This window comes from Streptomyces sp. Sge12 (genome assembly GCF_002080455.1).
Lineage (GTDB): Bacteria > Actinomycetota > Actinomycetes > Streptomycetales > Streptomycetaceae > Streptomyces.
This window is the reverse complement of the sequence record NZ_CP020555.1, coordinates 4872501-4930171: the sequence shown is the minus strand read 5'-3', so window position 1 is coordinate 4930171 and position 57671 is coordinate 4872501. Positions and strand designations below refer to the sequence as shown.

Below are 57671 nucleotides of genomic sequence, written 5' to 3'. Positions count from 1 at the left end.
TGGGGCGGAGCCCCGGGAAACCCGGCTCCACCGGGTCAGGCCGGGGGGTCGTCGTGGAGGAGGCGCTGGAAGAGGCGGTGGTCGCGCCAGGCGCCGTTGATGTGCAGGTACCGCGGCGCGAGGCCGTACGGTTCGAAGCCCGCCTTCGCCAGCACCCGCTGCGAGGCCAGGTTGTCGACGAGGGTGCCCGCCTCCACCCGGTGCAGGCCCAGCTCCTCGCGGGCGACCCGGCAGACCTCCTCCACCCCGGCGGTGGCCAGCCCCTTGCCGTGCCACGCGGGGTCGACCCAGTACCCGAGACCGCCGCTGCACAGCGGCCCGTACGCGATCGAGCCGAGGTTGATCGCGCCGACGGGCGCACCCGTGGCCGTCTCGACGAACACGTACGGGACGATCCGCCCCGCGTCCCGTTCCGCGAGCACGCCCTCCAGCCGCTCCCGCTGGCCGTCCTCCGTGTAGAACGCGTCCGGCCGGACCGGCTCGACGTGCGCCATGAACGCGCGGTTCCGGGCGAACGCCTCGGCCAGCCCGGCGGCGTCGCCGAGCACGACGCCCCTCATCTCGACCCCGTCAATGATCACCCCGGCACGCTAGCCGAGGACGCCCCTGGCCGTCACCGCGTCGGCGGGAAGCTCCCCGTACTTGGCCTCCCCGCCCGCGTCCAGGGAGAGCCGGTAGCCGCGCTTGACCACCGTCTGGATCAGGTTCGGCGCCCCGAGCGCCACCCGCAGGCGGGCCATCGCCGTCTCCACCGCGTGCTCGTCCCGGCCCGCGCCCGGCAGTGCGCGCAGCAGGTCCGCGCGGGAGACCACCCAGCCCGGGCGCCGCGCCAGCGCCCGCAGCAGGGCCATGCCCGCCGGCGGGACGGGCCGCAACTGCGTGTCCACCAGGACCGCGTGGCCGCGGATCTCCACCCGGTGCCCGGCCACCGGCAGCACCCGCGCCCGGCCGGGCAGTTCGCGGCAGAGCAACTGCACCAGCGGGCCCAGCCGGAACCGCTCCGGCTGCACGGTGTCCACGCCGTGCGCCTGGAGCGGCAGCGCGGTCACCGGGCCCACGCACGCGGACAGCAGCCTGCCGCGCAGTGCGTCCAGTACGGCGTCCCGCTGCCCGCGCTCCTCGGCCCGGGACAGCAGCGAGGCCGCCGCCGGCGCGGAGGTGAAGCTGACGGCGTCCACTGCGCCGGCGACCACCGCGTCCAGCAGCCGGTCCAGCGGCGCGAGGTCCTCGGGGGCCATCCACCGGTACACCGGGACCACCACCACCTCGGCGCCGCCGGCCCGCAGCGCCTCGACGAAGCCGGGCAGCGGCTCCCCGTGCAGCTGGAGCGCGATCCGCCGGCCGGCCACCCCCGCCGACAGCAGCCGCTCCAGTACCTCGGCGAGCGATTCGGAGTCCGGGGACCAGGTCTCCACGAGCCCGGCGGCCCGGATGGCGCCCTTCACCTTCGGTCCGCGCGCCAGCAGTTCGGCGGCGCGCAGCCGCTCCAGCAGGTCCTCGCCGATGCCCCACCCGTCGGCCGCCTCGATCCATCCCCGGAAGCCGATCGCGGTGGTGGCCACGACCACGTCCGGCGCGCAGTCGATCAGTTCCTTCGTGGCGGCCAGCAGCTCGCTGTCGTCGGCGAGCGGCACGATGCGCAGCGCCGGCGCGTGCAGTACGGCCGCCCCGCGCCGCCGCAGCAGGGCGATGAGCTCGTCCGCCCGCCGGGCTGCCGTGACCCCGACGGTGAAGCCCGCGAGCGGGCCGGTGTTCGTATCGTCCATCGTGACCATCGTGACCTGCCTAGTGACGCATGCGGAGCGGTGGGGGCGGTACGGGCGGACCGAGCCTGCCAAGCTGTCGTGTCGGACTCGGTTCACCCGTATTTCGCCCCGGTTACACCGACGTGAGCTGCGGTTTCGTCTCGACGCCGACCGCGTGGACCGCCGGGGCCGCGGGGCGGCGAAGGTATACCGCCCACGTCACGGCGCAGCACAGGGCGTAGAAGCCGAGGAAGGTGACGAAGGCCGCCGTTCCGGAGCCGGAGGTGCGGAAGGCCTCCCGGAAGACGAGGTTGATGCCGAGTCCGCCGAGCGCGCCGACGGCCCCGATGAGCCCCATGGAGGCGCCGGAGAGCCGCCGTCCGTACGCGGCCGCGGCCTCGCCGCTCATGCCGCGCGCCAGCGCCTTCGCCTGGAAGATGCCCGGGATCATCTTGTAGGTCGATCCGTTGCCGAGCCCGCTCAGGACGAACAGCGCCACGAACCCGACGAGGAAGACCGGCAGCGAGGACCGCTGGGAGGCGAACACCACCACTGCGGTCGCCGCCGCCATCGCCACGAAGGTGCCCAGGGTGATCCGGGCCCCGCCGAACCGGTCCGCGAGGGCCCCGCCCACCGGCCTGATCAGCGATCCGAGCAGCGGCCCCATGAAGGTCAGTGAGGCGGCCTGGAGGGGGGTGCGGCCGAACTGGGTCTGCAGCACCAGTCCGAAGGCGAAGCTGTAGCCGATGAAGGACCCGAAGGTGCCGATGTAGAGGAACGCCATGATCCAGGTGTGCGCGTCCTTCAGCGCCTCGCGGACCGCGCCGGTGTCGTTGCGCACGGGCGCCAGGTTGTCCATCCGTACCGCCGCCAGGACGGCCGCGAGGACGATCAGCGGGATGTAGGCGCCCAGCAGGTAGCGCGGGTGCGCGGCCCCGGCCGTCGCGATGACCAGCAGGCCGGCGAGCTGCACCACGGGCACGCCGATGTTGCCGCCGCCGGCGTTCAGGCCGAGCGCCCAGCCCTTCTTGCGCAGCGGGAAGAAGGCGTTGATGTTGGTCATGGAGGAGGCGAAGTTGCCGCCGCCGACGCCGGTGAGGGCCGCGACGACCAGGAAGGTGCCGTACGAGGTCCCGGGCTCCATCACCACGATCGCGGCGACCGTCGGCGCGAGCAGCAGCAGCGCGCTGACGACGGTCCAGTTCCGGCCGCCGAAGCGGGCGACGGCGAAGGTGTACGGGACCCGGACGACCGCGCCGACCAGGGTCGCGGTCGCGATGAGGAAGAACTTGCCGGCCGGGTCGATCCCGTAAGCCGGTCCCATGAAGAGGACCATCACGGACCAGAGCGACCAGATGGAGAAGCCGATGTGCTCGGAGAACACGGAGTAGACCAGGTTGCGGCGGGCGGTCCGCTCCCCCGTCTCCTTCCAGAAGGTCTCGTCCTCGGGGTCCCACCGCTCGATCCAGCGGCCCCCTTTGCGCGGTGCGGTCGTACCGGTCATCACACGCCTCCACAGCTGTCGCGTCCGTGGTACGACCGTAGGAACGGCGCGTTTCCGCCCCGGTCCCCGCCGGATGACCGCCGGGAAACCTTGCTCTCACCCGCCGCCGGGGGCACCTGTGAGCGCGGCCGGGCGCCAGCTCGCCGGGGGCACTTCCAGCCAGCCGTGTTCGGCGCAGAGGGTGGCCGCGGCCCGGTGCAGCGCTTCCAGACCGGGGTGGGTGAAGCCCTTGCGCCACACCATGGACAGCGGGGACAGCGGTACCGGGTCGACGAGCGGCCGCTTCACGCTGCCGGGCATGTCGACGAAGTCGACGGTCACCAGTACGGGGTTGCCGGTCTTGGCCATGACCCGGCGGAACTCGTCCTTGCCCATGGCCACCGGTGCCGGCGGGGCCATCAGGATCCCCCGCCCGGCGAACAGTTCGCGCGCCAGCCCCGTCCACTCCAGCGTGCGCGGGTTCCCGGCGCCGGCGTACACGGTCTCCCCGGCCAGCGCGTCCAGCGGTACGGTCGCCCGCCCGGCCAGCGGGTGCCCCTCGGGCAGCAGCACGGCGAGCGGCTCGTACCGCACGGGCCGGTGGGCGATGCGGGAGCGCGTGGCCGGGTCCAGCCCGGCGGCGTACCCGAAGGAGACGTCGAGGCGGCCGGCGGCGACCTCGGCGGCGGCGTACGTCAGCCCGCTCTCCCAGCGGGCCATCAGCTCGCACTCCGGGGCGATGTCGCGGGCCCGCTCCAGGACGGTGCGCGCGGTGCTGGGCCCGTCGGTGTTCAGGTCGACGAGCAGCGCCCGGGGGGCGGCGAAGGCGGCGGCGACCGCTTCGTGCGCGGCCAGCACCCGCCGGGCGAGGGGCAGCAGCCGCTCCCCGTCGGGGGTCGGCTCGACGGCGCGGGTCGTCCGGACGAACAGCGTGGTGCCGAGGGCCTCTTCGAGGCGCCGTACGTCGCGGCTCAGCGCCTGCTGGGCGACGTAGAGCCGGGCGGCCGCGCGGGTGAAGTGCAGCTCCTCGGCCACGGCGACGAACCCGCGCAGCAGGCGGGGGTCCACGTCACGGGGCATCATCCCCGGAGACTAACAACAGATCGATGTGAATGGCCTCCGGACAGGTGTTGGACGCCGCGCGGGGTCCCGGCCGAGGGTGGTGGCCATGCCCCTCATGTCCGTCACCGGCAGCACCCTCGTCCTCGCCGCACCGCCCGCACCGCCCCTCCCCGACCGCGCTCCCCCGCGGCCGCGCCCGCAGGGCCCCTACCGCCGGCTGTTCGCGCTGCCCGGCACCCGCGGCTTCACCGCCGGGAACCTCCTCGCCCGCCTGCCGATGGGCATGTTCGGGGTCAGCGCGGTGATGATGATCGCCGGCCAGCGCGGCTCGTACGCCCTCGCCGGTGCGGTCACGGCGACCGGGATGGCCGCCACCGCGCTGGTCGCGCCGTGGACCGCCCGGCTGGTCGACCGGTACGGGCAGGCCCGGATCGCCGTCCCCGCCACCCTGGTCGCGGTCCTGGGCTCGCTGTCCCTGATCGCGTGCGTCCGTACCGGGGCCCCCGCCTGGACCCTCTTCGCCTCGTACGCCGCGACCGCCACCACCCCCAACATCGGCGGGATGTCCCGCGCCCGCTGGACGTACCTGCTGCGCGGCTCCCCGGACGCGCACCACACCGCGATGTCCTTCGAGCAGGCCGCCGACGAGCTCTGCTACATGCTCGGCCCGGTCCTGGCGGCGTTCCTCTGCTCGGCGGTCCTCCCCGAGGCCGGCACCCTCACCGCGGCCGCCCTGCTGCTGACCGGCATGCTGGTGTTCACCTCCTGCCGCGCCACCCAGCCGCCGGTGTCGGCGGGCCCGCGCCGCGGCTCACCGCTGCGCGCCCTGGCCCCGCTGCTGCCGCTCTTCCTCGCCACCGGTGTGGTCTTCGGCTCGATGGAGATCGCCTCGATCGCCCACCTCGCCGACCTGGGGCTGGGCGCCGCATCCGGCCCGGTGCTGGCCCTCCAGGCGGCGGGCTCCTGCGCGGCCGGGCTGCTCTACGGCACGCTGCGGCCGCGCGGCCTGCGGACCTGCCTGGTCGCCATGGCCGCCGCGATGACCCTGCCGTGGCTCGCGGCGATCACGGGCTCGCTCCTGCCGCTGGCCGCCGCCCTGCTCCTGGCGGGCATGGCCACGGCTCCGACGATGGTGACGGCGATGTCCCGGGTCCACGCGCTCACCCCGGAGGGCCGCCTCAACGAGGGCATGACCCTGGCGGTGACCGCCATCCTCGCGGGCATCGCCCTGGGCGCCGCCTCGGCCGGCGCGCTGGTCGACCACCTGGGCCCGCCGACGGCCTACGCCCTCCCGGCCGCGGCGGCCCTCGCCGCCCTCGCCACCTCGAAAGTCGTACCGGTTTCCGGTACCAGAGAGGTACCATAAACTCGTACGAGTCCGGTCCCTGAGAGAGGAGCGCACCATGTCCATAAGCGCCAGCGAAGCCAGGGCCACCCTGTTCCCGCTGATCGAGCGTGTCAACACCGACCACGCCCCGGTGCGCATCACCTCCAAGAGCGGTGACGCGGTCCTCATGTCCGCCGACGACTACGACTCCTGGCAGGAGACCGTCTACCTCCTGCGCTCCCCCGCCAACGCCCAGCGTTTGATGGAGGCCGTCGCGCGCGACCGCGAGGGCGCCTCCACGGTCGCGAGGACGGTGGACGAGCTGAAGGAGTTGGCCGGGGGCGAGGAGTGAGGAGCGTTCACTTCGACCCCGCCGCCTGGGAGGACTTCCTGTTCTGGTTGTCGTCGGACCGGAAGATGGCCCGCCGGATCACTCGCCTGATCGGCGAGATCCAGCGCGACCCGTTCACCGGCATCGGCAAGCCCGAGCCGTTGAAGGGCGAGTTGACCGGCTACTGGTCCCGCCGCATCGACGACGAGCACCGCCTCGTGTACCGGGCCGACGACAAGGAAGTGAAGGTCCTCAAGGCCCGCTACCACTACTGACGCATGACAAAGGCCCCGCAGCCGAGAGGCTGCGGGGCCTTTGCCCACATGGGATGAGTGGAGATGGCGGGAATCGAACCCGCGTCCAACGGTGCAGAAGCAGGGCTTCTCCGAGCGCAGTCCGCTGCGCTTTTCTCAGCCCCGGAGATCACACGGACAAGTCTCCGACGGGCTCAGTCACTGTTTGGTTTCCCTCCAACCCCCGTGACCGGGGCTAGAGGTTTAGATCCCTAATTGACGCCAGGATCCGGACCGGGACCACTTCCGGGCTGACGCTCCTCACAGAGGCTTCAGCTCACTGTTATTAGGCAGCGAGGGTGAAGCGGGAGTTATCGCTCTTGGAGTTGGCGATTATTTTTTGCGACATATGGTTAGCGAGATCATTGCCGCTTCCTCGGCTCGCTTCCCCTGCATCGACATCCGCTGTCGAAACCGATCATCCCCATGTTGTTTTTTCAAGGTGCGCCGACCCCTGGGGGGCGGTGCTGACGCCATGGTACGCGAAGTGGACCACCGCGTGCCAGGTGATTAAACCGTGCCGCGCTGCTTGCGCCGGATGGCCGAGACCGCCCGGTTCGTCTCGCGGGTGTCCTGCTTCTCCCGCAGGGTCTGCCGCTTGTCGTACTCCTTCTTGCCCTTCGCCAGCGCGATCTCGACCTTCGCCCGGCCGTCCTTGAAGTACAGGGAGAGGGGCACGATCGTGTGACCCGACTCGTCGGCCTTGCGCTCCAGCTTGTCGATCTCCTCGCGGTGCATGAGGAGCTTGCGCTTGCGCCGGGCGCTGTGGTTGGTCCAGGTGCCCTGGCTGTACTCCGGCACGTGCACGTTGTAGAGCCAGGCCTCCCCGCCCTCCACCGACACGAAGCCGTCCACCAGCGAGGCCCGGCCCTGGCGCATGGACTTGACCTCGGTACCCGTGAGCACGAGACCGCACTCGTAGGTGTCGATGATCGCGTAGTCGTGGCGCGCCTTCTTGTTCTGGGCGATCAGCTTGCGCCCTTTTTCCTTAGCCATAGTGCGGTCATTTTCGCACTACGGACCCACTCCGAGGCCACCCAATACTGTGACCGCCCGTTCCTCGACCGCCTCGCCCGCCGGCACGTCCGGGGTGATGCCGCCGCCGTCCAGGCTCCGGCCCGCCGGTGTGCGGTACGTGCCCACCGTCAGCTCGGCCACCGAACCGTCCGGCAGCTCGGTCGGCATCTGCACGGAGCCCTTGCCGAAGGTCCGGCTGCCCACCGCCACGGCCCGGCCCCGGTCCTGCAGCGCGCCCGTCACCAGCTCGGCCGCGCTCATCGTGCCGCCGTCGACGAGGGCCACCAGCGGCCGGGCGGTGTCGCCGCCCGGGGCCGCGTACAGGACCCGCTGTTCGCCGCGTACGTCGTACGTGGCCACCAGCCCGCCGTCCAGGAAGGCCGAGGCTGCGGTGACCGCCTCGGCGACCAGGCCGCCCGGATTGCCGCGCAGGTCCAGCACGACCCCCTCGCCGGGCGGGGCCGCGCGCACGGCGGCCTTGACGCGCTCGCCGGAACCGCGGGTGAAGGAGACCACCTTGATGACCGTGACCCCGTCCGGGCGCCGGCGTACGGCCACCGGCTCGGTGCGCAGCTGCTCGCGGCGCACGGTCTCGGTGAGGTCGGCGCCGTCCCGGCTCAGGTTCAGTACGACGGGGGTGCCGGCCTCGCCGCGCAGCAGGGCGACGACGTCGGCGACGGCCAGGCCGGTCACGGTGTGCCCGTCGACGCTCAGCAGCCGGTCCCCGGCGCGCAGTCCGGCCCGGGCGGCGGGGCTGCCGGGCTGGACCTTGTCGACCTTGATCATGCCGTCGCGGGCCCGCTCCGCCCAGACGCCGACGCCGGTCCAGCGGCCGTCGAGGCCCTCGGCGAAGGCGGCGTACTCGCCCTGGTCGTAGACGGTGCCCCAGCGGTCTCCGCTGCGGCTGACCACCTCCTGCGCGGCCTTCTTGCCGGACTTGCCCTCGGCGACGGCCTCCGCGGCGGCCCGGGCGACCGCCTCCCGGTCGGCCGTGCCGGCCTGGCGCGGGGCTTCGGGCGCGGGGGCGCCGGTCAGCGCCGCGGCGGCCGCGGCGCCCTCCTCGCGGTCCCAGCAGCCGGTGTACGCACCGGCACCGACGGCGGCGAGGAAGGCCAACGTCAAAACGGCCCCGCGACGCAGGTCGCGGGGCCGGAGACAGAAGGCGGGAATACTCGGCAAGCCCAGCATGGCGCCGAGTCTAGGACAAGCCCCGCGCCGGTACGGCTGGTTGACCGGACCGCTCGCGGGGCGCTTGTCACACCTTCAGGTACTTGCGCAGGGCGATGAAGGCGGCCATGGAGGGCATCAGGAGGCCGATGAAGAGGACGTACGGGAGCTTGGCCAGCACCGATCCCCAGCCCATGAAGTCGATCAGCTGGATCTTGTCGCGCAGTCCGACGCCGTGGTCGATCACGAAGTACTGCCCGGAGACGAGCATGGCGCAGGCGAAGAGCGCGCCGATGAGGCCGGCGACGGCCGCCTCCATGATGAAGGGGACCTGGATGTAGAAGCTGGAGGCACCCACCAGCCGCATGATCCCGGTCTCCCGCCTGCGGCTGAATGCCGAGACGCGCACGGTGTTGACGATCAGCAGCAGCGCCACGATCAACATGATCAACATGATGCCGAGGGCCGCGTAGTTGAGGTAGTTCAGGATCCGGAAGAGGTCGTCGATCTCCTTGCGCTGGTCGTCGACGGTGTGGATGCCGTCGCGGCCCGCGAAGGCGGAGGTGACCACCTTGTACTTCTCCGGGTTCTTGAGCTTGACCCGGAAGGACTCCTGCATCTGGTCGGGCGTGATGGAGGAGGCGAGCGCGGTGTGCCCGTACTGCTCCTGGTAGTGCTTGTACGCCTCGTCCGCCGACTCGTACGCGACGCTCTTGACCAGCGACATCTGCTTGAGCTCGGACTCGATCTGCTTCTTCTGCTCGTCGGTCACGGCGCCCTTGCGGCAGGTGGCGACGCCACCGGAGCCGCTCGCCGAACCGTCCGGCTTGGCGGCGGCCTCGCCGGCCTCCTGGGCGTCCTGCTTGTTGCAGAGGTAGATCGAGACGTTGGCCTTGTCGTACCAGAAGCCCTTCATCCGGCTCACCTGCTCGCGCATGAGCAGGGAGCCGCCGAACAGGGCCAGCGAGAGGGCCACGGAGATGATGACCGCGAAGGTCATGGTGAGATTGCGACGGAGACCGACGCCGATCTCCGACATGACGAACTGGGCGCGCATTGCGTCTCAGGGACCTTTCAGTGCTGGTAGCCGTAGACGCCGCGCGACTGGTCGCGCACGAGTCGGCCCTTTTCGAGTTCGATGACGCGCTTGCGCATCTGGTCGACGATCTGCTGGTCGTGTGTGGCCATGATCACCGTGGTACCGGTCCGGTTGATCCGGTCCAGCAGCTTCATGATCCCGACCGAGGTCTGGGGGTCGAGGTTGCCGGTGGGCTCGTCCGCGATCAGCAGGGCGGGGCGGTTGACGAAGGCGCGGGCGATGGCCACGCGCTGCTGCTCACCGCCGGAGAGCTCGCCGGGCATGCGGTCCTCCTTGCCGCCCAGGCCCACGAGTTCGAGGACCTGCGGGACGGCCTTGCGGATCTCGCCGCGCGGCTTGCCGATGACCTCCTGGGCGAAGGCCACGTTCTCGGCCACCGTCTTGTTGGGCAGCAGGCGGAAGTCCTGGAAGACGGTCCCCAACTGGCGCCGCATCTGCGGAACCTTCCAGTTGGAGAGCTTGGCGAGGTCCTTGCCCAGGACGTGCACCTGGCCGTGGCTCGCCCGTTCCTCGCGCAGGATCAGGCGCAGGAACGTGGACTTGCCGGAGCCGGAGGAGCCGACGAGGAAGACGAACTCGCCCTTCGCAATGTCGAGGGAGACTTCTCTGAGTGCGGGACGGCTCTGCTTCGGGTAGGACTTGGAGACACTGTCGAATCGGATCACGGGTGCACCACGGTCGCCGGGAGTAGGTGTGCGTGACCATACGCGAACGGGCGCGAGGTGTGGACCCGGCCTCCGGACTTGCCCGTTTTATCCCGTGGCGTCGGCGCTCCGGACCGTGATTGCCCGGACGGGCCGCGCCGAATGTCGGCGAAGCTGGCACAGTGGTAGGGGGAACGGTCCGGGCCCCCGCACCGTTGTACGCAACGACAAGACCGAGGGGACGAGAGGAGGAGCGCATGACATATGACCGGCTCGTGTGCGCGAACTGCGCCGCACCCGTCAGCCAGGGCCGCTGCCCGGTGTGCCGGGCGAACCGGGAGCGCCTCCAGCAGGAGGGCAGCCCCTTCTCCGGCCTGAACCCCGTGACCCTCATCGTGCTCATGGTGGTCCTCGTGGCAGCTCTGGCGCTGGTGGCCCAGCACGCCGCCTAGGCCGTCCTCACCGCGCCCGTCGCGGTGCGCGCGGTATCCGTGCCGCGTCCCGATCAGCTGCGCGAGAAGGGCCCGGACACCTGGTGTCCGGGCCCTTCTCCTCGTGCTGCGTCGCGTGCCGCGTCGTTACGCGGTCTGCTCCTGCTGCTTGCGCCAGCGGATTCCGGCCTCCAGGAAGCCGTCGATCTCGCCGTCGAGCACCGCCTGCGGGTTGCCGACCTCGAACTCCGTCCGCAGGTCCTTGACCATCTGGTACGGGTGCAGGACGTAGGAGCGCATCTGGTTGCCCCAGGAGCTGCCGCCGTCCTTCAGGGCGTCCATCTTGTCCTTCTCCTCCTGGCGGCGCCGCTCGAGCAGCTTGGCCTGGAGGACGTTCATCGCGCTGGCCTTGTTCTGGATCTGCGAGCGCTCGTTCTGGCAGGAGACCACGATGCCGGTCGGCAGGTGCGTGATGCGCACCGCGGAGTCGGTGGTGTTGACGCCCTGGCCGCCGGGGCCGGAGGCGCGGTACACGTCGACGCGCAGCTCGGCCTCGTCGATCTCGACGTGGTCGCTGGTCTCGACGACCGGGAGCACCTCGACGCCCGCGAAGGAGGTCTGGCGGCGGCCCTGGTTGTCGAAGGGCGAGATCCGCACGAGGCGGTGGGTGCCCTGCTCGACCGAGAGCGTCCCGTAGGCGTACGGGGCCTTGACGACGAAGGTGGTCGACTTGATGCCGGCCTCTTCCGCGTACGAGGTCTCGTAGATCTCCGTCGAGTATCCGTGGCGCTCGGCCCAGCGCAGGTACATGCGCTGGAGGCGCTCGGCGAAGTCGGAGGCGTCGACGCCGCCGGCCTCGGCACGGATGTTGACCAGGGCCTCGCGCTCGGCGTACTCGCCGGAGAGCAGGGTCCGGACCTCCATCTCGTCCAGCGCCTTGCGGACGGAGACGAGCTCGGCCTCGGCCTCGGCCAGGGTGTCCGCGTCGTCCATCTCCTGGGCGAGGTCGAAGAGCACCCCGAGGTCGTCGATGCGCCCCCGCAGCGTCTCGGTCTTACGGACCTCCGCCTGGAGGTGCGAAAGCTTGCTCGTGATCTTCTGAGCGGCCTCCGGGTCGTCCCACAGGGACGGCGCGGCGGCCTGCTCCTCGAGCACGGCGATATCTGCCCTCAGCTTGTCGAGGTCCAGGACGGCCTCGATCGACCCCATGGTCGAGGAGAGGGACTTCAGCTCTTCGGAAACATCGACGACTGCCACGGGTCCAGCGTAGCCGGTCCCCGGACGAAGCCGTCCGGGCAGGCCGGATCACCCGTACTGATGAGAGCTCGTACGGGCGTACGCTCACCGTATGACCGTTCTTCTCGTCAAGCGCCGCCATGTGGACCACATGCGTGTCACGACGACGAGCTGTCTGCCGCCGGACCGAACCCAAGCCTGATCCACCCCGATCCGACTTGGTCCTGTACGCGCGGCTCCCGCGGTCCCGGCACCACCCCTGCCGGAGACCCTCCCCCCGCCCCGCGGCCCCCGCCACCTCTGGGGAACAGGACCCCGTGACATCCCGAAACGGAGCCGTCATGCCGTCCGCGCACACCCTCCCCGTCCTGGACCTCTCCCAGGCCGACGACCCGGCCCAGCGGGCCGACTTCCTGAAGAAGCTGCACGCAGCCGCCCGGGACTCCGGTTTCCTGCACCTGACCGGGCACGGCGTCACCGCCGCCGAGAGCGCCCGCATCCTCGATCTGACCAAGGCCTTCTTCGCCCTCCCGGAGGCCGACCGGCTCGCGGTCAGCAATCTGAACTCCCCCCACTTCCGCGGCTACACCCGCATCGGCCACGAGCTGACCGGCGGGGCCTCCGACTGGCGGGACCAGCTGGACGTCGGCGCGGAGCGCCCGGCGCCGGCGGTGGGCCCGGACGACCCGGCGTACCTGTGGCTGGAGGGCCCCAACCAGTGGCCGGCCGCCCTCCCGGAGCTCCGCACGGTGGTCCTGGACTGGCAGTCGCGCCTCGCGGCGGTCGCCCACCGGCTGCTGCGGGAGCTGCTCGTCGCGATCGGCGCCCCGGCGGACTTCTTCGACGCGGCCTTCGCGGACCGCCCGCACCTGCACACCAAGCTGATCCGCTACCCGGGATCGGCCCCCTCCGGCACCGACCAGGGGGTCGGCGCACACAAGGACTACGGCTTCCTGACGCTGCTGCTCCAGGACTCGGTGGGCGGCCTCCAAGTGGTCCGGGACGGCGGCTACCTGGACGTGCCGCCGATGCCGGGCGCGTTCGTGGTGAACCTGGGCGAGCTGCTGGAGATCGCGACCGAGGGCTACCTGACGGCGACGGACCACCGGGTGATCAGCCCGCCCGGGGCGGTGGAGCGGTACTCGGTGCCGTTCTTCTACAACCCCCGGCTGGACGCGGTGATCGAGACCGTCCCGGGCGAGTACCTGCGCTCCGCGCCCGGGGTCGCGCACGACGAGTCGAACCCGCTGCACGCCGAGTACGGCCGCAACGAACTGAAGGGCTGGGTCCGCGCCCACCCCGCCGTCGCGCGGCGCTGGCACCCGGAACTGGTCCCGGCGTAGCCGAAGCCCCGCTGCCGGCGGGGCTGGACATGCAGCCTCGCCGGCGTTCGAGGCGCGGGGGTTCGGGGGCAGCGCCCCCGACCACGGCGCCGCACGGCGTCACGGGACCCGCGGGACCGACTGCTTGTTGTCCTGCCGGGGGGCCGGGTCGTCGCCCGAGACGGCCAGCCACGTGCCCAGCCCGACCGCCGCGGCCAGCGCGAGGGCCGACACGGACAGCACCAGCCGGCGCTTGCGCGCGGCCTCGGCGCGGTGCCGGGCGGAGCCCGGCCGGTGGCCGCCCGCCGGACGCGGTACGCGGGCGGTGCCCAGCGCCCCGCCCGCCAGCTCGTCCGGCCCCGGCACGCGCATCGAGGTGTGGGTGTCCCGGTTGGAGTCGGTCGCCGAGCCCGGCACGAGCGGGACAACGCCCCGCCGCCGGACCGGGTCCGCCGCCGGCTCCTCCGAGGGCTCGGGGTCCGGATCGGCGTCGTCCGGCTCGTCCACGTCCAGCGGCGGCATCCCGGCCAGCATCGGGAGCAGGTCCCGCAGCCGGACCGACAGCTCCGAGGCCCGCAGCCGCGAGGCCGGGGCCTTGGCCAGGCACTGCACGATGAGCTGCCACAGCTCGTCGGGGATGCCCGGCAGCGGGACGACCGTCTCGGTCACGTGCCGCCGCAGGACCGCTCCCGGGTGGCCCCCGCCGAAGGGGGTGAAGCCGGCCAGCAGCTCGTACAGGACCGTGGCCAGGGCGTATATGTCCACCGCGGCCCGCGGGGGCAGGCCCTCCACGATCTCCGGCGCCAGGTAGTCGGGGGTGCCGATGATCCGGGTCGTCGGGGCGGAGGCCCGGCCGGCCGAGGCCCGCCGCGGGGAGTCGATCAGTTTGGCCACGCCGAAGTCGGTCAGCAGGGCCGGGTGCGAGCCGCCCGGGCCGAGCGGGCCCTGCATGTCCAGCAGGACGTTCTCCGGCTTGACGTCCCGGTGGACGACCCCCGCCGCGTGCGCCGCGGCGAGCGCGTCGGCGACGTCCGCGACGATCGCCACGGCCGCCTCGGGGGCGAGCCGCCGCTCGCGGTCGAGGCGCGTGCGCAGGTCCGTACCGCGGACGAGGTCCATGACGAGGGCGAGGTCGTTGCCGTCCACGACGAGGTCGCGGACGGACACGACGTGCGGGTGCTCCAGGCCGAGCAGCGCGCTGCGCTCCTGGACGAACCGTCCGACGAGTTCCTGGTCGGACGCGAGGTCCTCGCGCAGCAGTTTGACGGCGACGGGCCCGTCAGGCCCCTCGCCCAGCCACACCGTGCCCGCGCTGCCGCGCCCCAGGATCTGGTGCGCGGTGTACCGGCTGCCGATCTTCCGTGCCACGACTGCTCCCTCAGCGGCTGGCGTACGCACCAAAGCTACGCGGCCGAGTGGGCCTTGGAGGCCAGCAGGGGCCCGGATTCGCGGCGACCTTCACTTCTGGGGGCGAAATCACCCCCCAGAAGTCGACAAATCTACGAAGTCGGCGCTACGGGAGCTCCCGTCAGGGATTCGTAGGGCCCGAGGAGCCCGACGAGCCCGCGGAATCCCCGATCGTGCCGACCCAGTCGACGACGTCGGAGCCCCAGGTCCACACCTGGTCCCACCAGCCGCGGCCGGTGCCGACCCACTCCTGGAGCGGGGTCAGCTCCCAGATCAGCCAGCCGGCGACGAAGAACACCAGGATCAGCACCAGGCAGCCCTTGAGGCAGCCGAGGCCGGGGATGCGCACCGGGTTGGCGCTGCGACGGCGCGGCTCGCGCGGCTCCCGGGGGGCCGGCCGCTGCTGCGGCGGAGCCTGTGGGGGCTGCTGCTGCGGCTGCGGCTGGCGGTACTGGGGCTGCTGCGGCTGAGACTGCTGCTGGTACGGCTGGTGCTGCTGCGGCTGGTAGTGCTGCGGCGGCGGCTGAGGCGCGTACTGCTGCTGGGGCGGCTGCTGCGGCGGGCGGTACTGGGGCTGCTGCGGCTGCTGGTACTGCTGCTGCTGGGGCGGCGGGCCCTGCCGGTACGGCTGCTGCTGCTGGGGCCGGTGCTGCGGCGGCGGGGGCGCCTGTCGCTGCGGCCGGCGGCGCAGGGGGTCCTCGTTCGGGTCGAGGTACTGGATCTGCGTCTGCTCGTTGCGGTCACGGGCGGCCTGCATCTGCGACTGCCACGGGTGCGGCTGGTCGGGCCGCTGCACCGGGGGCATCACCGAGGTCGGGTCGGCACCGGGCCCGCCGGTGCTCGGCAGCACCGAGGTGGCGTCGGCCGCCCCGACCGGCGGCAGGACGCTGGTCATGCCGTTCGGGTCGTACGCGCCGACGCCCGCGCCCGTCCCGGGAAGCATCTGGGTGGGGTCGGCGGCGCCGGGGGTCTCGGGGACCGGGGCCGGCGAGGGGTCGGGCGCGAGCAGGGCGCCCACGCCGAGCGCGGCCTCCACCTCGGCGGCCGAGGAGTGCACGCCGATGCCGGCGGCCACCACGCGCAGCCCGCGGGCCAGGCTCTGGGCGCTGGGGCGCTCGTTCGGCTCCTTGCGCAGGCAGCGCTCGATGACCGTCCACAGCGGCTCGGGCACGGTCGAGGGCCGCTGCGGGTCCTCGCTGAGGTGGCGGTGGAGCACTTCGAGCGCGGTGCCCCCGGCGAACGGCGGGCGTCCGGTGAGCAGCTCGTAGAGCAGGATGCCGGCGCCGTAGATGTCGACGGCGGAGGTCTGCGGGCGGCCTTCCGCGGACTCGGGGGCGACGTAGGCGGGGGTGCCGACGAACTCGTGGGTGCGGGTCAGGCCCGGGGAGTCCGCGAGGCGGGCGATGCCGAAGTCGGTGAGCATCGGCTTCATCTGCCCGCCGCGCTCGTCGAGCAGCACGTTGGCCGGCTTCAGGTCGCGGTGGACCACTCCGTCGGCGTGGCTGGCGGCGAGGGCGTCCGCGATCTGGGCGGTCAGCAGGCTCGCGGCGACGGGCGTGAAGGGGCCGTTCTCGCGGAGGTAGCGGTGCAGGTCCGGGCCGTCGATCAGGTCCATGACCAGGGCCAGCAGGTCACCCTCGACGACGAGGTCGCGGGTGCGCACGATGTTGGGGTGGGTCAGGCGCAGCAGGACCGAGCGCTCCCGCAGGAAGCGCATGACGATGTCGGGATCCTGGGCCAACTCCTCCTTGAGGACCTTGATGGCCACGGTCTCGCCGGGCTGGCCCGCCACGGCCGCCTCCGCGCCGGCGGCCTCCCTCTGGCGGGCACGCCAGACAGTGCCCGTGGCGCCGCGCCCGAGCGGCTCCTCGAGCAGGTATTTGCTGCCGACTGGCCGCACGTCTCGCGCTCCCCTGCTGTCGTCCTGATGTGGTCGTTCTGCTGATTGGTTTTCCGGCCCACTCTAGGGGCTGTCCCCCGGGAAGACGCCGGACCTCGGAGGTTGGTTGCCGCACATATGTACGGAGGGTGATGTTTGTGGGGTATGCCGGAGGCGTTTTTCCCCGTCTTTCGCCACCTCGCCGTCCGGATCCGGCCGGGGTCCGCCCCGGGTCGGATCACATCAAGATCATTTGTTGCCGGGTGCCGGGCGTGTTGTCCGTGACAGGTGCGAGGATGCACCCGTACGGAACGGCACGGGACGGGAGCCCCGCCTTCCGGGCAGACCTGACCGGACGACGCGTCCGTGCCGGGTGGGGGGCGACCGGACGGTCATGTCACGGGATTCCCCTGCCGGGCGCACACACCGCGCACCGCGCAGAAGGGACCGCTGACGGCGATGCAGATCCGGCTGACCGTCCTTGGGTCGCGCAGCGGCCACCAGACCGCGACCGCCCCCGCGAGCTGTGACGTACTCGTCACCGCGCCCGCCGGTACCGCGCTGGCCGCGGTCGCCTCCGGCCTCGCGGCGACCGTCGGCGGACCCGACACCGGAGGCACGGTCGTCCTGTACGCCGGCTCCGAGCGCCTCGACCTCCAGCGGCGGGTGCTCGGGGAGCCGCCGCTCGTGGACGGCGCGGTGCTGGCCCTGCACGGCCCGGTGCCGGACGTCCTGCCCGAGGACGGTCTGGGCACACCCCAGCTGCACGTGGTCGCGGGACCCGACGCGGGCGGAGTGCACCTGCTGCACAGCGGGCAGATCCGGGTGGGCCGCTCCGCCGACGCCGACGTCCCGCTGGACGATCCCGACGTCTCCCGGCTGCACTGCGCGGTGACCGTGATCCGCGACGGGCGGGTCGTGGTCGCAGACCTGGACTCGACGAACGGCACCACCCTGGACGGCGCCCCGGTGGGCCCGCAGCCCGTCGCCCTGCCCCCGGGGGCGCTGCTGCGGGTCGGCGAGTCCACCCTGCGGCTGGCGTCCGCGGGCGCACCCGCGCTGGCCACGGTGCCGGACCTCCAGGGCCACCTCTCGGTCTCCGCCCCGCCCCTCGACCCGGGCCCGCCGCCCGGCCCGCTCCCCGGGGCGGACACCGCCGCCCCCGCGCCGGCGGCGCACGCCCCCGGACCCGCCGAGGCCCCCGAAGCCCCCGACTCCGGCGGCGCGGCAGCCGCCGGAGCCGGGCGCCGCAAGGGCATCGGGGCCTGGGCCCGCAAGTGGGTACGGGGCGAGGAGCCGACCGGGGCCCCGCAGGAACCGACGGCCGCCGCCCCCGACCCCGACGACCCCGCCGCGCTGCTGCTGGCCGCGATGGGCCCCACCGAGCGCCTGTGGTCCCGTACGACCGGGCGGCTCGCCGTGCTCGACGTGGGGCTCGGCGCCGGCAGCCGGGTGTCCCTGCCCGCCGTCGGCGCCCTCGGGCTCGCCGGACCGCGGGCCCGGCTGGCCGGGGTCGCCCGCTGGGTGGTCGCGCAGATGGCGGGACTGCACGCACCGGGCCAGCTGGAGATCGTCCTCGTCTCCACCGACCGGGCGCGCAGCCTCGCCGACCGGCGCGCCGACTGGGGCTGGCTCGGCTGGCTGCCCCACGTGCGGCCCGCGCACGGCCAGGACTGCCGCCTGCTCCTCGCCTACGACCGCGACCAGGCCGTCGCCCGTACGGGTGAGCTGACCCGCCGGCTCGACGAGGGCCCCCTCGGCGTGCACTGGGCCGCCGCCGACGCCGGGCAGGTCCGGCGGGCCGCCGCCGTATACGACGGCCCGTACACGCTCGTCGTGATCGACGGCGATCCCGGGGCGGGCCCGCTGCGCGACATCACCGGACGGCTCGCCTCGCACGGCCCGGCCGCCGGTATCCACGTGCTCGCGCTCGCCGAGGCCCCGGCCGCCACCCCCGCCTCCCCGGTCGCCGAGACGTACGAGGCCGCCTGCGCGGGCGCGCCCGCCTTCCGGCACTGCGGCGCGGTCGCGCTGCTCAGCGGCGACGTGGCCACGGCCGTACGGACCTTCGAGATCAGCGGCGGCCGGCCGGTCCCCGTCGGGGGCACCGCCACCGCCGACGCCGTCTCCGCCGCCTGGGCCGAGCGCTTCGCCCGCGCCCTGGCCCCGCTGCGCACCGCCGAGGGCGGCTCCGCGGCCGCGGCGTACCGGCCGTCCGCGGCCACGCTGCCCGCCACCGCCCGGCTACTGGACGAGCTGGGGCTGGCCCGGGCCACCCCGGCCTCCCTGATGGCCCGGTGGGCCGCCGCCACCGACCAGGGGCAGGGCGTGGGCGGCCTCGCCGAGATCGTGCTGGGCAGCGGCCGGCGCGGCCCCGTCGGCACCGAGCTCGTCCACGACGGCCCGCACCTGCTCATCGAGGGGCCCGCCGGCAGCGGGCGTACCGAGCTGCTGCGCTCGGTGGCCGCCTCGCTGTCCGCGGCCGCCCGGCCCGACCGGCTCGGGCTGCTCCTGCTCGACGGGGCCGGCGGGGAGCGCGGCGACGGGCTGCTGCCCTGCACCGAACTGCCGCACGTCTGCGCCCACCTGGTCGCCTCCGATCCGCTGCGCATGCGGGAGTTCGCGCAGGCGCTGGGCGCGGAGCTCAAGCGCCGCTCCGAGCTGCTGGCGGAGCTGTCCTTCGCCGAGTGGCACGCGCAGCGCGAGGTGTCCGACCGGATGGTCTCGCCGCGCCGCCCCACCCCGGGCGAGCAGCGCGGTGACCTCGACCCCCAGCGCACCGGCACGCTCCGGCTGCGCGCCGCGGCGCCGCGTACCGATCCGGCCGGGCCCAGCCCGCTGCCCCGCCTGGTGGTGCTCGTGGACGACCTCGACGCGCTGGTCTCGCCGGGGCTGGGCAGTACCGGCCGCCCCGCCGCCGGCTCGGTGGTCCGGGCGCTGGAGGCGGTGGCCCGCGAGGGCGCCCGGCTCGGCGTGCACCTGGTCGCCACCAGCGCCCGCCCGGACCTCACGGCGGAGACCGGGCCGGCCCGGCTCACGACCCTGCGCGTGGAGCTCGAGGCCCCCGACCAGCCGGGCCCGGGCCGCGGCCTGCTCCGCTTCGGGGACGGCCGGACGGTCCCGTTCCAGGCGGGCCGGGTCACCGGCCGGATCCCCCGGACGGCGACCCTGAGGCCGACTGTGGTCCCGGTGGAGTGGGAGCGGATGGGCGATCCACCGGCCCGCCGCCCGGTACGCGAGCTGGGCAACGGGCCGACCGACCTGGCACTGCTGGCCAGCGCCCTGGACCGGGCCTCGCACCTGGTCTCGGCGATACCCGTGCTGTTCCCGCCCGCGCCCTGACGGCCGCGCGCGCCCGCGACGCGGTATTGCGGGGTGGCACGGCTCGGCGTAGACCTTGTGGTCCGGGACACACCACGGGCATCGGGGGCAGAGCCATGCGCAGGCAGGGAACGAGCCGTACGACACTCACCTGGACGGCGCTCGCCGCGGCGGGCGCGCTCGCCCTCACCGCGTGCGGGGACGGCGGGAAGAAGGAGCCGCAGGGGCCCGAGGGCAGCTCGGCGGCCGCGCCCCGGGTGGAATTACCGAAACTGCCCGGCGAGAAGCTGGAGGTCGCCGCGGTCTGGACGGGCCCGGAGCAGGAGAACTTCACCAAGGTCCTGAAGGAGTTCGAGAAGCGGACGGGAGCCTCCGTCACCTTCGTGCCGGCCCAGGACCCGATCGTCACCTTCCTCGGTACGAAGATCGCGGGCGGGGCGCCGCCGGACGTGGCGCTGCTGCCCCAGGTCGGTGCGCTGGTCTCGGCCGTGCAGAACAAGTGGGCGCAGCCGGTGGGCCCGGAGGCCGCAGCGCAGCTCGACGCGAACTACTCGGCGGGCTGGAAGAAGCTCGGCGCGGTCGACGGCACCCAGTACGGCGTCTACTACAAGGCCGCCAACAAGTCGCTGATCTGGTACAACGCGAAGGCCTTCGAGGCGGCGGGCGTCAAGCCCCCGAAGACCTGGAAGGAACTGATCACCGCGGCCGACACGCTGTCCGCCTCCGGCACCCCGGCCGTCTCGGTGGCGGGTGCGGACGGCTGGACCCTCACCGACTGGTTCGAGAACATCTACCTCTCCCAGGCGGGGCCGGAGAAGTACGACCAGCTGGCCAAGCACGAGATCAAGTGGACCGACGACAGCGTCAAGCAGGCGCTGACCACGCTCGGCGAGCTGTTCGGCCGCAAGGACTTCCTGGCGGGCGGGCCGAGCGGGGCGCTGGCCACCGAGTTCCCGAAGTCGGTGACGCAGACCTTCACCGGCGGTGACCGGCCCGCGGCGGCCATGGTCTTCGAGGGCGACTTCGTGGCGGTGAACATCGCGCAGACCGAGGCGAAGGTGGGCGAGGACGCCCTCGTGTTCCCCTTCCCGGCGGTCGGCGGGAAGGCGCCGGTGGTCTCGGGCGGCGACGTGGCGGTCGCGCTGAAGCCGTCGAAGGGGGCGCAGGCCCTGCTCACCTTCCTGGCCTCGGCGGACGCGGCGGAGATCCAGGCGCGGGAGGGCGGTTTCGTCTCCCCGAACAAGGCGGTGAACCCGGACGCCTATCCGAACACCATCCAGCGGGACATCGCCAAGGCGCTGATCGCCGCGGGCGACGACTTCCGCTTCGACATGTCGGACCAGGCCCCGGCGGCCTTCGGAGGCACCCCGGGCGCGGGTGAGTGGAAGGCGCTCCAGGACTTCCTGGCGAACCCGTCGGACGTGGCGGGCACCCAGGCGAAACTGGAGGCGGACGCGGCCAAGGCCTACGGGAACTGATCCCGTGCCGGCCCCTGCCGCACCGGGCACCCCCGGGGAGGGTGCCCCCGCGAAGCCCGTCCCCGCCGAGCCCGTCCCCGCGGGTCGCGCCACCGCCGGTCGCGCCACCGCCGGGCACGCCCCCCACCGGCGCGTGCCCGCGAAGGGCGTCTCGGCCGAGGCGCGCCGCCGCCGGCTGATCGCGGCCGCGTTCCTCCTCCCGGCCCTCGTGCTGCTCGGCGCGCTCGTCGTGCACCCGATCGGCTACTCCCTCTATCGCAGCTTCTTCGACCGCTCGGGCGCCACCTTCGTCGGCGGCGACAACTACCGGGAGATCCTCAGCGACGACACGATCCGCACCGCCCTGAAGAACACCGCGCTCTGGGTGGTGCTCGCCCCGACGACGGCCACCGCCCTCGGCCTGATCTTCGCGGTGCTCACCGAACGGGTGCGCTGGGGAACGGCGTTCAAGCTGCTGGTGTTCATGCCGATGGCGATCTCGATGCTGGCGGCGGGCATCATCTTCCGGCTCGTCTACGACCACGATCCCGACCGCGGGGTGGCCAACGCCGTCTGGGTCGGGGTCCACGACACCTTCGCGGAGTCCTCGGCCTTCCCCAAGGCCCGCCCGGGCCGGGACTCGCCGCTCACGGACGCCGGCGGCGGCGCCTTCACCACCCGCGACCCGGTCCGCGCGGGCACCCCGGTGCTGCTCCCGCTGGTCGGCGTGGCCCCCGAGGCCCTGCCGGACGGGACCCGTACCGCGGGCACCGCCGGGGCCGAACCGGGGAAGATCACCGGCACCGTCTGGCAGGACTTCACCCGGGGCGGGGGCGGGGCGACCAACGTGGTCGACCCGACCGAGCAGGGCTTCGCCGGGATGCGGATCGAGGCGGTCAAGGACGGCAAGGTGGTCGATACGACGACCGCCCGCCCCGACGGCACCTTCGCGCTGTCCGCGAAGGCCGACGGGGCCCAGCTGCGGCTGCCCGCGGCCAACTTCCGGGAGGCGTACTCCGGGGTGCAGTGGCTCGGCCCGTCGCTCGTCACCCCGGCGGTCATCGGGGCGTACGTATGGATGTGGGCCGGTTTCGCGATGGTGCTGATCGGGGCGGGGCTGGCCGCCGTACCGCGGGAACTGCTGGAGGCGGCGCGCGTGGACGGGGCGAACGAGTGGCAGGTGTTCCGCCGGATCACCGTCCCGCTGCTGGCGCCCGTCCTGGCGGTCGTGCTCGTCACCCTCGTCATCAACGTCATGAAGATCTTCGACCTGGTCTTCGTGATCGCACCGGGCGCCGTCCAGGACGACGGGAACGTGCTGGCGCTCCAGCTCTACCGGACCTCCTTCGGCACGGACGCCCATCCGGGGCTGGGCAGCGCGATCGCGGTCCTGCTGCTGGTGCTGGTGATCCCGGTGATGCTCGTGAATATCCGCCGGCTGCGCAAGGAGGGGTCCCGATGAGCCGTTCCGACGTGACGCCGGACCCGGCGGGGAGGACCTCGGCGGACGGCCCCGGGCGCGCGGACCGCGCGGCGTCCGGCCCGGCGGGGGCAGCCGGCCGGGCGGGGGCGTCCGGCCCGGCGGGAGCCCGGGCCCCCTTCGCCGAGCGGGCCGCGGGCCGGCTGGCCGCAGGCGCGCTGCGCGTCTTCCTGGTCCTCGCGGCGCTGTTCTGGCTGCTGCCCACGCTCGGGCTGCTGCTCTCCTCCTTCCTGTCCCCCACCGACCTCAACAAGGGCGGCTGGTGGCAGGTGCTGACCGCGCCCTCGCGGCTGACGGCCGACAACTACGAGCGGCTGCTGGCCAACGACACGATCACCGGCTCCCTCCTGAACACCTTTGCGATCGCCGTCCCGGCCACCCTGCTGGTCCTGGTCCTCGGCGCGTTCGCCGGATACGCCTTCGCCTGGCTGGAGTTCCCCGGCCGGGACTGGCTCTTCCTCCTCGTCGTCGGGCTGCTGGTGGTCCCCGTGCAGGTGGCCCTGATCCCGGTGTCCGAACTCTTCGGCTCCATCGGGCTGTTCGAGACCACGGCGGGCGTGGTCCTCTTCCACACCGCCTTCGGACTGCCCTTCGCCGTGTTCCTGCTGCGGAACTTCTTCGCGGAGATCCCGCGCGAGCTGCTGGAGGCCGCCCGCCTCGACGGGGCGGGTGAACTGCGCCTGTTCGCACGGGTGGTGCTGCCGCTCGGCGGCCCGGCGATCGCCTCGCTCGGCATCTTCCAGTTCCTGTGGGTGTGGAACGACATGCTGGTGGCGCTGGTCTTCGCGGACTCCGCCAGCCCGCCCGTCACGGTCGCCCTCCAGCAGCAGGTACGGCAGTTCGGGAACAACATCGACGTGCTCGCGCCCGGCGCGTTCCTGTCGATGGTGATCCCGCTCGTCGTCTTCTTCGCGTTCCAGCGGCAGTTCGTCTCGGGGGTGATGGCCGGGGCGATCAAGTAACCGGTCCTCCGCACCACCGGTGACGTGGCCTGTTGACGCTGCGTAACCCGAATGCCACACACCGCGTAACCCGATCGCCACGCCGGGGGTTCCTGGGCAATATGCCCGCGCCGACCCCTGGATGTGCCGTGCCCCGGTTCAGCGTCATCGTGCCCGCGTACAAGGTCCAGGCCTACCTCCAGGAGAGTCTGGACTCGGTCCTGACGCAGTCGTACCCGGATCTGGAGCTGATCGCGGTCGACGACGCCTCCCCGGACGCCTGCGGCTCGATCATCGACGAGTGCGCGGCCCGCGACCCCCGGGTGACGGCGGTGCACCTGGCGCACAACCTGGGGCTGGGACCGGCCCGCAACGCGGGGCTGGCCCGGGCGACCGGCGACTACCTGGTCTTCCTCGACGGCGACGACACCCTCGCCCCCGGCGCCCTGCAGGCCATCACCGACCGGCTGAAGGCCACCGGCTCCCCCGACATCCTGATCCACGACTACGCACGCACCTTCTGGTCGGGCGAACTGGTGCGCAACCGCCTCTCGCACCGGCTGTCCGAAGAGGGCCCGGCCAGCTTCCGCCTCGCCGACCGCCCGGCCCTCCTCGGCATGCTGATGGTGGTGTGGAACAAGACGTACCGCCGCGAGTTCGTCGAGCGCGAGGGCCTCTCCTTCCCGCCCGGCCTCTACGAGGACACCCCCTGGACCTACCCGGCGCTGCTGGCCGCGGAGTCCATCGCCGTCCTGGACCGGGTCTGCGTCCACTACCGGCAGCGGCGCACCGGCTCGATCCTGACCACCACCAGCCGCCGCCACCTCGACATCTTCGACCAGTACGACCGCGTCTTCGGACACCTCGCCGGCCGCCCCGAGCTGGAGCGCTGGCGGCCCGCCCTGCACCGCCGGATGGCCGAGCACTTCTGCGCCCTGTACGCCGACCCGCGCCGCCTCCCGCGCGCCGCCCGGGCCGAGTTCTTCGGCCGCGCCTGCGCCCTGCTGCGCCGCTACGCCCCGCAGGGCGGCAGCGGCGCGCTGCCGCTGTCCCTGTCGCGGACCGACCGGGTCCGGCACACCCTGATGCGGCTGGGCACCCGGCGCACGTACCGGCTGCTGTCGGCGCTGCGCTCGGCGGGGCTGGCGCTGGGCCGCACGGCCTCGGCCCTCGGGCGGGGCCTGCGGGAGTCCGCGCTGCGGCTGCACTACCGGATCCAGCGGCTGCTGCCGCTGCGCCCGGAGCTCGCGGTCTTCTCCGCGTACTGGCACGGCGGCTACGCCTGCAATCCGGCGGCGATCGAGGCCAAGCTGCGGGAGCTGGCGCCGCGGATGCGCACGGCGTGGATCTGCGACCCGGCGCACGCCTCGACCCTGCCCCGCGAGACGGTGGCACTGCGCCCGGGCTCGGCGGCGTACTGGACCGCCCTGGCCCGGGCCGGCTACCTGGTCACGAACGTCAACTTCGACCGCGCCCTGGTCAAGCGGCCGGGCCAGATCCTCGTCCAGACCCAGCACGGGACCCCGCTCAAGCGCGTCGGCCTCGACCTCCTGGACCGCCCGGCGGCCACCCCGACGCCGGATTTCGCGGGCCTGCTGCGCGGCGCCGACCAGTGGGACTACCTGCTCTCCTCGAACCGGCACTCCACCCTGGTCTGGGAGAAGGCCGTCCCGTCCTCCTACACGACGCTGGAGTACGGCTACCCGCGCAACGACGTCTTCCACCGGGCGGGCCCGGCCGAGGTGCTGGAGCTGCGCGAACGCCTGGGCATCCCGGCGGGCTCCACGGCCGTCCTGTACGCGCCCACGCACCGCGACTACCGGCGCAGCCGGCCGGAGCACCTGGACTTCGAGCGGGTCCTGCGGGACCTGGGCCCGCGCTTCACGATCCTCGCCCGCACCCATCTCACGTACGCGGACCTCCCGCTGCCACCGGACACGCACCCGCGCCTGATCGACGTCTCCTCCCACCCTTCGGTGGAGGAGCTCGCGCTGGCCTCGGACGCGCTGGTGACGGACTACTCGTCGCTGATGTTCGACTATGCGGCGCTGGACCGGCCGATCGTGATCCACGCGGACGACTGGGAGGCGTACGAGGCGGCCCGGGGCACGTACTTCGACCTGCGGTCGTGCCCGCCGGGGGCGATCGCCCGGACCCAGGACGAGCTGGTGGACATCTTCACCACCGGTCACTGGCAGGGCTCGCGCTCCGCGCAGCTGCGGGCGGCCTTCCGGGCGCGCTTCTGCCAGTTCGACGACGGCCACGCGGCGGAGCGGGTGGTGCGCCGGGTCTTCCTGGGGCAGACGGCCCCGATCCCGGCGGTCATGCCGCTGGAGGACCGCCGTCCGACGCCCGCTGCCTCGGCGATGGCGGCCTCGGCGGCAGCGGCCCCGGCGGCGCCCGTGCCGGCCCCGGCCCCCGTCTGGCCGTAGGCCGTCCCTGTCGGCGGGGTCAGACGGCGCGCAGCCCCGCCACGACCGAGCGGGCCAGTTCGTCGAGGTACCCGGCGCCGACCTCGTCCCGGACGACCACCTGCCGCCAGTAGAGCGGCCCGATCGCCAGGTCGAGCGCCCGCCCGGGGTCGGCGCCCTCGGCCAGTTCGCCGCGCTCGACGGCTCCGGAGACGATGCCCTCCGCCATGCGGCGCTGCCCGTCGAGCAGTGCGCCGCGCACCGCTTCGGCGATCTCCGGGTTCCGCGCCGCCTCGACCAGCAGGTCGGGGATGACCGCGGACGCCACCGGGTGCCGCAGCACGTGTGACATGACCTCCAGCAGGGCGCGTACGTCCCCGTACAGCGAGCCCGTCGCCGGCACCGGCAGGCCGTCCACGGCGAAGGCCCCCACCAGGTCCAGCACCAGGTGCAGCTTCGACTTCCACCGCCGGTAGACCGCGGTCTTGCCGACCCCGGCCCGCCGGGCGATGCCCTCGATGGACATCCGCGCGAAGCCGACCGCGGCCAGTTCCTCCACCACCGCGTCGCGGATCGCCTCCGTCACGTCCTCGCGCAGGACGGCGGCCCCGGCGGGGGCTCTACGGGCGGGGGCGGCGGCGGGGTCCGTGGTCATGCACAGAGCATAGCCGCGTTCCGTCACGACGATACGGTTGCGTTCCGACGCACCACGCCCTAACCTCGCCGTAGCGACGATACGGACCCGTCCCGACCTCGGCAGCGACGTACTGACCCCGTCGAAAGCGAACCCTGTGACCACCGCGACCGCACCCAAGACCGCGCCGGCGCCCTGCGCGCCCTCCGCGGAACTTGCGCAACTCGCCGCCGCCCACGGCCTCACCGTCAGCGGCGCCCGCCCCACGCTCCCCCGCTACATCGCGGAGCTCTGGGACCGCCGCCACTTCGTGACCGCGTACGCGACCGCCCGTATGCAGGCCACCTACAGCTCGGCCAAGCTCGGCCAGCTCTGGCACCTGATGACCCCGCTGCTGAACGCGGCCGTCTACTACTTCATCTTCGGCATCGTGATGAGGGCCAGCCAGAACGTGCCGGACTACGTCCCCTTCCTGATCACCGGCATCTTCGTCTGGGACTTCATCGGCAGCTCCATCAACGCCGGCACGCGCGCCGTCCACAGCAACCGCGGCCTGGTCCGCGCCCTGCACTTCCCACGCGCCAGCCTGCCCATCTCCACCGTCGTCCAGCTCTTCCAGCAGCTGCTCGTCACCATGGGCGCCCTGGTCGTCCTGCTGCTGGCATTCGGCCAGCGGCCCGCCTGGTCCTGGTTCCTGGCCGCACCGGCGCTGCTGCTGATGGCCGTCTTCGCCACCGGCTGCGCGATGGTCATGGCCCGCATCGGCAGCAAGAGCCCGGACGTCAGCCAGCTGATGCCCTTCGTCCTGCGCACCTGGATGTACTCCTCGGGCGTCATGTGGTCCATCGACCAGATGCTCAAGTCGGACCACCTGCCGCACTGGATGCTGATGCTGCTCAAGCTCAACCCCGCGGCCGTCTACATCGACCTGATGCGCTTCGCACTGATCGACAGCTTCGGAGCGCACTCGCTCCCGCCCCACGCCTGGCTCCTCGCCATCGGCTGGGCCCTGCTCGCCGGCGTCGGCGGCTTCATCTGGTTCTGGAAGGCAGAAGAGGAGTACGGCCGTGGCTGAGACCCGGGTGCCCACCGTCATCGCCGACGGGGTCCACGTCATCTACAAGGTCCACGGCGCCGGCGCCCGCAAGGGCGGCGCCACCGCGGCGCTCAGCCGGGTCTTCTCCCGCCGCCCCTCCCCCGGCGTGCGGGAGGTGCACGCCGTCAAGGGCGTCACCTTCACCGCCTACAAGGGCGAGGCCATCGGCCTCATCGGCTCCAACGGCTCGGGCAAGTCCACCCTGCTCGCCGCCATCGCCGGCCTCCAGCCCGCGGCCCACGGCCGGATCTACTCGCACGGCCAGCCGTCCCTGCTGGGCGTGAACGCCGCCCTGATGAACGACCTGACCGGCGAACGCAACGTCGTCCTGGGCGGCCTCGCAATGGGCATGTCCAAGCAGCAGATCCGCGAGCGCTACCAGGGCATCGTCGACTTCTCCGGCATCAACGAGAAGGGCGACTTCATCTCCCTGCCCATGCGGACGTACTCCTCCGGGATGGGCGCCCGGCTGCGCTTCTCCATCGCCGCCGCCAAGGACCACGACGTCCTGATGATCGACGAGGCCCTGGCCACGGGCGACGCCGCCTTCCAGCGCCGCAGCCAGGCCCGCATCGAGGAACTCCGCACACACGCGGGCACCGTCTTCCTCGTCAGCCACGGCATCAACACGGTCCGCGAGACCTGCGACCGCGCGATCTGGCTGGAGGCCGGCGTGCTCCGCATGGACGGCCCGTCGGCGGAGGTCTGCGACGCCTACGAAGCCTTCACCACAAGCCGCTGACCGGCCGGCCTTTCCTGGGCTCCGCCCAGACCCGCGCATCAAAACGCCGGCGAGGCTGGAAGATCCAGCCTCGCCGGCGTTTGAGGCGCGGGGGTCCGGGGGCAGCGCCCCCGGCACCGATCAGCTGTGCACGCGCAGCAGCGACCGCATCGTCCGCATCGCCACCGACAGATTCGCCAGGTCGAAGTCGTCCGACCCCTGGATCTCGTCCAGAGTCGTCCGCGCCCGCCCGATGATCGCCGCGTTCTTCTCCTCCCACGCCTTGAAGCGCTCCTCGGGAGTCGACGTGCCGTTGCCCACCGACAGCACATCGGCGGTCAGGGCCGCGTGCGCCGCGAACAGGTCCTCGCGGATGGACGCGCGGGCCATCGACTGCCAGCGGTCGGACCGCGGCAGCTCGATGATCCGGTCCATCAGCTGGGTGATGTTCAGGCGGTCGGCGAGGTCGTAGTACACCTCGGCGACCTCCAGCGGGTCCGCACCCGTGCGGTCGGCGATCGCCACGATGTCGAGCGCCGGGAAGGCGGAGGAGAAGCCGGCCACCTTGGCGGCCAGTTCCTCCGGAACGCCCTCGCCCGTGAGCTCGTCCACGATCGACTGGTACCACTCCAGGTCGGCGCCGCGCACCAGCTTCGGCAGCTCGGCCCAGACCTGGGCCACGCGCTCCGCGAAGAAGGCGATGGTCTCGGTGATCTGGAGCGGCTGCGGCCGGTTGTTCAGCAGCCAGCGCGTACCGCGCTCGACCAGGCGCCGCGAGTGCAGCCGCACCCGGGTCTGGACATCGGCGGCGACCTTGTTGTCGAGCGCCTCCACCGCGTCCCACACGTCGGCCAGGCCGAAGATCTCGCGGGCCGCGAGCTGCGCCCGGACGATCTCCTCCGTGGAGGCCCCGCTCTCCTCGCGCAGACGGTGCAGGAAGGTCGAACCACCGGTGTTGACGGTGTCGTTGACCAGGATGGTGGTGATGATCTCCCGGCGCAGCGCGTGCGCGTCGATCTGCTCGGTGAGCCTCTCGGCCAGCGCGGCCGGGAAGTACGCGAAGAGCAGACGGCGCAGGTAGGGGTCGTCCGGCAGCTCGGTCGCAATGAGCTCGTCCGCCACCGTGATCTTGGTGTAGGCGAACAGCACGGCCAGCTCCGGCTGGGTCAGGCCCTTGCCGCCGCTGAGCAGTTCGCGGATCTGCCGGTCGGTGGGCAGGAACTCCAGCGCCCGGTCGAGGCGCCCGTCGCGCTCCAGCCGGCGCATGTAGCGCTGCTGGGCGTGGAGCAGGCTCGGGGCCTGCGCAGCGCCGTTGGCGAGCGCGACGTTCTGCGCGTAGTTGTTGCGCAGCACCAGGTGGCCGACCTCGTCGGTCATCTGCGCGAGCAGCTTGTTGCGCTGCTTGACGGTCATGTCGCCGTCCGTGACGACCGCGTTGAGCAGGATCTTGATGTTCACCTCGTGGTCGGAGGTGTCCACGCCCGCGCTGTTGTCGATGGCGTCGGTGTTGACCTTGCCGCCCTCGCCGCCGGCGCCGCTGCGGGCGAACTCGATCCGGCCGAGCTGGGTCAGACCCAGGTTGCCGCCCTCGCCGATGACCTTGGCCCGCACCTCGGAGCCGTTGACGCGGATGGCGTCGTTGGCCTTGTCGCCGACGTCCGCGTGCGTCTCGGCGGTGGCCTTGACGTACGTGCCGATGCCGCCGTTCCACAGCAGGTCCACGGGGGACTGCAGGATCGCCTTCATCAGGTCGGCCGGGGTCATCTTGGTGACGCCGGCCTCGATGCCGAGGGCCTCGCGGATCTGCGCGGTGATCGGGACGGCCTTCGCCGAACGCGGGTGGATGCCGCCGCCCGCCGAGATCAGCGAGGTGTCGTAGTCGGCCCACGAGGAGCGCGGCAGCTCGAACAGGCGCCGGCGCTCGGCGTACGAGGTGGCCGCGTCCGGGTTCGGGTCGATGAAGATGTGCCGGTGGTCGAAGGCCGCGACCAGGCGGATGTGCTCGGAGAGCAGCATGCCGTTGCCGAACACGTCGCCGGACATGTCGCCGACGCCGACGACGGTGAAGTCCTCGGTCTGGGTGTCGTGGCCGAGCTCGCGGAAGTGCCGCTTGACGGACTCCCACGCGCCGCGGGCGGTGATGCCCATGCCCTTGTGGTCGTAGCCGGCGGAGCCGCCCGAGGCGAAGGCGTCGCCGAGCCAGAACCCGTAGGACTCGGCCACTCCGTTGGCGATGTCGGAGAAGGTCGCGGTGCCCTTGTCGGCGGCGACGACGAGGTAGGTGTCGTCCTCGTCGTGGCGGACCACGCCCTTGGGGGGCAGGACCTCGCCGGCGACCATGTTGTCGGTGATGTCGAGCAGCGCCGAGATGAAGATCTTGTACGAGGCGATGCCCTCGGCGAGCCAGGCGTCGCGGTCCACCGACGGGTCGGGGAGGTTCTTCGCGACGAAGCCGCCCTTGGCGCCGACCGGCACGATCACGGTGTTCTTGACCATCTGCGCCTTGACCAGGCCGAGGATCTCCGTACGGAAGTCCTCGCGGCGGTCGGACCAGCGCAGGCCGCCTCGGGCGACCTTGCCGAAGCGCAGGTGGACGCCCTCGACGCGCGGGGAGTACACCCAGATCTCGTAGGCCGGACGCGGGGCCGGCAGGTCCGGGATGGCCTGCGGGTCGAACTTCATCGACACGTACGCGTGCGGCTCGCCCACGCCGTTGAGCTGGAAGAAGTTCGTGCGCAGCGTGGCCTTGATGAGGGTGAGGAAGGCCCGCAGGATGCGGTCCTCGTCGAGCGAGGCGACCTGGTCCAGGGCCCCGTCGAGCTCCTCCAGCATGGCGTCCACGAGCTCGCTGCCGGCGGTCTGGCGCACGGGCGCCATCCGGGCCTCGAACAGCGAGACCAGCAGGCGGGTGGTGTGGACGTTGTTGCGGAGGGTGTCCTCCATGTAGTCCTGGCTGAAGGTGGAGCCGGCCTGGCGCAGGTACTTGGCGTACGCACGCAGGACGACGGCCTGCCGCCAGGTCAGCCCGGCGCTCAGCACCAGGGCGTTGAAGTTGTCGTTCTCGGCGTCGCCCTGCCAGACCGCGGCGAAGGCGTCCTGGAAGCGCTCGCGGGCGTCGTCGCCGAGGTAGTGGTCCCCGTTGCCGGAGACGGGCATGCGCAGGCCGAAGTCGTAGATCCACGCGCTGACCCGGTCGGAGCGGCGCAGCTCGTAGGGGCGCTCGTCGGTGACCTCGACGCCCAGGCGCTGGAGCACCGGCAGGACCGCGGAGAGCGAGACCTGCTCGCCGGTGCGGAAGATCTTGAACCGGCGCTCGCCGGGGCCCGCACCCACGGGCTCGTAGAGCGAGAGGGCGAACTTGCGGTCGCTGGCGGCGAGCCGCTCGAGGTGGACCAGGTCGGCGACCGCGGCGCGCGGCGAGTGGTCGGCCTTGTAGCCCTCGGCGAAGGAGGTGCCGTAGCGGCGCAGCAGCTCGGCGGCGCGCTCTTCGCCGCACTCGGCGATCAGCGCTTCCTGGAAGCCGTCGGCCCAGGAGCGGGCGGCCTCGACGAGCCGGCCCTCGATGCGCTCGACGTCGGAGTCGGTCAGCGCGGGCAGCTCGGTGCCCTGCGGGACGCGGACCACGAAGTGGATGCGGGAGAGGATCGACTCGGTGTTCCACGCGGTGAAGTCGACGCTGATGCCGCCGAGCTCCTCGCGGAGGATGTCCATCAGGCGCAGCCGGACACCGGTGGTGAACCGGTCGCGGGGCAGGTAGACCAGCGCCGAGTAGTAGCGGCCGTACTCGTCCTGGCGCAGGTAGAGCCGCAGCCGGCGGCGTTCCTGGAGGTACAGGACGGAGGTGACGATGGCCTGGAGTTGGTCGACCGGGGTCTGGAAGAGCTCGTCGCGCGGGTAGGTCTCGAGGATCTGCGTGAGGTCGCGGCCGTCGTGGCTGCTCGGCGAGAAGCCGGCGCCGGCGAGGACCTCGGCGACCTTGCGGCGGATGACCGGGACACGGCGCACGGACTCGGTGTACGCGGCGGAGGAGAACAGGCCGAGGAAGCGGCGCTCGCCGACGACGTTGCCGTCGGCGTCGAACTTCTTGACGCCCACGTAGTCGAGGTACGAGGGGCGGTGCACGGTGGAGCGGCTGTTGGCCTTGGTCAGCACCAGCAGGCGGTGCTCGCGGGCCTTGGCGCGGGCGTCGGCGGGCAGCCGGTTGAAGGACGGCGAGACCGGGTGGCCGTCCTCCTTGCCACTGTGGTGCGGGTCGGAGCGCAGGATGCCGAGGCCGGTACCGGGCACGGCGGACAGGGAGTCCCCGTCGACGAGGTTGTACTCGCGGTAGCCGAGGAAGGTGAAGTGGTCGTCGGCGAGCCAGCGCAGCAGCTCACGGGCCTCTTCGAGCTCGTACTCGCGCAGGTCGGGGGCGGTGGGCTCGTCGGGCAGGCCCTCGGCGATGCGCAGCGCGGCCTCGCGCATCTTCTCCCAGTCCTCGACGGACTCGCGCACGTCGGACAGGACGCGCTGGAGATCGGCGGTGATCTGCTTGAGATCGGCCTTGTCGGTCTCGCGGTCGATCTCGACGTGGATCCAGGACTCGACGAGGGAGTCGTGGGGACGTGCGGTGGCGGGGCCGTGGGCGTCGCAGTCGGGGCCGAGGATCTCGATCAGCTTGCCGGTGATGTCACGGCGGACGACGACCTGCGGGTGGATCACGACGTGGATGCCGCGGCCCTGGCGGGACAGCTCGTTCGTCACGGAGTCGACGAGGAAGGGCATGTCGTCGGTGACCACCTCGACGACGGAGTGGCTGGAGGTCCAGCCGTTCTCCTCCACCGTGGGGGTGTGCACGCGCACGTTCGCGGTGCCCTGCGGCCTGTTCTCGGCGAGCCGGTAGTGCGAGAGCGCGGCTCCGAACACGTCGACCGGGTCCCGGTCCGCGAGGTCCTCGGGTGCCGTGTGCAGGTAGTAGCGCTGGAGGTAGGAGAGCACCGCGTCCTGGTCTGGACGCTCTCCCCGCTCGGACCCAGTCGGAAGTAGCCCCCCGGCCGGGCTGTGCTCAGCTACCCGGGCCGCCCGTGCGAGCAGCTCGGCCTTTGCTTCGTCCAGCTTGGTCTGCATGTCCTCTGGCTCCTGTCGCGCGCCATTGCGTGACGTAGGTGAAGGAAGGAATGACATAGCGCCGCGAGGCGGGGTGTCCGTTCGGGATCGACGCTATGCCGTCGAGAGAGCCGACCGGGAGGGAATGAGCCATGATCGGCCGGATGTCCCGGGGGCGGGGATCAGCGAAGGCCCGGGCACGGTCGTGCGCCGGGCGCAGGCCGGAGGCTCCAGTGCCCCCGAGGACTATCGCGCTGATCACGGGTACAAGGCTATCCCGACCTACCCCCAGAACGTCATTCGCTGCTTCTGTACAAATCTTGGGGTGGAACTTTGACACTCTGGCCAGCGACGTGACCGGCCGTCCGTGCAGCGGCCCGTCCCGTCGCTATCCGGCCAGCTCGCGAGCTGTGAGGACGGCCTCTGCCAGGCTGTCCACGACCGGCACACCGGCCGATTCCAGACTGCTGCGGCTGTGCGAACCGCCCGTGTAGAGGACCGCCCGGGCACCGACGTGGGCGGCGGCGAGCGCGTCGTCCACGGCGTCTCCGATGAGGACCGTACGATCCGCCGTCACGCCCGTCCCGTCGAGGGCGGCCAGGTGGCGTACGAGGTGTCCCGCCTTGGAGGTGTGGGAGGGGCCGGTCCGCCCGTCGACGCGCAGGAAGTGCTGGTCGATGCCGTGGGAGCGGACCAGGGGCACGAGCTTGTCGTGGGGCGCGAGGGACAGCAGGGACTGGGTGAGCCCGCCCAGCTGCCAGTCCCGGAGCAGCTCGCGGGCGCCCTCGGCCAGCCCGGCGCCCTCGGCGGCGGCCCAGTAGTGGCGGTGGAAGGTGTCGTCCATGACGAGCCACTCCTCCTCGGTGGGCAGCCGCCCCATGAGGCGCTCGTAGAACTTCGGCACCGGTACGACGTACAGGTCGCGGTAGGTCTCCAGGGTGATCGGCTCGAATCCGAGCTCGGCGAAGGAGGCGTTGGTCGCGGCCATGACGGCGTCGATGTCGTGCAGGAGCGTGCCGTTCCAGTCCCAGACGATGTGGTTCGCGTGCGAGGTCACCGGCATCACTTCAGCAGCCCCGGAATCTCCTGCACCCCGAACCACAGCAGCTCGTGGTCCTCGGCACCGTCCACGGTGAACTGCGCGTCCGCGTCACCGCCGTCGGCGGCGGGCAGGGCCGCCGCGGCGGCGGCCACGTCCTCGTCGGCGTCGTCGGCGTCCACGTGCACGGCGGCGGCCACGGCGAGCCGCACGGCGGCGGCGAGGGTCACCTGGCCGAGCGTGGCCTCGTCGAGCCCGGGGGTGGCCGTGGCGGCCTTGTCGTCGACGTCGAGGGCGACCACGACGCGTCGGCGCGGGGCGCTCGCGTCCGCGGCGACCAGGCGCAGGGAGGCGAGCGCGGCCCGGTTCAGCGCCGCGTACTCCAGCTCCTCGATGTCGTCCGACACGTACCACTCGCGCAGACCGGGGGTGACGGCGTACGCCCGCAGCGGGGCGGGGCCCAGCTCACCCGCCTTGTGCACCTCGGCGAGCCCGGGGAGGGTCAGGGGGACGTACACGCGCATGGCCGGCTGCTTTCGGTAGTCGGAAACGCCCCCAGGATACGACTCGGACGGAGCCGGCCGGGTGATGGACTCCGTCCCCCTTCGGGGCGCCGCGGCGGGCGCCGCGCCCGTCCACCCGGGTCCTCGTACGGGCGGCCCACGGGGCCGCGGACGGGGCGCCGGCCACCCTGATAGGGGAACCGGGCGGGCTGCCCGCGGGGCGGCGGAAGTGGTTGCGGAGCGTGTTCGGCGGCCGTAGAAGATCCCCATCAAGTTACCGCCCGGTATGGCTCCGGGCCCGGCCTGTTCGGGGGCAGATCGCGATGGACACCACGATGCGCGGCACGATGACCGGCAACGACGGCAGCCGCCGACGGCCCGCGGGGCGCACCCGGACCCGCCCCGCGGGCCGCCGCGACGCGCGACGCCCCGCAGGCCCCCCGCGCACCTTGCGGCTGGGCCCGCACCACTGGTTCGCCGAACACCTCCTCGCGGTGGTCAGCGGGCTGCGCCCGGTCCACTCGCTCCTCGGCCACACCGTCGGCCCGGCCTACCAGCAGCTGATCACCCTGGCCCCCACGGAACCCCTCCGCGACCGCCTGCGCCCGGTCGTCCGCCAGTGCGGCCGCTTCACTCCCGGCCCGGGAGTCATCGAGGCCTTCGCCCGCATCGCCACGGGCGACCGCCTGTCGGCGATGGCCTTCCGCCTCGAACAGGGCCCGGACCTCCGCTGGCGCTGCGCAGCAGTAGAAATCCAGGGCCCCCGCCCCTGACCCGCCCCACCGGCGCTTGAGGCACCCTCCCAGCCCCGCCGCCCACCCAGCCCCGCCGGCGTTTGAGGCGCGGGGTCCGGGGCGGAGCCCCGGCAACGGCGCCGCACCGGCACGGCACGGCACGGCACACAACACGGCCGGGGCCGGACACCCACAGGTGCCCGGCCCCGGCCGACAGCTCGCTCACGCCCACCCGGGCAGCGGGTTACTTCTTCCGGCGACGCCCACCGGCAGCCTTCTGCGCCTTGCGGCGCTCCGCCCGCGTCATCCCGTCGCCCTCACCACCGGCGGAGTCGCTGTCGAAGTCGCCCTCGATGACACCGCCCTCGCCGTCCACGGTCGGCGCCGAGAAGTGCAGCCGGTCCGGCCGCTGCGGAGCGTCCAGCCCCTTCGCCCGGATCTCCGGACGCGCGCCCACCGGCTCCTTGGTCAGGGACGGCGCCGCGTCCTGCACCGGAAGCTCCTCGACCTGCTGCTCGACCTGGACCTCCAGGTTGAACAGGTAGCCGACGGACTCCTCCTTGATGCCTTCCTGCATGGCGTTGAACATGTCGAAGCCCTCGCGCTGGTACTCGACCAGCGGGTCCTTCTGGGCCATGGCCCGCAGGCCGATGCCCTCCTGCAGGTAGTCCATCTCGTACAGGTGCTCACGCCACTTGCGGTCGAGCACCGACAGGACCACGCGCCGCTCCAGCTCACGCATGATCTCGGAGCCGAGCGTCTTCTCGCGCGCCGCGTACTGCTCGTGGATGTCGTCCTTGATGGACTCCGCGATGAACTCGGCGGTGATGCCGGCGCGGTCGCCCGCGGCCTCCTCCAGCTCCTCGATGGTGACCTTCACCGGGTAGAGCTGCCGGAAGGCGTTCCACAGCCGCTCCAGGTCCCACTCCTCGGCGAAGCCCTCGACCGTCTCGGCCGCGATGTACGCGTCGATGGTGTCGTCCATCATGAAGCGGACCTGCTCCTGGAGGTCCTCGCCCTCCAGGACGCGGCGGCGCTCGCCGTAGATGACCTCGCGCTGGCTGTTGAGGACCTCGTCGTACTTCAGGACGTTCTTGCGCGTCTCGAAGTTCTGGGTCTCCACCTGCGACTGGGCCGACGCGATCGCGCGCGTCACCATCTTGTTCTCGATCGGCACGTCGTCCGGGACGTTCGCCATCGCCATGACGCGCTCGACCATCTGCGCCTTGAACAGGCGCATCAGGTCGTCGCCCAGCGACAGGTAGAAGCGGGACTCGCCCGGGTCGCCCTGTCGGCCGGAGCGGCCGCGCAGCTGGTTGTCGATACGGCGCGACTCGTGGCGCTCGGTGCCCAGCACGTACAGCCCGCCGAGGTCCTTGACCTCCTCGAACTCCGCCTTCACCGCGGCCTCGGCCCGGGTCAGCGCCGAGGGGAGGGCGTGCGCCCACTCCTCGATGTGCTCCTCCGGGTCCAGACCCTGCTGGCGCAGCTCGGCCTCGGCGAGGTCGTCCGGGTTGCCGCCGAGCTTGATGTCGGTACCGCGGCCGGCCATGTTCGTGGCGACGGTGACCGCGCCCCGGCGGCCGGCCTGGGCGACGATCGTCGCCTCACGGTCGTGCTGCTTGGCGTTGAGCACCTCGTGCGGGATGCCGCGCTTGGAGAGCTGCTGGGAGAGGTACTCGGACTTCTCGACCGACGTCGTACCGACGAGGATCGGCTGGCCCTTCTCGTGCTTCTCCGCGATGTCGTCGACGACGGCGGCGAACTTCGCGACCTCGGTCCGGTAGATCAGGTCCGGCTGGTCCTTGCGGACCATGTCGCGGTTGGTCGGGATCGGGACGACACCGAGCTTGTAGATCTGGTGGAACTCGGCGGCCTCGGTCATGGCCGTACCGGTCATGCCCGACAGCTTCGAGTAGAGGCGGAAGAAGTTCTGCAGGGTGATCGTGGCGAGGGTCTGGTTCTCGTCCTTGATGTCCACCCCTTCCTTCGCCTCGATGGCCTGGTGCATGCCCTCGTTGTAGCGGCGGCCGGCGAGGATACGGCCGGTGTGCTCGTCGACGATCATGACTTCGCCGTCGATGACGACGTAGTCCTTGTCGTTCTTGAAGAGCTCCTTGGCCTTGATCGCGTTGTTGAGGTAACCGACGAGCGGGGTGTTCACCGACTCGTAGAGGTTCTCGATGCCGAGCCAGTCCTCGACCTTGGCGACGCCGGACTCGTGGATGGCGACGGTGCGCTTCTTCTCGTCGACCTCGTAGTCGCCGGTCTCCTCGATGCCCTTCAGCGGCTGGCCGGCCTCGCCCTTGGTCAGGCGGGTCACCAGCTTCGCGAAGTCGCCGTACCACTTCGTGGCCTGGTCGGCCGGGCCGGAGATGATCAGCGGGGTACGGGCCTCGTCGACCAGGATGGAGTCGACCTCGTCGACCACGGCGAAGTTGTGGCCGCGCTGGACGAGCTCGTCCTGGGACCACGCCATGTTGTCGCGCAGGTAGTCGAAGCCGAACTCGTTGTTCGTGCCGTAGGTGATGTCGCAGTTGTACTGCTCGCGGCGCTGGGCGGGCGACATGTTCGCCAGGATGCAGCCGACCTCGAGGCCGAGGAACTTGTGCACCCGGCCCATCAGCTCGGAGTCGCGCTCCGCGAGGTAGTCGTTCACCGTGATCAGGTGGACGCCCTTGCCGGACAGCGCGTTCAGGTACGCGGGGAGCGTGCCGACGAGGGTCTTGCCCTCACCGGTCTTCATCTCGGCCACGTACCCGAGGTGCAGCGCCGCGCCACCCATGATCTGGACGTCGTAGTGCCGCTGGCCGAGGACGCGCTTCGCCGCCTCGCGTACGGTCGCGAAGGCCTCGGGCAGCAGGTCGTCCAGGCTCTCGCCGTCCTGGAAACGCTGCTTGTACTCGTCCGTGAGCGCTCGCAACTCGGCGTCGGAGAGGTTGACGAAGTCCTCTTCGATGGAGTTGACCTGGTCCGCGATGCGGTGCAGTTTGCGCAGGATCTTGCCTTCGCCTGCACGCATGAGCTTGTTGAAGACGGACACCGAGGTTTGTCTCCTTGCCGGTCGGGCCTGGGCACTGTACGTACACGGGCACGGCAGGTGGGCCCCACCGCAACGGCCATCGTAAGCGAGGACGCGGCCGCGTCGGGAGGTCCGCCGTTCCCGTGAGGGCACGGGTGCCCGGATTGAGAACGTACGGGGGACACCGAAGGTGCCGCATCGCCCGGAGGGATTACCGAAAATTGTTCGCCCCGGGCATCCGGGCGGCAGCAGAATTCGTTCATGGAGCCCACCACACTCAGCACGGACCGGCTGGTATTGCGGCCTTTCGTCCCCTCCGACGAGGACGAGGTGTACGCCGCCGCGCAGGACCCCGACATCCAGCGCTGGACGTTGGTCCCCTCCCCCTATACGCGCGAGGACGCGCACGCCTTCGTGAACGGGATCGCGCCGACCGGCTGGCGCGAGGGCACCGCCTTCCCCTTCGCCGTGCGCCTGGGCGCCGAGGGCCCCCTGGTCGCGTCCGTCGGCATGCACGTCCACGGTGCGGAGAGCTATGAGGTCGGGTACTGGGCGGTCAAGGAGCACCGCGGCCGGGGATACGTGGCCGAGGCGGTCCTGGCCGTAGCCCGCTGGGCCTTCACCGAGCGGGGCGTCGTACGGCTGGAATGGCGTGCCGAGGTGGGCAACGCGGGCTCCCGCGCCGTCGCCGAGAAGGCCGGCTTCCGGATCGAGGGCCTCCTGCGGGCCGGCATCGAGCAGCGCGGCACCTCCCGCGACTGCTGGGTCGGCTCCCTGCTCCCCTCGGACCTCGGCCTGCCCTCGCGACTGCCGTACCTGCCCGCTGTCAGTGGCACGTCCTAGTCTTCGAGGATGACTACGGGCATGACCACGGGCACCGCCTCCCTCTCACTGTCCGCCGACGAGGCCCGCCGCATCGCCCTGCGCGCGCAGGGCTTCATCGGCGCGCCCGACCGCCGCGGCGGGGTCCGGGGGGTCCTGCGCCACCTGGGCGCCGTGCAGCTGGACACCATCTCGGTCCTGGCCCGCTCGCACGAGCTGATCCCGTACGCGCGCCTGGGCGCGGTGGGCCGGGAGGCCGTGGAGCGGGCGTACTGGTCGGACCGGCACGCCTTCGAGTACTGGTCGCACGCGGCCTGCATCCTGCCGATCGAGGAATGGCCGCATTTCGCCTTCCGCCGCCGGGCCCGCCGGGCGCGCGGCCACCGCTGGCACATCCTTGAGGACAAGGAGCGCTCGACGCGGGCGGTGCTGGACCGGCTGCGGTCGGAGGGCCCGCTCACCTCCACCGAGCTGGGCGGCGCCAAGAACGGCGGCGAGTGGTTCGAGTGGTCCGAGACCAAGATCGCGGTGGAGTGGCTCCTCGACACCGGCGAGGTGGTGTGCAGCGAACGCCGCGGCTGGAAGCGGGTCTACGACCTGCCCGAGCGCGCCGTCCCCGACGCGCTGCTCCATGACGACCTGGACGACCGCGAGTGCCTGCGGCGTCTGGTCGCCCTGGCCGGCCGGTCGCTGGGGGTCGGCACCCGCGCCGACATCGCGGACTACCACCGCCTCAAGGGCGAGGAGTTCGATGCGGTGGTCGCGGACTCCGGGCTGGTCCCGGTCGAGGTGGAGGGCTGGGCCAAGCCCGCGTGGGCGGACCCGGCGGCGCTCGCGGAGGTCCCCCGGGGCCGCCACCGCACGACGCTGCTCTCGCCCTTCGACTCGCTGGTCTGGGACCGTCCCCGGACGGAACGGATCTTCGGTTTCACGCACCGCCTGGAGGCGTACGTCCCCAAGCCGAAGCGGATACACGGGTACTTCGCGATGCCGCTGCTGGCGGGCGGCCGGCTCCAGGGCCGCGTCGACCCGGCGCGCGAGGGCCGCACGCTGGTGGCCCGGCAGCTCTCCCTGACCTCCCCGAAGGCCGCGGCCCCGATGGCGCAGGCCCTGCGGGAGGCGGCGCAGTGGGTGGGCTGCGAGGACGTACGCGTCGAGCGCGCGGGCTCGCCCGCGGAAGCGGCGGCGGTCACTGCGGAACTGGCCGCGCTGCAGCCGGTGTTCTAGCGGATTTCGAGGATCTTTTCCCGCATCGCGTAGACCACGGCCTCCATCCTGGAGTGCAGCTGGAGCTTCTCCAGGATGTTGCGGACGTGGTTCTTCACGGTGTTCTCGGAAATGAACAACTCCTTCGCGATATCGCGGTTGTTCATACCGGTGGCCACCAGTTTCAGGACCTCCAGTTCGCGGTCCGTCAGTCTCGGGGCGGGCACCAGCCGCCGCTCGTCGGTCCGCTGGATCATCGACTTGAACTCGGTGAGCAGTTTCGACGCCATCGACGGGCTGATCTGGGACTGGCCGTCCGCCACCGCCCGGATCGCCGTCGCCACCTCGTCCGTGGAGATCTCCTTCAGGAGGTACCCGGTGGCACCCGCCTTGATCGCATCGTAGAGGTCCGCCTCCTCGTCGCTGATCGTCAGCATGATGATCTTCGCGGAGGGGGCCACCTCCTTGATCGAGGTGCATGCCTCGATCCCGCCGCGCCGCGGCATCCGCACGTCCATCAGCACGATGTCCGGCAGCAGGTCGGCCGCCTTGTCCACGGCCTCCGCCCCGTCCCCCGCCTCGCCGACGACCTGGATGTCCTCCTCCTGGGCGAGGACGATCTCCAGTCCCCGCCGGAAGAGCGCGTGGTCGTCCACCACGAGCACCCGGATCGGTTCCCCGGCGGGCTCCGCCGACGGGTCCGTCCCGCGGCAGTCCGTGACGCCGTCGTCCCCGCGCACCGGCCCGAAGCTGTCCGCCATCGTTCCTCCCCCTGCATGTGCTCAGCTGCTGGGCCAACCGGACACAGACCGCAGCCGGTTGACTGCACGCCATGATTCCATGCCCGCACCACGGCGCGGGGGCCACAAGTGAGCCACCTGGCGCATACCCGTCGCATCGCCGTCATGCAGGTGCCCCCGCACGGGCGCCTGAGCGCCTGCGCGGGGGCACCGAAAGGGTTGTGCCGGCCCCTCAGCCGCCGAGCGCGCCGCCGGCGCCGCCCCGCGGCTCCTCCGAGCTGGAGGCACCGTCGGGGTTCACGTGGATGACGCCGTAGTCATAGGCGTGACGGCGGTAGACAACACTGGGCAGCTTCGTCTCGGAGTCGACGAACAGATAGAAGTCGTGGCCGACCAGTTCCATCTCGTACAGGGCCTGGTCGAGCGACATGGGCGCGGCCGAGTGCGTCTTCTCGCGGACGATGAGCGGGCCTTCGCCCTGCACCTCGATGGATCCGATCCGCGTGATCGGCACCCCGTCCGTCTTCTCCTCGGAAACCACCTGGCCGCTGCCGTTCAGCGAGGCCACGCCCGGCACCACGTCGGCGACCTCCGCCGCCGGGATGCGGCCGCTGCCACGGCGGGTGTAGCGCTTGTCGTGCTGCTTGCGCAGCCGGGCCTCGAGCTTGTCCTGAGCCAGGTCGAGCGCCGCATACGCGTCGGCGGCGGCGGCCTCGGCACGGATCACCGGGCCCCGCGAACGCAGGGTGATCTCCACGCGGTCGGAACGGTCGGCCTGACGCGGGTTGTGCTCCTTGGACACCTCGACGTCCAAGCTGATCACCTTGGCGTCGAGCTTCTGGATCCGCTCCGGATTCAGCTTCTCGGCCACGTGCTTGCGGAACCGCTCGGGCACCTCGGTCTTGCGGCCCTTGACGACGATGTCCACGCAGAACTCCGTTCCCGGATAGCTCCGCCCGACGGGGCGAAGCGTCTCCCTTTCGCACCAGACTCCGGTGAAGGCCGGAGCCTCGGACTTGGCGACTTTCACCTCCTCCTCCCCCATCGGCAAGATCAACACCCCACCGACTTCGGAGTCGAGAGACAGCCTCCTGAGTTCCTTACAACCGAACATATCCCTCTATGGCGGTTGTCGGCACCCGCTGCCGGAATGTACTTCCGACGAAGTGGCTGTTCCCTCGTACTACCTGCAACGATGGGCCTTCCCCGCCAGTTCCAAATCTATTCACAAGATTCTTCTTCTGTGCGAGTTGCTCAAACATGTGGCGCCCGTCCGACGCGTCTGAAGGAGTCCGCCGGCGCGGCCACCACCGCCGCCCTCAGCACCGCCCCCGGACCCTCGGCCGGCCCCTCGGCACGCACCGCGCGGGCCGCCTCCGCCAGCGTCGCCCCGGTGGTGATCAGGTCGTCCACCAGCACGATCCGGGCCCCGTCCATGAGCCGCCGCCCGCCGCGGCGCACCGCCAGCGCCCCCGCGAGGTTCTCCCGGCGCTGCCGCGCACCCAGGCCCGCCTGGTCCGCCACCGCCCGCCGCAGCCCCAGTACGGGAGCCACGCGCGCGGGAACACCGGCCCGCCGCAGCCGCCCCGCGGCCGCCAGCGCGATCCTGCGCGCCGGGTCGTGCCCGCGCGCCCGTACCTGCCGCCGGGCCGACGGGACCGGCACCAGGGCCACCTCGCCCGTACCACCGGGGCCGCCCGTACCGCCCGCCAGGACGGCCGCCGCCAGGGCGGCGCCGAGCACCCCGGCCAGCGGCAGCGCCCCGCGTTCCTTGTGCGCCAGCAGGAGGCCCCGTACGCCCCCCTCGTAGACCGCGGCGGCCCATACGGCCGGCAGGCCCACCGGCCGCGGGGACGGCCGCACCGGGCCCGCCCCGGCCCCGCCCAGCGCCTCCCGGCACCCGGCGCACACCAGGACCCGCACCGCTCCGCAGCCGGCGCAGTCCACCGGCAGGACCAGCCCGGCGAGCTCCTGCCACCACCTCCGCATGGCTCCACCCTGACGGGCCGGACCGCGGCCCGCCACCCCTGTGGACAGCCGAGGCCGCACGTCAGCCCGGCCGGACGTCAGCCCGGCCCGGCCGTCAGCCCGGGTACACCGGAGACCGGCCGCCCGCCCCCGCCGCCACCGTGCGCCACTGGGCACCCGGCGGCAGCCACACGATGCCGTCCTCCGAGTACGCGACCACCGGCTTCGGCTTCGCCTCGTCCTCCGTGGCCGCCACCGCGACCTCGGACAGCCCGGTGGCCCCCGGCAGGCTCGCCGCGACCATCGAACCGTCGGCCAGCATGTAGCGGGCCTGCTGGACACCGCCGTTCTCCCGGCCGACCACCAGCAGCCGCCCGCGCGGCGCCCAGCTCATCGTCGTCACGTCCACCATCTGCGGGGCCGCCTCGCGCAGCTCCCGCACCGACACCGCCGAGGAGTCGCCCTTGCCGTCGGGCCGCTCGATCCGTCCGACGTACAGGCTCTTGCGGCTGCCCCGCTCCACGAGCAGTGCGATCCGCACCCCGTCGGGGGACGCCTTCAGCGAGGTGATCTTCCCGCCGTCGAGCCCGGCCACCTGCACCTTCTCCGGGGTCCCGGCCCCGCCCGGTACCCGCCACAGCGCGAGGTTCTGCGGATCGCGGTCCGCGACCCACAGGTCGCCCGCCGCGTCCCAGCTCGGCGCGGTCAGCATCGCCGCCTTGCCGCCCCTGCCGATCGGCATCGGCTGCGGCATCGGACCGCCGCCGACCAGCGGAACGACGGTCAGCCCGTGCCCGTCCTCGGAGACCACGGCCGCGCGCCGCTCGTCGTAGGTCACGGCCGCCGAACTGACCTTGAAGGCGGGCGGCGTGGTCAGCGGCCCCGGCACCGGTTCGGGCCTGACCTGCTGGTCCTCGCTGCTGGTGTCCAGCTTCATCCGGACCAGGCGCTTCTCGCTGTCGACGAAGTACTGGAACTCGGGGATCTTGGGCCGGCCCGCGATCGAGGCCGCGCTCACCTCGGTCACCGAGCACAGCGAGGACGACTTGTCGTCCGCGCGCAGCAGTTCGACCTGGTCGAGCCGAGCACCCGTCAGCTCCTTCACCGTGTACAGGAGTTGGGTCGCCATCTTCTTGCACTGCGGCTGCGCGACATTGTCGGCCTTGTCGTTCAGCGGCACCCGCAGCGTGTTCTGGCCGTCGTAGGACAGGGACTTGGTGCCCGGACGCAGTTCGGTGCCCGTGGGGAAGCTGGTCTCGACGACGGGGCCGAGCCATCGGGAGGGCCCCGCGAGCAGCGACTGCACGGTCTGCGTGGTCGGGTCCATCCGCGAATCCGGGTCGGTGCGCTGGCGCACGTAGACGGGATCGGCGACGAGCGTGCCGGCCGCGAAGTAGTACTTGTTGACCGGCATGTAGATGCGCTGGAAGTCCGACTCGCTGAGCACGAGGCCACTGGGCGGCTTGGAGATCCGCCACTGCTTCTCGTCGTCCTGGACGAGCTGGAGGAACTCCTCGTACTGCGCGTCGCCGGTCTCCGGCTGGTACGCGCTGCGCTCGTCCACGGTCGCCAGCTTCTTGCCGGTCACCTTCCAGCTGGGCCCCTCGGGATCCTTCTCGCCCCGCGTCGGCACGCGGTTCAGCCCGGAGGAGAGCACCGTGACCGCGGAGCCGGGCCGCCAGCTCTTCGCGGCCTCCTCGGTGAGGTACTTGCGGGCGGTCTCCAGCTGCGGGTCGTCGCTGGTCATCGCCTCCAGGAAGCCGTCGACGATCTCCGCCGGGCTGGCCTTGTCGGCGGGCGGCACACCGAAGACCCGCACCTGCGAGTCGACGCCCTGCGAGGCCTGCACCGGGCGGATCTCCCCGTGGTCGGGCATCGACGCGCAGCCGGCCAGCAGCAGCCCGGCCGCGCCGAAGGCGTACGCCCGTACGGTGCGCAGCCGCGAGCGCCGCACCCGCGCACGCCCGGCCCGCGCGTCCAAGGGCTCAGCGTCCATCGGCTCGGTCCTCCTGTTGTGCCTGGTCGGCGGGGCGGGCCACGACCCGGGCCCCGTTCCCCGGCAGGGCCGTCGGGTCGGCGGGCACCGGCATCGCCCCGGCGACGGCCGAGCGCGGCGGTATCGGCGAGCGGTCGCCGCCGTCGGGGGGCGTACGGCCCGCGGCGCTGCCCGCGGCCTGCGCCTCGGCGACGGCCCTGGCCCGGTTGGCCCGGGAGTCCTCGGGCTCCAGCGGGATGGGCGAGCCCCGCAGCGGCTCGTCGGCCGTGCGCGGCAGCGTCAGCCGGAACTGCGAGCCGCCGCCCGGCTCGCCCCAGGCCTGCAGCCAGCCGCCGTGCAGCCGGGCGTCCTCGACGGCGATGGACAGGCCGAGGCCGGTCCCGCCGGTCGTGCGCGCCCGCGCCGGGTCGGCCCGCCAGAAGCGGTTGAACACGCGGGTGGCCTCGCCGGGCTTCAGCCCGACGCCGTAGTCCCGTACGGCGACGGCGACGGCGCCGCCCGCGGACGCCAGCCGGACCACCACGTCACGGCCCTCGCCGTGCTCGACGGCGTTGACGACGAGGTTGCGCAGCACCCGCTCCACGCGGCGCGCGTCGGCCTCGGCGATGACGGGCTGGGTGTCGCCCAGGACCCGGATCCGGGTGCCCTTGTGCTCGGCGAGCGGCTCGGCGCCGTCGATGACCCGGCGCACGACGTCGCGCAGGTCGATGGGCTCGGCCTCCAGGGCCGCCGCGCCGGCGTCGAAGCGGCTGATCTCCAGCAGGTCGGCGAGGAGCGACTCGAACCGGTCGAGCTGACCGGCGAGCAGCTCGGCGGAGCGTGCCGTGATCGGGTCGAAGTCGACCCGTGCGTCGTGGATGACGTCGGCGGCCATCCGCACGGTCGTCAGCGGGGTGCGCAGCTCGTGCGAGACGTCCGAGACGAACCGGCGCTGCATCCGGGACAGCTCCTCCAGCTGCTGGATCTTGTTCTGGAGGTTCTGCGCCATCTTGTTGAAGGCCTCGCCCAGCCGTGCGATGTCGTCCTCGCCGGTGACCTTCATCCGCTCCTGGAGCCGCCCGGCCGAGAGCCGCTCGGCGATCCCGGCGGCCATCCGTACCGGGGTCACCACCTGGCGCACCACGAGCCAGGCGATGCCGCAGAGCAGGACGACGACGAACATGCCCGCGGTCACGATGGTGACCTTGATCAGGTTGAGGGACTCCTCCTCCTGCGTGAGCGGGAAGAGGTAGTACAGGTCGTACGGGTCGCCGTTGATGTCCGAGAGCCGCTTGCCGATGACGAGCGCCGGCTCGGGCTGCTTCTTCCCGTCCCCGCTCGTGTAGCGGATCTCGGAGAAGGTCTGGAAGGCACCGGTGGCGTGGTTGACGGCCCGGCGCAGCCCCAGCGGGACGCTGGCGGTCGGGTCCACGTTGCCGGAGGCCCGGGCGCCCTTGACGCCCTGCACGCCGGGCAGCGTCTGCTCGCCGGTGCCCGCGCCCAGCGCGACGACCTCGAAGGCGGTCTGGCCGCCACTGGCCAACTGCTTGACCAGGGAGTTCATCCAGGTACTGGCGTCCCGGCCGACCTTGTTGTCGGTGGCGTCGGGCCCGTCGACCGTGGCCGGGGCATTGGCCTTCTCCTGGGCCACCGCGAAGCCGCCCGCGGCCTGGCTCTGCGCCGCCTCCTCCTTGGCGTCGAGGAGGCCCTTGCTGACCTGGGCGATGACGACGAAACCGAGGGCGAGGACCACGGCGAGCGAGATCAGCAGGGTGGCCGCGACCACCCGCAGCTGGATGTTGCGCCGCCACAACCGGACAGCAGGAAGCAGCGGCCGGCGCGCCAGCCGTACGAAGAGCCGCAGGACGCGGTTGCCGGGTGCGCCGCCGCGGAAGAGCCGGCCGAAGCGCAGCCTCCACGGGCGGGCGCCGCCCGGACCCCGGCCGGACGCGCCCGACGCGCCGGACAGGGCGGACGTGCCGGACGCGGGCGTGCCGGACTGCACGTCAGCTGGGTCCGGCCTTGTAGCCGACACCGCGCACCGTCACGACGATCTCGGGGCGCTCCGGGTCCTTCTCGACCTTGGAGCGCAGACGCTGCACGTGCACGTTGACCAGGCGGGTGTCCGCCGCGTGCCGGTAGCCCCAGACCTGCTCCAGCAGCACCTCACGGGTGAACACCTGCCAGGGCTTGCGCGCCAGGGCGACCAGCAGGTCGAACTCCAGCGGGGTCAGCGCGATGGAAGCGCCGTCCCGCTTGACCGAGTGCCCGGCCACGTCGATGACCAGGTCACCGATGGCCAGCTGCTCGGGCGCGGGCTCCTCCGACCGGCGCAGGCGGGCCCGGATACGGGCCACCAGCTCCTTCGGCTTGAACGGCTTGACGATGTAGTCGTCGGCCCCGGACTCCAGGCCCACGACCACGTCCACCGTGTCGCTCTTGGCGGTGAGCATGACGATCGGTACGCCGGACTCGGCCCGGATGAGCCTGCACACCTCTATGCCGTCCCTTCCGGGCAGCATGAGGTCCAGCAGCACCAGGTCGGGCTTCGCCTCCCGGAAGGCAGCCAGCGCCTTGTCACCGTCCGCTACGAACGACGGCTCAAAACCTTCTCCACGCAGCACAATGCCGAGCATCTCGGCCAGCGCGGTGTCGTCGTCGACGACAAGGACTCGTCCCTTCATGCTTGACATCATCCCATTAGCTAATCGTTACCCGGCGGTGAGCTGTCCCACAGCCAAAAAGGCTGGAAATCGACCCTCGGACCTGCGTGGAGATCCGCTCCACCAGTCTGCCCCTGATCGGGTCGACAATTGAAGGTACGGGCTGCCGGAGACCCCGGGGACCGCCCGGAGCCCTCCGACCGGTCACGACAGGCCCCGAACCGCCCGCCACGGCGCCGATCAGCCGCCCACCCCCTACTCCGTTCGGGCCCCCCACGTGGCACGATGGCAGCGACCAGCGCCCCCGCCGCAGCAGGCGCACGTGAAGGAGCGACGATGAACGACTCTCCGGGCTGGGCTACGCCCGGATCCACTCCGTCCGACGGCGAGCGGCCGGGGACCGACGGCGGCGCGCAGCAGCCCTCCACACCGCCCGCACAGCCGGAGCAGCCCGCACAGCCGGAGCAGCCCGCGCAGCCCGCCGGCGACCCGAAGTGGTCCGCCGAGCAGCCCCCGCCCGGGCAGTGGTCGAGCCCGGGCCAGTCGCCCGAGGCCCCGCCGGCACAGCCGCAGCCCACCGCGGGCTGGGGACAGCAGCCCGCAGGCCCCTACGGAGGCCAGTACGGGCCCCAGTACGGCTACCCGGGCGGCCCCGGCCAGTGGGGCCCGCCCCCGGCCGCCAAGCCCGGAGTGATCCCGCTGCGGCCCCTGGGCCTCGGCGAGATCCTCGACGGCGCGGTCGCCACCATGCGCACCCACTGGCGCTCGGTCCTGCCGATCACCCTCGTCGTGGCCACGCTCGTCCAGGTGATCAGCGTGATCCTGCAGAAGTTCATGCTGGACGACCTCACCGTCTCCACCTCGGAGGACGTCAGCACCGAGGAGATGATCGACACCCTGGGCAGCACCCTCGCGACGTCGGCGGTGGTCCAGTTCATCCAGGTCCTCGGGACGATCGTGGTCACCGCCATGCTCACCATGGTCTTCAGCCGCGCCGTCCTCGGCCAGCACTCCTCGGTCTCCGACGCCTGGCGCGAGTCCCGCCCCCAGCTGTTGCGCCTGATAGGGCTCACCCTGCTGCTGGCCTTCGGCGCGATCCTGCTCGGCGCCGTACTGATCCTGCCCGGCATCCTCGCCGACAGCATCGGCCTCGGCATCGTCGGCTTCCTCGTCTGGCTGCCGCTGCTGATCTGGCTGGGCGTCAGGTTCAGCCTGGCCTCGCCCGCCCTGATGCTGGAGAAGAGCACCGTCCTCAAGGCCTTCGCGCGCTCCTCGAAGCTCGTCAAGGACACCTGGTGGCGCATCTTCGGCATCACGCTGCTCACCGGCGTCCTGGCCTTCTTCATCTCGATGATGATCGTCGCGCCGTTCCAGTTCATCGGCATCATCGTCTTCGGCGGCGGCCTCGAATCCATGGAAGCCGGCAGCGACATGGGCAACTGGGGCATGCTCATCCTCCCCGCGATCGGCCTGATCATCGCCCAGACCATCGTCATGCCGTTCCAGTCCGGCGTCACCGTCCTCCTCTACGTCGACCAGCGCATCCGCCGCGAGGGACTCGACCTGGAACTCGCCCGGGCCGCCGGCCTCGAGAACTACGGCACGACCGGAGGCTGACGCACCGATGATGAGTACGGGGGGCCTCATCACCCGCGCCACGGCGCTCCTGCCGGGCGACGGGACGCCACCGGTGACGACACCGCGCGACCCCGCCCGGGAGGCGGCCGAACGCGAACTGTCCAAGCCGATGTACCACGAGAACGACCCGAGCCTGATGGACCGCGCGCTGCGCAAGTTCTTCGGCTGGCTCGACGACATGCTCGGCGCCGCCTCCGGGGCGACCCCCGGAGGCGGCTTCGGCCTCCTCGTGATCCTGCTCCTCGTGCTCCTGGCCGGCGGCGCCCTGTGGTGGCGCCTCGGCACCCCCGGCCGGATCTCCACCGGCCCCGGCGTCCTCTTCGACGACGGCGTCCGCAGCGCGGCGGACCACCGCACGGCTGCCGAGGCCCACGCCACCGCCGGCCGCTGGACCGAGGCCGTCCAGGAACGCATGCGCGCCGTCGTCCGCTCCCTGGAGGAGCGCACCCTGCTCGACCCGCGCCCCGGCCGCACCGCCGACGAGGCCGCCGCCGAAGCGGCCGCCTCCCTCCCCGGACACGCCGCGGACCTGCGCGCAGCCGCCCGTACCTTCGACGACGTCACCTACGGCGGCCGCACCGCCGACGCCGACACGTACGCCCGCATGCGCGCCCTCGACCTCGCCCTGGACCGCGCAAAGCCGCTGCTGACGGGACCCACCGCATGACCGGCCCGACCGATCCGGCCCCGCCGGCGCTCGACACACGCCCGTCCGGGGGCAGCGCCCCCGGCCACGACAGCGCCGACGCCCCGGCACCCGCAGCCGCGCCCGCGCCCGCCGGTCTCGGGCCGCGCACCCGCCGCCTGCGCCGGATCCGCCGCACCCTCGCCGTCGTGGCCGTCCTCGCCACCGGCGTCATCGCCACGGCCGTACTGAGCTCCGGTACCCGTCACGGGTACCTCGACCCCCGCGCCGCCGACCCCTTCGGCAGCCGCGCCGTCGCCGAGCTCCTCAAGGAGCGCGGGGTCACCACCCGCGTCGTCACCACGGCCCGCGAGGCCGCCGACGCCGCCGGCCCCCGCACCACCCTCCTGGTCACCGACCCCGACCGGCTCGGCCCCGGCCAGCGCGACGTCATCCGCTCGGCCATCGACCTCTCCGGCGGCCGCACCGTCCTGCTCGCCCCCAGCAGCCACAGCCTTCCCGACCTGTCCCCCGGCGTGCACACCGAGGGCCACGCCGACACCGACCACCCCGACCCCGGCTGCACCCTGCCCGCCGCGGCCTCGGCCGGCCGCGCGGACACCGGCGGCGGCCACCGCTACACCACCGCCCTCCCCGGGGCCGTCCGCTGCTACCCCAGCGACGGCCACCCCACCCTCCTCGTCCTCCCCACCGGCCCCTCCGGCGGCGACACCGTCCTCCTCGGCTCCGAGACGATCCTCCTCAACGAGAGCCTCGCCGACGAGGGCAACGCCTCCCTCGCCCTCCAACTCCTCGGCTCCCGCCCGGACCTCGTCTGGTACCTGCCGTCCCTCGCGGACTCCGAATCCACCGAGACCGGCGACGAGGACAAGAGCCTCCTCGAACTCGTCCCGTCCGGCTGGTCGTGGGCCCTGCTCCAACTCCTCGTCGCCGCCGTGCTCGCCGCCCTCTGGCGCGCCCGCCGGCTCGGCCCCCTCGTCACCGAGCAGCTCCCCGTCGCCATCCGCGCCTCCGAGGCCACCGAGGGACGCGCCCGCCTCTACCGCAAGGCCGACGCCCGCGACCGCGCCGCCACCGTGCTGCGCGCCGCCTCCCGCGAACGCCTGGCCGCACTGGTCGGCGTACCGCACTCCCAGGCCCACGACCCCGTGGCGCTGGTCCCGGCCGTCTCCGCCCGCCTCGCCGGCGAGCCCCGGGACGTGACCGCCCTCCTCTTCGGCACCATCCCCTCCGACGACGCGGCACTCGTCGCGCTCGCCGACCACCTCGACGCCCTCGAAAGAGAGGTCCGTACGTCATGACGTACCCGGCCACCGAGTCCACGGCTGTGACCGCGGACAGCGCCCGCGCTTCCCTCGAAGCGCTCCGCACCGAGATCGGCAAGGCCGTGGTCGGTCAGGACTCCGCCGTCACCGGCCTCGTCGTCGCGCTCCTGTGCCGCGGCCACGTGCTCCTCGAAGGCGTCCCCGGTGTCGCCAAGACCCTCCTCGTACGGGCCCTGGCCGCATCCCTGGAACTCGACACCAAGCGCGTCCAGTTCACCCCCGACCTGATGCCGAGCGACGTCACCGGCTCGCTCGTCTACGACGCCCGCACCGCCGAGTTCTCCTTCCAGGACGGCCCGGTCTTCACCAACCTCCTCCTCGCGGACGAGATCAACCGGACCCCGCCCAAGACCCAGTCCTCGCTCCTCGAAGCGATGGAGGAGCGCCAGGTCACCGTCGACGGCACCCCCCGGAAGCTGCCCGACCCGTTCCTCGTCGCCGCCACCATGAACCCGGTCGAGTACGAGGGCACGTACCCCCTCCCGGAAGCCCAGCTGGACCGCTTCCTCCTCAAGCTCACCGTCCCCCTCCCCTCCCGCGAGGACGAGATCGGGGTCCTGACCCGCCACGCCGCCGGCTTCAACCCCCGCGACCTGCACGCCGCCGGCATCCGCCCGGTCGCCGGCCCGGCCCAGCTCGAAGCCGCCCGCCAGGCCGTCGCGAAGGTCTCCGTCTCCCCCGAGATCGCCGGCTACGTCGTCGACATCTGCCGCGCCACCCGCGAATCGCCGTCCCTCACCCTCGGCGTCTCGCCCCGCGGCGCGACCGCCCTGCTGGCCACGGCCCGCGCCTGGGCCTGGCTCACCGGCCGCGACTACGTCACCCCCGACGACGTGAAGGCGCTCTCCCTGCCGACCCTGCGCCACCGCGTCCAGCTGCGCCCGGAAGCGGAGATGGAGGGAGTCACCGCCGACGCCGTCATCACGGCGATCCTCTCCCACGTCCCCGTCCCGCGCTGATGGCCCTCACCGGACGCGCCGCCCTGCTGGCGGCCCTCGGCAGCATCCCGGTCGGCCTCCTCGAACCGAGCTGGACCGGGATGCTCGCGGTCAACGGCCCGATCGCCCTGGCCTGCGCGGTCGACTGCGCCCTGGCCGCGCCGGTGCGCGGCCTCCTGCTGGCCCGCTCCGGCGACACTTCGGTCCGCCTCGGCGAACCGGCCGACGTCCACCTCACCGTCACCAACACCGGCCGCCGCACACTCCGCGCCCGCGTCCGCGACGCGTGGCCCCCGAGCAGCTGGCTCCCGGGCACGGAAGCCGCCGCATCGCGCCACGAGGTGGTCGTCCCGGCGGGCGAACGCCGCCGCCTGACCACCCGGTTGCTCCCCACCCGCCGCGGCGACCGCCGCGCCGACCGCGTCACGATCCGCTCGTACGGCCCGCTGGGCCTGTGGGCCCGCCAGGGCTCCCAGGTGGTCCCCTGGACGGTCCGCGTCCTGCCGCCCTTCACCAGCCGCAAGCACCTGCCGTCCCGGCTGGCCCGCCTGCGCGAACTGGACGGCCGAACCAGCGTCCTGACCCGCGGCGAGGGCACCGAGTTCGACAGCCTCCGCGACTACGTCCCCGGCGACGACACCCGCTCCATCGACTGGCGCGCCACGGCCCGCCAGAACAAGGTGGCCGTCCGCACCTGGCGTCCCGAACGCGACCGCCACATCCTGATCTGCCTCGACACCGGCCGCACCTCGGCGGGCCGCGTCGGTGACGCCCCGCGCCTGGACTCCGCGATGGACGCGGCCCTGCTCCTGGCCGCACTGGCCACCCGCGCCGGCGACCGCGTGGACCTCTTGGCCCACGACCGCCGCCCCCGCGCCCAGGTCCAGGGCCGCTCGGCGGCCGACACCCTGCCGTCGTTCGTCAACGCGATGGCCCCGCTGGAGCCGGAACTGGTCGAGACGGACGCCCGAACCCTGGTCTCCACCGTCCTCCGCAGCGCCCCGCGCCGGTCCCTGGTGGTCCTCCTGACGAGCCTGGACGCGGCCCCGATCGAAGAGGGCCTGCTCCCGCTGCTCCCCCGCCTCACGCAGCGCCACACGGTTCTGCTGGCCTCGGTCGCCGACCCGCACGTCGCGGAGATGACGAAGTCCCGGGGCAGCGTGGACGCGGTCTACGAAGCCGCGGCCGGCACCCAGGCCCAGTCCCAGCGCCGCCGCACCGCCGACCAGCTCTCCCGCCACGGCGTCCACGTGGTCGACGCCACCCCGGACACCCTGGCCCCGGCCCTGGCGGACGCCTACCTCGCCCTGAAGGCCGCCGGCCGCCTCTGAGGGGCGAAGGCTCAGCGGTTCAGATCGAAGACGCCCACTCCCTGCCCCTCATAGGACTTCGGCTCGACCGTGGCAACCAGTGCCTGCGAACCCCACTCGGGAAGGTGACGTGCGGCATGGACGGCGGCTGCGACAGCGGCCGGCACTCCGTCGCGGCACATCTGTGCCACAGCCAGGACTGCCGGATGGTCGAGGTCGAGCATGTGGATCACGTCGAGCTGACCGATGTGCTCGGCGATCCCCGCGAGAACCACGTCGGCCTCGAGGACCGACAGGACCGGCACCCACAACCGCGTCTCCGCATCGAGATGGGCATGGTGAATCAGCGCGGACACCTGCCGATTCCCGGACAGCGCAAGCAAGGACGGCGTGTCCAGGACGAGGTGGTGCTGGATCGCGCGGCCGCGTCCTCCTGCCGCGCGAAGGCCTCACGGAGCTTTCGGCCCATGGCCGCACTCTCCTCATCGGTCACGTCCACCCCGAAGTGCTCGGCCATATAGGCCCGGGCTCGCTCCGCCCGCTCCCGCCGCTCCTCTGCGGTCAGCGTCGTCTCGGCAAACTCCTGCACCAGAGACCGGATGGACGTCCCGCGGGACTCAGCGATGACGGCCAGGCGGTCTCTCCGTTCGGCCGGCACACGGATCATGGCATCAGACATGCTCCGTGTATACGCCCACGTAAACATCACTGTGGGGTAAACGCAGAAAAGCCCCGCACCGAACCCTGAAAGGGCTGGTGCGGGGCTTTCCCACAATGATTGTTCGGCGGCGTCCTACTCTCCCACAGGGTCCCCCCTGCAGTACCATCGGCGCTGAAAGGCTTAGCTTCCGGGTTCGGAATGTAACCGGGCGTTTCCCTAACGCTATGACCACCGAAACACTATGAAATTTGAACGCTGGCATTGACACAGCTGTTCGTTATTTCAGAACTAACACAGTGGACGCGAGCAACTGAGGACAAGCCCTCGGCCTATTAGTACCAGTCAGCTTCACCCGTTACCGGGCTTCCACATCTGGCCTATCAACCCAGTCGTCTACTGGGAGCCTTACCCTCTCAAGGAGGTGGGAATACTCATCTTGAAGCAGGCTTCCCGCTTAGATGCTTTCAGCGGTTATCCCTCCCGAACGTAGCCAACCAGCCGTGCCCTTGGCAGGACAACTGGCACACCAGAGGTTCGTCCGTCCCGGTCCTCTCGTACTAGGGACAGCCCTTCTCAATATTCCTACGCGCACAGCGGATAGGGACCGAACTGTCTCACGACGTTCTAAACCCAGCTCGCGTACCGCTTTAATGGGCGAACAGCCCAACCCTTGGGACCGACTCCAGCCCCAGGATGCGACGAGCCGACATCGAGGTGCCAAACCATCCCGTCGATATGGACTCTTGGGGAAGATCAGCCTGTTATCCCCGGGGTACCTTTTATCCGTTGAGCGACGGCGCTTCCACAAGCCACCGCCGGATCACTAGTCCCGACTTTCGTCCCTGCTCGACCCGTCGGTCTCACAGTCAAGCTCCCTTGTGCACTTACACTCAACACCTGATTGCCAACCAGGCTGAGGGAACCTTTGGGCGCCTCCGTTACCCTTTGGGAGGCAACCGCCCCAGTTAAACTACCCATCAGACACTGTCCCTGATCCGGATCACGGACCGAGGTTAGACATCCAGCACGACCAGAGTGGTATTTCAACGGCGACTCCACAACCACTGGCGTGGCTGCTTCAAAGTCTCCCACCTATCCTACACAAGCCGAACCGAACACCAATATCAAACTGTAGTAAAGGTCCCGGGGTCTTTCCGTCCTGCTGCGCGAAACGAGCATCTTTACTCGTAGTGCAATTTCACCGGGCCTATGGTTGAGACAGTCGAGAAGTCGTTACGCCATTCGTGCAGGTCGGAACTTACCCGACAAGGAATTTCGCTACCTTAGGATGGTTATAGTTACCACCGCCGTTTACTGGCGCTTAAGTTCTCAGCTTCGCAACCCCGAAAGGTCACTAACCGGTCCCCTTAACGTTCCAGCACCGGGCAGGCGTCAGTCCGTATACATCGCCTTACGGCTTCGCACGGACCTGTGTTTTTAGTAAACAGTCGCTTCTCGCTGGTCTCTGCGGCCACCCCCAGCTCACGGAGTAAATCCGATCACCAGTGATGGCCCCCCTTCTCCCGAAGTTACGGGGGCATTTTGCCGAGTTCCTTAACCATAGTTCACCCGAACGCCTCGGTATTCTCTACCTGACCACCTGAGTCGGTTTAGGGTACGGGCCGCCATGAAACTCGCTAGAGGCTTTTCTCGACAGCATAGGATCATCCACTTCACCACAATCGGCTCGGCATCAGGTCTCAGCCTTAATGAGGGACGGATTTGCCTACCCCTCGGCCTACACCCTTACCCCGGGACTACCACCGCCCGGGCTGGACTACCTTCCTGCGTCACCCCATCGCTTACCTACTACAAGTCTGGTTCGTCGGCTCCACCACTTTCCTTTCCCCGAAGGGTCCGGAACGGCTTCACGGACTTAGCATCGCCTGATTCGATATTGGGCGTTTCAAAGCGGGTACCGGAATATCAACCGGTTGTCCATCGACTACGCCTGTCGGCCTCGCCTTAGGTCCCGACTTACCCTGGGCAGATCAGCTTGACCCAGGAACCCTTAGTCAATCGGCGCACACGTTTCTCACGTGTGTATCGCTACTCATGCCTGCATTCTCACTCGTGAACCGTCCACAACTAGCTTCCGCTGCTGCTTCACCCGGCACACGACGCTCCCCTACCCATCACAGCGGGCGTTGGCCCTATTGCTGCAATGACACGACTTCGGCGGTACGCTTGAGCCCCGCTACATTGTCGGCGCGGAATCACTTGACCAGTGAGCTATTACGCACTCTTTCAAGGGTGGCTGCTTCTAAGCCAACCTCCTGGTTGTCTCTGCGACTCCACATCCTTTCCCACTTAGCGTACGCTTAGGGGCCTTAGTCGATGCTCTGGGCTGTTTCCCTCTCGACCATGGAGCTTATCCCCCACAGTCTCACTGCCGTGCTCTCACTTACCGGCATTCGGAGTTTGGCTAAGGTCAGTAACCCGGTAGGGCCCATCGCCTATCCAGTGCTCTACCTCCGGCAAGAAACACACGACGCTGCACCTAAATGCATTTCGGGGAGAACCAGCTATCACGGAGTTTGATTGGCCTTTCACCCCTAACCACAGGTCATCCCCCAGGTTTTCAACCCTGGTGGGTTCGGTCCTCCACGAAGTCTTACCTCCGCTTCAACCTGCCCATGGCTAGATCACTCCGCTTCGGGTCTAGAGCGTGCAACTCAATCGCCCTATTCGGACTCGCTTTCGCTACGGCTTCCCCACACGGGTTAACCTCGCTACACACCGCTAACTCGCAGGCTCATTCTTCAAAAGGCACGCAGTCACGACCGTTGTTCCGAAGAACAACGGCGACGCTCCCACGGCTTGTAGGCACACGGTTTCAGGTACTATTTCACTCCGCTCCCGCGGTACTTTTCACCATTCCCTCACGGTACT

Annotated in this window: 44 protein-coding genes, 2 rRNA genes and 1 other RNA gene (1 of these 47 only partly in view); 20 read left to right on the top strand and 27 right to left on the bottom strand. The window is 71.7% G+C overall.

What is annotated here, in order from left to right:
• Window positions 1–35: 35 nt before the first annotated feature.
• The 4 genes from B6R96_RS22030 to B6R96_RS22015 all read right to left on the bottom strand — a co-directional run bounded on the left by B6R96_RS22030 (window position 36) and on the right by B6R96_RS22015 (window position 4311).
• Complete coding sequence (locus B6R96_RS22030; protein ID WP_081523373.1) at window positions 36–560, bottom strand: GNAT family N-acetyltransferase; 525 nt, start codon at window positions 558–560, stop codon at window positions 36–38.
• A 30-nt stretch (window positions 561–590) separates the two neighbouring features.
• Window positions 591–1766: a uroporphyrinogen-III synthase gene (locus B6R96_RS22025; protein ID WP_053702259.1), complete on the bottom strand. Its 1176-nt coding sequence runs from the start codon at window positions 1764–1766 to the stop codon at window positions 591–593.
• A gap of 112 nt (window positions 1767–1878) precedes the next feature.
• Window positions 1879–3249 carry a nitrate/nitrite transporter gene (locus B6R96_RS22020; RefSeq protein ID WP_053702260.1) on the bottom strand — a complete coding sequence of 457 codons (1371 nt, stop codon included), beginning with the start codon at window positions 3247–3249 and terminating at the stop codon, window positions 1879–1881.
• A gap of 96 nt (window positions 3250–3345) precedes the next feature.
• A complete protein-coding gene (locus B6R96_RS22015; RefSeq protein WP_037861036.1) occupies window positions 3346–4311 on the bottom strand; it encodes a LysR family transcriptional regulator in 966 nt (321 codons plus the stop codon).
• A gap of 94 nt (window positions 4312–4405) precedes the next feature.
• Between B6R96_RS22015 and B6R96_RS22010 the strand changes: the two genes are divergently transcribed.
• The 3 genes from B6R96_RS22010 to B6R96_RS22000 are packed head-to-tail and all read left to right on the top strand — an operon-like array spanning window position 4406 to window position 6223.
• Entirely contained in the window at window positions 4406–5656 is a 1251-nt protein-coding gene (locus B6R96_RS22010) for an MFS transporter (RefSeq protein ID WP_081525196.1), read from the top strand.
• A 37-nt stretch (window positions 5657–5693) separates the two neighbouring features.
• Window positions 5694–5969, top strand: a complete 276-nt coding sequence (locus B6R96_RS22005; protein WP_081523372.1) for a type II toxin-antitoxin system Phd/YefM family antitoxin — start codon at window positions 5694–5696, stop codon at window positions 5967–5969.
• Window positions 5966–6223: a Txe/YoeB family addiction module toxin gene (locus B6R96_RS22000; protein WP_081523370.1), complete on the top strand. Its 258-nt coding sequence runs from the start codon at window positions 5966–5968 to the stop codon at window positions 6221–6223. Before B6R96_RS22005 ends, B6R96_RS22000 begins: the two co-directional genes overlap by 4 nt.
• Window positions 6224–6278: 55 nt before the next feature.
• Here B6R96_RS22000 and ssrA read toward each other — a convergent pair.
• The 5 genes from ssrA to ftsE all read right to left on the bottom strand — a co-directional run bounded on the left by ssrA (window position 6279) and on the right by ftsE (window position 10189).
• Window positions 6279–6667, bottom strand: a transfer-messenger RNA (tmRNA) gene (gene ssrA / locus B6R96_RS21995).
• A gap of 84 nt (window positions 6668–6751) precedes the next feature.
• Entirely contained in the window at window positions 6752–7237 is a 486-nt protein-coding gene (gene smpB / locus B6R96_RS21990) for an SsrA-binding protein SmpB (protein WP_030388654.1), read from the bottom strand.
• A gap of 18 nt (window positions 7238–7255) precedes the next feature.
• Window positions 7256–8446 carry a S41 family peptidase gene (locus B6R96_RS21985; RefSeq protein ID WP_081523368.1) on the bottom strand — a complete coding sequence of 397 codons (1191 nt, stop codon included), beginning with the start codon at window positions 8444–8446 and terminating at the stop codon, window positions 7256–7258.
• 67 nt (window positions 8447–8513) lie between these two features.
• The gene (gene ftsX, locus B6R96_RS21980) at window positions 8514–9482 is read right to left on the bottom strand and encodes a permease-like cell division protein FtsX (RefSeq protein ID WP_030388652.1); all 969 of its coding nucleotides are present in this window, start codon (window positions 9480–9482) and stop codon (window positions 8514–8516) included.
• Window positions 9483–9499: 17 nt separating this feature from the next.
• The gene (ftsE, locus tag B6R96_RS21975; protein ID WP_030388651.1) at window positions 9500–10189 is read right to left on the bottom strand and encodes a cell division ATP-binding protein FtsE; all 690 of its coding nucleotides are present in this window, start codon (window positions 10187–10189) and stop codon (window positions 9500–9502) included.
• Between the two features lie 236 nt (window positions 10190–10425).
• Between ftsE and B6R96_RS21970 the strand changes: the two genes are divergently transcribed.
• Entirely contained in the window at window positions 10426–10620 is a 195-nt protein-coding gene (locus B6R96_RS21970; protein ID WP_030388650.1) for a hypothetical protein, read from the top strand.
• A gap of 126 nt (window positions 10621–10746) precedes the next feature.
• On the opposite strand, the gene prfB is transcribed toward B6R96_RS21970, so the two are convergent.
• The gene (gene prfB / locus B6R96_RS21965) at window positions 10747–11856 is read right to left on the bottom strand and encodes a peptide chain release factor 2 (RefSeq protein ID WP_030011326.1); all 1110 of its coding nucleotides are present in this window, start codon (window positions 11854–11856) and stop codon (window positions 10747–10749) included.
• 320 nt (window positions 11857–12176) lie between these two features.
• On the opposite strand from prfB, the gene B6R96_RS21960 reads away from it, so the two are divergent.
• Entirely contained in the window at window positions 12177–13178 is a 1002-nt protein-coding gene (locus tag B6R96_RS21960; protein ID WP_081523366.1) for an isopenicillin N synthase family dioxygenase, read from the top strand.
• 99 nt (window positions 13179–13277) lie between these two features.
• Here the strand turns inward: B6R96_RS21960 and B6R96_RS21955 are convergent, their stop codons facing one another.
• Together B6R96_RS21955 and B6R96_RS21950 are read right to left on the bottom strand one after the other, a co-directional pair.
• Complete coding sequence (locus tag B6R96_RS21955; RefSeq protein WP_081523365.1) at window positions 13278–14525, bottom strand: serine/threonine-protein kinase; 1248 nt, start codon at window positions 14523–14525, stop codon at window positions 13278–13280.
• Between the two features lie 160 nt (window positions 14526–14685).
• Entirely contained in the window at window positions 14686–16464 is a 1779-nt protein-coding gene (locus B6R96_RS21950) for a serine/threonine-protein kinase (protein WP_081523363.1), read from the bottom strand.
• A gap of 438 nt (window positions 16465–16902) precedes the next feature.
• Between B6R96_RS21950 and B6R96_RS21945 the strand changes: the two genes are divergently transcribed.
• From B6R96_RS21945 to B6R96_RS21925, 5 genes are all read left to right on the top strand, one after another.
• Window positions 16903–19785, top strand: a complete 2883-nt coding sequence (locus B6R96_RS21945) for an FHA domain-containing protein (RefSeq protein WP_081523362.1) — start codon at window positions 16903–16905, stop codon at window positions 19783–19785.
• Window positions 19786–19880: 95 nt separating this feature from the next.
• The gene (locus B6R96_RS21940; RefSeq protein ID WP_053172554.1) at window positions 19881–21242 is read left to right on the top strand and encodes an ABC transporter substrate-binding protein; all 1362 of its coding nucleotides are present in this window, start codon (window positions 19881–19883) and stop codon (window positions 21240–21242) included.
• 133 nt (window positions 21243–21375) lie between these two features.
• Window positions 21376–22683 carry a carbohydrate ABC transporter permease gene (locus tag B6R96_RS21935; RefSeq protein WP_107475732.1) on the top strand — a complete coding sequence of 436 codons (1308 nt, stop codon included), beginning with the start codon at window positions 21376–21378 and terminating at the stop codon, window positions 22681–22683.
• Window positions 22680–23663 carry a carbohydrate ABC transporter permease gene (locus B6R96_RS21930; RefSeq protein ID WP_237291484.1) on the top strand — a complete coding sequence of 328 codons (984 nt, stop codon included), beginning with the start codon at window positions 22680–22682 and terminating at the stop codon, window positions 23661–23663. The genes B6R96_RS21935 and B6R96_RS21930 overlap by 4 nt, the downstream gene beginning before the upstream one ends.
• A gap of 128 nt (window positions 23664–23791) precedes the next feature.
• Entirely contained in the window at window positions 23792–26074 is a 2283-nt protein-coding gene (locus B6R96_RS21925) for a bifunctional glycosyltransferase/CDP-glycerol:glycerophosphate glycerophosphotransferase (protein WP_081523359.1), read from the top strand.
• Between the two features lie 19 nt (window positions 26075–26093).
• On the opposite strand, the gene B6R96_RS21920 is transcribed toward B6R96_RS21925, so the two are convergent.
• Window positions 26094–26708, bottom strand: a complete 615-nt coding sequence (locus tag B6R96_RS21920) for a TetR/AcrR family transcriptional regulator (protein WP_081523358.1) — start codon at window positions 26706–26708, stop codon at window positions 26094–26096.
• 136 nt (window positions 26709–26844) lie between these two features.
• Here B6R96_RS21920 and B6R96_RS21915 point away from each other — a divergent pair, with 136 nt between their 5' ends.
• Window positions 26845–27762, top strand: coding sequence for an ABC transporter permease (locus tag B6R96_RS21915; RefSeq protein WP_030388640.1), 918 nt, complete (start codon window positions 26845–26847; stop codon window positions 27760–27762).
• On the top strand, window positions 27755–28525 hold the full coding sequence (locus tag B6R96_RS21910) for an ABC transporter ATP-binding protein (RefSeq protein ID WP_081523356.1): 771 nt from the start codon (window positions 27755–27757) through the stop codon (window positions 28523–28525). The genes B6R96_RS21915 and B6R96_RS21910 overlap by 8 nt, the downstream gene beginning before the upstream one ends.
• A gap of 120 nt (window positions 28526–28645) precedes the next feature.
• Here the strand turns inward: B6R96_RS21910 and B6R96_RS21905 are convergent, their stop codons facing one another.
• From B6R96_RS21905 to B6R96_RS21895, 3 genes are all read right to left on the bottom strand, one after another.
• A complete protein-coding gene (locus tag B6R96_RS21905; RefSeq protein ID WP_030388638.1) occupies window positions 28646–33610 on the bottom strand; it encodes an NAD-glutamate dehydrogenase in 4965 nt (1654 codons plus the stop codon).
• A 367-nt stretch (window positions 33611–33977) separates the two neighbouring features.
• A complete protein-coding gene (locus B6R96_RS21900; RefSeq protein WP_030388637.1) occupies window positions 33978–34652 on the bottom strand; it encodes an HAD family hydrolase in 675 nt (224 codons plus the stop codon).
• A complete protein-coding gene (locus tag B6R96_RS21895; RefSeq protein ID WP_081523354.1) occupies window positions 34652–35152 on the bottom strand; it encodes a DUF6912 family protein in 501 nt (166 codons plus the stop codon). Before B6R96_RS21895 ends, B6R96_RS21900 begins: the two co-directional genes overlap by 1 nt.
• Window positions 35153–35454: 302 nt before the next feature.
• Here B6R96_RS21895 and B6R96_RS21890 point away from each other — a divergent pair, with 302 nt between their 5' ends.
• The gene (locus B6R96_RS21890; RefSeq protein ID WP_384512681.1) at window positions 35455–35904 is read left to right on the top strand and encodes an Rv3235 family protein; all 450 of its coding nucleotides are present in this window, start codon (window positions 35455–35457) and stop codon (window positions 35902–35904) included.
• A 205-nt stretch (window positions 35905–36109) separates the two neighbouring features.
• Here the strand turns inward: B6R96_RS21890 and secA are convergent, their stop codons facing one another.
• Window positions 36110–38908 (bottom strand): preprotein translocase subunit SecA, encoded by a 2799-nt coding sequence (gene secA, locus B6R96_RS21885; RefSeq protein ID WP_081523353.1) that lies wholly within the window; start codon window positions 38906–38908, stop codon window positions 36110–36112.
• Between the two features lie 240 nt (window positions 38909–39148).
• On the opposite strand from secA, the gene B6R96_RS21880 reads away from it, so the two are divergent.
• Window positions 39149–39730, top strand: a complete 582-nt coding sequence (locus B6R96_RS21880) for a GNAT family N-acetyltransferase (RefSeq protein WP_081523352.1) — start codon at window positions 39149–39151, stop codon at window positions 39728–39730.
• A 21-nt stretch (window positions 39731–39751) separates the two neighbouring features.
• Complete coding sequence (locus B6R96_RS21875) at window positions 39752–40936, top strand: winged helix-turn-helix domain-containing protein (protein WP_081523351.1); 1185 nt, start codon at window positions 39752–39754, stop codon at window positions 40934–40936.
• Here B6R96_RS21875 and B6R96_RS21870 read toward each other — a convergent pair.
• The 6 genes from B6R96_RS21870 to mtrA form a co-directional block, all read right to left on the bottom strand.
• Window positions 40933–41676: a response regulator gene (locus B6R96_RS21870; protein WP_030388631.1), complete on the bottom strand. Its 744-nt coding sequence runs from the start codon at window positions 41674–41676 to the stop codon at window positions 40933–40935. The genes B6R96_RS21875 and B6R96_RS21870 overlap by 4 nt on opposite strands.
• Window positions 41677–41887: 211 nt before the next feature.
• Window positions 41888–42583, bottom strand: a complete 696-nt coding sequence (hpf, locus tag B6R96_RS21865) for a ribosome hibernation-promoting factor, HPF/YfiA family (protein WP_030388630.1) — start codon at window positions 42581–42583, stop codon at window positions 41888–41890.
• Between the two features lie 326 nt (window positions 42584–42909).
• Window positions 42910–43644, bottom strand: coding sequence for a ComF family protein (locus B6R96_RS21860; RefSeq protein ID WP_081523350.1), 735 nt, complete (start codon window positions 43642–43644; stop codon window positions 42910–42912).
• A gap of 94 nt (window positions 43645–43738) precedes the next feature.
• Window positions 43739–45619: an LpqB family beta-propeller domain-containing protein gene (locus B6R96_RS21855; RefSeq protein ID WP_081523349.1), complete on the bottom strand. Its 1881-nt coding sequence runs from the start codon at window positions 45617–45619 to the stop codon at window positions 43739–43741.
• Complete coding sequence (gene mtrB, locus B6R96_RS21850) at window positions 45609–47603, bottom strand: MtrAB system histidine kinase MtrB (protein WP_037861030.1); 1995 nt, start codon at window positions 47601–47603, stop codon at window positions 45609–45611. Before mtrB ends, B6R96_RS21855 begins: the two co-directional genes overlap by 11 nt.
• Before the next feature lies 1 nt (window position 47604).
• A complete protein-coding gene (mtrA, locus tag B6R96_RS21845; RefSeq protein ID WP_189973359.1) occupies window positions 47605–48294 on the bottom strand; it encodes a two-component system response regulator MtrA in 690 nt (229 codons plus the stop codon).
• 303 nt (window positions 48295–48597) lie between these two features.
• Between mtrA and B6R96_RS21840 the strand changes: the two genes are divergently transcribed.
• The 5 genes from B6R96_RS21840 to B6R96_RS21820 are packed head-to-tail and all read left to right on the top strand — an operon-like array spanning window position 48598 to window position 54139.
• Window positions 48598–49878 carry a hypothetical protein gene (locus tag B6R96_RS21840; protein ID WP_081523348.1) on the top strand — a complete coding sequence of 427 codons (1281 nt, stop codon included), beginning with the start codon at window positions 48598–48600 and terminating at the stop codon, window positions 49876–49878.
• 7 nt (window positions 49879–49885) lie between these two features.
• A complete protein-coding gene (locus B6R96_RS21835; protein WP_107475563.1) occupies window positions 49886–50566 on the top strand; it encodes a DUF4129 domain-containing protein in 681 nt (226 codons plus the stop codon).
• On the top strand, window positions 50563–51846 hold the full coding sequence (locus B6R96_RS21830; protein ID WP_081523347.1) for a DUF4350 domain-containing protein: 1284 nt from the start codon (window positions 50563–50565) through the stop codon (window positions 51844–51846). The genes B6R96_RS21835 and B6R96_RS21830 overlap by 4 nt, the downstream gene beginning before the upstream one ends.
• Window positions 51843–52829, top strand: coding sequence for an AAA family ATPase (locus tag B6R96_RS21825; RefSeq protein WP_030388623.1), 987 nt, complete (start codon window positions 51843–51845; stop codon window positions 52827–52829). The genes B6R96_RS21830 and B6R96_RS21825 overlap by 4 nt, the downstream gene beginning before the upstream one ends.
• The gene (locus B6R96_RS21820) at window positions 52829–54139 is read left to right on the top strand and encodes a DUF58 domain-containing protein (protein WP_081523346.1); all 1311 of its coding nucleotides are present in this window, start codon (window positions 52829–52831) and stop codon (window positions 54137–54139) included. The genes B6R96_RS21825 and B6R96_RS21820 overlap by 1 nt, the downstream gene beginning before the upstream one ends.
• Window positions 54140–54150: 11 nt before the next feature.
• Here the strand turns inward: B6R96_RS21820 and B6R96_RS21815 are convergent, their stop codons facing one another.
• The 4 genes from B6R96_RS21815 to B6R96_RS21800 all read right to left on the bottom strand — a co-directional run.
• Window positions 54151–54474, bottom strand: coding sequence for a hypothetical protein (locus B6R96_RS21815; protein WP_237291483.1), 324 nt, complete (start codon window positions 54472–54474; stop codon window positions 54151–54153).
• Window positions 54462–54797 (bottom strand): hypothetical protein, encoded by a 336-nt coding sequence (locus B6R96_RS21810; RefSeq protein ID WP_237291482.1) that lies wholly within the window; start codon window positions 54795–54797, stop codon window positions 54462–54464. Before B6R96_RS21810 ends, B6R96_RS21815 begins: the two co-directional genes overlap by 13 nt.
• A 101-nt stretch (window positions 54798–54898) precedes the next feature.
• Window positions 54899–55015 (bottom strand): 5S ribosomal RNA (gene rrf / locus B6R96_RS21805).
• Between the two features lie 76 nt (window positions 55016–55091).
• Window positions 55092–57671: ribosomal RNA gene (locus B6R96_RS21800) — 23S ribosomal RNA — on the bottom strand (it continues 543 nt past the right edge of the window).

What these genes read in the sequence shown, in the direction of transcription:
- B6R96_RS22030 (WP_081523373.1), bottom strand. Translation starts at nt 560, where the DNA reads ATGAGGGGCGTCGTGCTCGGCGACGCCGCCGGGCTGGCCGAGGCGTTC.
- B6R96_RS22025 (WP_053702259.1), bottom strand. Translation starts at nt 1,766, where the DNA reads ATGGACGATACGAACACCGGCCCGCTCGCGGGCTTCACCGTCGGGGTC.
- B6R96_RS22020 (WP_053702260.1), bottom strand. Translation starts at nt 3,249, where the DNA reads ATGACCGGTACGACCGCACCGCGCAAAGGGGGCCGCTGGATCGAGCGG.
- B6R96_RS22015 (WP_037861036.1), bottom strand. Translation starts at nt 4,311, where the DNA reads ATGATGCCCCGTGACGTGGACCCCCGCCTGCTGCGCGGGTTCGTCGCC.
- B6R96_RS22010 (WP_081525196.1), top strand. Translation starts at nt 4,406, where the DNA reads ATGTCCGTCACCGGCAGCACCCTCGTCCTCGCCGCACCGCCCGCACCG.
- B6R96_RS22005 (WP_081523372.1), top strand. Translation starts at nt 5,694, where the DNA reads ATGTCCATAAGCGCCAGCGAAGCCAGGGCCACCCTGTTCCCGCTGATC.
- smpB (WP_030388654.1), bottom strand. Translation starts at nt 7,237, where the DNA reads ATGGCTAAGGAAAAAGGGCGCAAGCTGATCGCCCAGAACAAGAAGGCG.
- B6R96_RS21985 (WP_081523368.1), bottom strand. Translation starts at nt 8,446, where the DNA reads ATGCTGGGCTTGCCGAGTATTCCCGCCTTCTGTCTCCGGCCCCGCGAC.
- ftsX (WP_030388652.1), bottom strand. Translation starts at nt 9,482, where the DNA reads ATGCGCGCCCAGTTCGTCATGTCGGAGATCGGCGTCGGTCTCCGTCGC.
- B6R96_RS21970 (WP_030388650.1), top strand. Translation starts at nt 10,426, where the DNA reads ATGACATATGACCGGCTCGTGTGCGCGAACTGCGCCGCACCCGTCAGC.
- B6R96_RS21960 (WP_081523366.1), top strand. Translation starts at nt 12,177, where the DNA reads ATGCCGTCCGCGCACACCCTCCCCGTCCTGGACCTCTCCCAGGCCGAC.
- B6R96_RS21945 (WP_081523362.1), top strand. Translation starts at nt 16,903, where the DNA reads ATGCAGATCCGGCTGACCGTCCTTGGGTCGCGCAGCGGCCACCAGACC.
- B6R96_RS21940 (WP_053172554.1), top strand. Translation starts at nt 19,881, where the DNA reads ATGCGCAGGCAGGGAACGAGCCGTACGACACTCACCTGGACGGCGCTC.
- B6R96_RS21930 (WP_237291484.1), top strand. Translation starts at nt 22,680, where the DNA reads ATGAGCCGTTCCGACGTGACGCCGGACCCGGCGGGGAGGACCTCGGCG.
- B6R96_RS21920 (WP_081523358.1), bottom strand. Translation starts at nt 26,708, where the DNA reads ATGACCACGGACCCCGCCGCCGCCCCCGCCCGTAGAGCCCCCGCCGGG.
- B6R96_RS21905 (WP_030388638.1), bottom strand. Translation starts at nt 33,610, where the DNA reads ATGCAGACCAAGCTGGACGAAGCAAAGGCCGAGCTGCTCGCACGGGCG.
- B6R96_RS21900 (WP_030388637.1), bottom strand. Translation starts at nt 34,652, where the DNA reads ATGCCGGTGACCTCGCACGCGAACCACATCGTCTGGGACTGGAACGGC.
- B6R96_RS21895 (WP_081523354.1), bottom strand. Translation starts at nt 35,152, where the DNA reads ATGCGCGTGTACGTCCCCCTGACCCTCCCCGGGCTCGCCGAGGTGCAC.
- B6R96_RS21890 (WP_384512681.1), top strand. Translation starts at nt 35,455, where the DNA reads ATGGACACCACGATGCGCGGCACGATGACCGGCAACGACGGCAGCCGC.
- B6R96_RS21880 (WP_081523352.1), top strand. Translation starts at nt 39,149, where the DNA reads ATGGAGCCCACCACACTCAGCACGGACCGGCTGGTATTGCGGCCTTTC.
- B6R96_RS21875 (WP_081523351.1), top strand. Translation starts at nt 39,752, where the DNA reads ATGACCACGGGCACCGCCTCCCTCTCACTGTCCGCCGACGAGGCCCGC.
- B6R96_RS21870 (WP_030388631.1), bottom strand. Translation starts at nt 41,676, where the DNA reads ATGGCGGACAGCTTCGGGCCGGTGCGCGGGGACGACGGCGTCACGGAC.
- B6R96_RS21860 (WP_081523350.1), bottom strand. Translation starts at nt 43,644, where the DNA reads ATGCGGAGGTGGTGGCAGGAGCTCGCCGGGCTGGTCCTGCCGGTGGAC.
- B6R96_RS21855 (WP_081523349.1), bottom strand. Translation starts at nt 45,619, where the DNA reads ATGGACGCTGAGCCCTTGGACGCGCGGGCCGGGCGTGCGCGGGTGCGG.
- mtrA (WP_189973359.1), bottom strand. Translation starts at nt 48,294, where the DNA reads ATGATGTCAAGCATGAAGGGACGAGTCCTTGTCGTCGACGACGACACC.
- B6R96_RS21840 (WP_081523348.1), top strand. Translation starts at nt 48,598, where the DNA reads ATGAACGACTCTCCGGGCTGGGCTACGCCCGGATCCACTCCGTCCGAC.
- B6R96_RS21835 (WP_107475563.1), top strand. Translation starts at nt 49,886, where the DNA reads ATGATGAGTACGGGGGGCCTCATCACCCGCGCCACGGCGCTCCTGCCG.
- B6R96_RS21830 (WP_081523347.1), top strand. Translation starts at nt 50,563, where the DNA reads ATGACCGGCCCGACCGATCCGGCCCCGCCGGCGCTCGACACACGCCCG.
- B6R96_RS21825 (WP_030388623.1), top strand. Translation starts at nt 51,843, where the DNA reads ATGACGTACCCGGCCACCGAGTCCACGGCTGTGACCGCGGACAGCGCC.
- B6R96_RS21820 (WP_081523346.1), top strand. Translation starts at nt 52,829, where the DNA reads ATGGCCCTCACCGGACGCGCCGCCCTGCTGGCGGCCCTCGGCAGCATC.
- B6R96_RS21810 (WP_237291482.1), bottom strand. Translation starts at nt 54,797, where the DNA reads ATGTCTGATGCCATGATCCGTGTGCCGGCCGAACGGAGAGACCGCCTG.